The 57,671-nt window shown below is 52.8% G+C and carries 43 protein-coding genes and 7 pseudogenes (1 of these 50 running past the window's edge); 10 read left to right on the top strand and 40 right to left on the bottom strand.

Going from position 1 to position 57,671, the window contains the following annotated elements:
- The 5 genes from XI25_RS30075 to XI25_RS30055 all read right to left on the bottom strand — a co-directional run.
- Positions 1-91 carry the 5' end (the start) of an inositol monophosphatase family protein gene (locus XI25_RS30075; protein ID WP_046681525.1) on the bottom strand. 791 nt of this gene lie to the left of the window's left edge, so 91 of the gene's 882 nt are visible here — the first part of the coding sequence; the start codon lies at positions 89-91; its stop codon lies beyond the left edge, outside the window.
- Positions 92-350: 259 nt separating this feature from the next.
- Positions 351-1,349 (bottom strand): UV DNA damage repair endonuclease UvsE, encoded by a 999-nt coding sequence (uvsE, locus tag XI25_RS30070; protein WP_046681510.1) that lies wholly within the window; start codon positions 1,347-1,349, stop codon positions 351-353.
- On the bottom strand, positions 1,346-1,663 hold the full coding sequence (locus tag XI25_RS30065; protein ID WP_046681509.1) for a hypothetical protein: 318 nt from the start codon (positions 1,661-1,663) through the stop codon (positions 1,346-1,348). The genes uvsE and XI25_RS30065 overlap by 4 nt, the downstream gene beginning before the upstream one ends.
- Before the next feature lie 98 nt (positions 1,664-1,761).
- Entirely contained in the window at positions 1,762-2,856 is a 1,095-nt protein-coding gene (locus XI25_RS30060; protein WP_046681508.1) for a D-alanine--D-alanine ligase, read from the bottom strand.
- 46 nt (positions 2,857-2,902) lie between these two features.
- On the bottom strand, positions 2,903-3,952 hold the full coding sequence (locus XI25_RS30055; RefSeq protein ID WP_046681507.1) for an amidase domain-containing protein: 1,050 nt from the start codon (positions 3,950-3,952) through the stop codon (positions 2,903-2,905).
- Between the two features lie 252 nt (positions 3,953-4,204).
- On the opposite strand from XI25_RS30055, the pseudogene acnA reads away from it, so the two are divergent.
- Positions 4,205-6,924, top strand: a pseudogene (gene acnA / locus XI25_RS30050) (aconitate hydratase AcnA).
- 277 nt (positions 6,925-7,201) lie between these two features.
- Here acnA and XI25_RS30045 read toward each other — a convergent pair.
- Positions 7,202-12,712, bottom strand: a complete 5,511-nt coding sequence (locus tag XI25_RS30045; RefSeq protein WP_052759806.1) for an S-layer homology domain-containing protein — start codon at positions 12,710-12,712, stop codon at positions 7,202-7,204.
- A 381-nt stretch (positions 12,713-13,093) separates the two neighbouring features.
- On the opposite strand from XI25_RS30045, the gene XI25_RS33865 reads away from it, so the two are divergent.
- Complete coding sequence (locus XI25_RS33865) at positions 13,094-13,246, top strand: hypothetical protein (protein WP_200901503.1); 153 nt, start codon at positions 13,094-13,096, stop codon at positions 13,244-13,246.
- 229 nt (positions 13,247-13,475) lie between these two features.
- On the opposite strand, the gene XI25_RS30040 is transcribed toward XI25_RS33865, so the two are convergent.
- Complete coding sequence (locus XI25_RS30040; RefSeq protein ID WP_046681506.1) at positions 13,476-14,219, bottom strand: IclR family transcriptional regulator; 744 nt, start codon at positions 14,217-14,219, stop codon at positions 13,476-13,478.
- Between the two features lie 289 nt (positions 14,220-14,508).
- Between XI25_RS30040 and XI25_RS30035 the strand changes: the two genes are divergently transcribed.
- A complete protein-coding gene (locus tag XI25_RS30035; RefSeq protein ID WP_442950446.1) occupies positions 14,509-15,510 on the top strand; it encodes an alpha/beta hydrolase in 1,002 nt (333 codons plus the stop codon).
- Between the two features lie 264 nt (positions 15,511-15,774).
- Positions 15,775-16,953: a Fe-Mn family superoxide dismutase gene (locus XI25_RS30030; protein ID WP_046681505.1), complete on the top strand. Its 1,179-nt coding sequence runs from the start codon at positions 15,775-15,777 to the stop codon at positions 16,951-16,953.
- A 121-nt stretch (positions 16,954-17,074) separates the two neighbouring features.
- On the opposite strand, the pseudogene folE reads toward XI25_RS30030, so the two are convergent.
- The 11 genes and pseudogenes from folE to XI25_RS35610 all read right to left on the bottom strand — a co-directional run bounded on the left by folE (position 17,075) and on the right by XI25_RS35610 (position 27,507).
- Positions 17,075-17,667: pseudogene (folE, locus tag XI25_RS30025) on the bottom strand (GTP cyclohydrolase I FolE).
- A gap of 121 nt (positions 17,668-17,788) precedes the next feature.
- Positions 17,789-18,023, bottom strand: a pseudogene (locus tag XI25_RS30020) (YneF family protein).
- Between the two features lie 149 nt (positions 18,024-18,172).
- The gene (queG, locus tag XI25_RS30015) at positions 18,173-20,026 is read right to left on the bottom strand and encodes a tRNA epoxyqueuosine(34) reductase QueG (RefSeq protein ID WP_046681504.1); all 1,854 of its coding nucleotides are present in this window, start codon (positions 20,024-20,026) and stop codon (positions 18,173-18,175) included.
- Positions 20,027-20,076: 50 nt separating this feature from the next.
- A complete protein-coding gene (gene lepB / locus XI25_RS30010; RefSeq protein WP_046681503.1) occupies positions 20,077-20,679 on the bottom strand; it encodes a signal peptidase I in 603 nt (200 codons plus the stop codon).
- Between the two features lie 190 nt (positions 20,680-20,869).
- A complete protein-coding gene (locus XI25_RS30005) occupies positions 20,870-21,295 on the bottom strand; it encodes a GNAT family N-acetyltransferase (RefSeq protein WP_046681502.1) in 426 nt (141 codons plus the stop codon).
- A 367-nt stretch (positions 21,296-21,662) separates the two neighbouring features.
- The gene (locus XI25_RS30000; RefSeq protein WP_046681501.1) at positions 21,663-22,751 is read right to left on the bottom strand and encodes an efflux RND transporter periplasmic adaptor subunit; all 1,089 of its coding nucleotides are present in this window, start codon (positions 22,749-22,751) and stop codon (positions 21,663-21,665) included.
- Between the two features lie 36 nt (positions 22,752-22,787).
- Positions 22,788-23,675 (bottom strand): ABC transporter permease, encoded by an 888-nt coding sequence (locus tag XI25_RS29995; protein WP_235440509.1) that lies wholly within the window; start codon positions 23,673-23,675, stop codon positions 22,788-22,790.
- Positions 23,615-24,115 carry an ABC transporter permease gene (locus XI25_RS35615; protein WP_235440508.1) on the bottom strand — a complete coding sequence of 167 codons (501 nt, stop codon included), beginning with the start codon at positions 24,113-24,115 and terminating at the stop codon, positions 23,615-23,617. Before XI25_RS35615 ends, XI25_RS29995 begins: the two co-directional genes overlap by 61 nt.
- A 14-nt stretch (positions 24,116-24,129) precedes the next feature.
- A complete protein-coding gene (locus XI25_RS29990; RefSeq protein WP_046681500.1) occupies positions 24,130-24,903 on the bottom strand; it encodes an ABC transporter ATP-binding protein in 774 nt (257 codons plus the stop codon).
- A gap of 22 nt (positions 24,904-24,925) precedes the next feature.
- Complete coding sequence (locus XI25_RS29985) at positions 24,926-27,076, bottom strand: hypothetical protein (protein ID WP_235440507.1); 2,151 nt, start codon at positions 27,074-27,076, stop codon at positions 24,926-24,928.
- A gap of 119 nt (positions 27,077-27,195) precedes the next feature.
- Positions 27,196-27,507 carry a hypothetical protein gene (locus XI25_RS35610; RefSeq protein ID WP_235440506.1) on the bottom strand — a complete coding sequence of 104 codons (312 nt, stop codon included), beginning with the start codon at positions 27,505-27,507 and terminating at the stop codon, positions 27,196-27,198.
- A 336-nt stretch (positions 27,508-27,843) separates the two neighbouring features.
- Here XI25_RS35610 and XI25_RS29980 point away from each other — a divergent pair, with 336 nt between their 5' ends.
- Both XI25_RS29980 and XI25_RS29975 read left to right on the top strand, forming a co-directional pair.
- Complete coding sequence (locus tag XI25_RS29980) at positions 27,844-28,452, top strand: superoxide dismutase (RefSeq protein ID WP_046681499.1); 609 nt, start codon at positions 27,844-27,846, stop codon at positions 28,450-28,452.
- A 482-nt stretch (positions 28,453-28,934) separates the two neighbouring features.
- Entirely contained in the window at positions 28,935-29,969 is a 1,035-nt protein-coding gene (locus XI25_RS29975; protein ID WP_046681498.1) for a LacI family DNA-binding transcriptional regulator, read from the top strand.
- Positions 29,970-30,050: 81 nt separating this feature from the next.
- Here the strand turns inward: XI25_RS29975 and XI25_RS29970 are convergent, their stop codons facing one another.
- The 14 genes and pseudogenes from XI25_RS29970 to acpS all read right to left on the bottom strand — a co-directional run bounded on the left by XI25_RS29970 (position 30,051) and on the right by acpS (position 43,502).
- On the bottom strand, positions 30,051-30,758 hold the full coding sequence (locus XI25_RS29970; RefSeq protein ID WP_046681497.1) for an MgtC/SapB family protein: 708 nt from the start codon (positions 30,756-30,758) through the stop codon (positions 30,051-30,053).
- Between the two features lie 82 nt (positions 30,759-30,840).
- Entirely contained in the window at positions 30,841-31,683 is an 843-nt protein-coding gene (locus XI25_RS29965; RefSeq protein WP_046681496.1) for a sugar ABC transporter permease, read from the bottom strand.
- Positions 31,683-32,984, bottom strand: a complete 1,302-nt coding sequence (locus XI25_RS29960; RefSeq protein ID WP_327204875.1) for a carbohydrate ABC transporter permease — start codon at positions 32,982-32,984, stop codon at positions 31,683-31,685. Before XI25_RS29960 ends, XI25_RS29965 begins: the two co-directional genes overlap by 1 nt.
- Positions 32,985-33,071: 87 nt before the next feature.
- Positions 33,072-34,364 carry an extracellular solute-binding protein gene (locus XI25_RS29955; RefSeq protein ID WP_046681495.1) on the bottom strand — a complete coding sequence of 431 codons (1,293 nt, stop codon included), beginning with the start codon at positions 34,362-34,364 and terminating at the stop codon, positions 33,072-33,074.
- 33 nt (positions 34,365-34,397) lie between these two features.
- The gene (locus XI25_RS29950) at positions 34,398-35,021 is read right to left on the bottom strand and encodes a histidine phosphatase family protein (RefSeq protein ID WP_046681494.1); all 624 of its coding nucleotides are present in this window, start codon (positions 35,019-35,021) and stop codon (positions 34,398-34,400) included.
- Between the two features lie 29 nt (positions 35,022-35,050).
- Positions 35,051-35,701 carry a histidine phosphatase family protein gene (locus tag XI25_RS29945; protein ID WP_046681493.1) on the bottom strand — a complete coding sequence of 217 codons (651 nt, stop codon included), beginning with the start codon at positions 35,699-35,701 and terminating at the stop codon, positions 35,051-35,053.
- Between the two features lie 92 nt (positions 35,702-35,793).
- On the bottom strand, positions 35,794-36,834 hold the full coding sequence (locus XI25_RS29940; RefSeq protein ID WP_046681492.1) for a LacI family DNA-binding transcriptional regulator: 1,041 nt from the start codon (positions 36,832-36,834) through the stop codon (positions 35,794-35,796).
- Between the two features lie 372 nt (positions 36,835-37,206).
- Positions 37,207-38,072: pseudogene (locus XI25_RS29935) on the bottom strand (multicopper oxidase domain-containing protein); the annotation flags it as partial.
- Positions 38,073-38,206: 134 nt separating this feature from the next.
- Positions 38,207-38,524 carry a metal-sulfur cluster assembly factor gene (locus XI25_RS29930; RefSeq protein WP_235440505.1) on the bottom strand — a complete coding sequence of 106 codons (318 nt, stop codon included), beginning with the start codon at positions 38,522-38,524 and terminating at the stop codon, positions 38,207-38,209.
- Positions 38,525-38,572: 48 nt separating this feature from the next.
- Positions 38,573-39,802, bottom strand: coding sequence for a hypothetical protein (locus XI25_RS29925; RefSeq protein WP_046681491.1), 1,230 nt, complete (start codon positions 39,800-39,802; stop codon positions 38,573-38,575).
- A 13-nt stretch (positions 39,803-39,815) separates the two neighbouring features.
- The gene (locus XI25_RS29920; RefSeq protein WP_046681490.1) at positions 39,816-40,346 is read right to left on the bottom strand and encodes a DUF2249 domain-containing protein; all 531 of its coding nucleotides are present in this window, start codon (positions 40,344-40,346) and stop codon (positions 39,816-39,818) included.
- Between the two features lie 195 nt (positions 40,347-40,541).
- Positions 40,542-41,783 carry an MFS transporter gene (locus XI25_RS29915; RefSeq protein ID WP_046681489.1) on the bottom strand — a complete coding sequence of 414 codons (1,242 nt, stop codon included), beginning with the start codon at positions 41,781-41,783 and terminating at the stop codon, positions 40,542-40,544.
- A gap of 99 nt (positions 41,784-41,882) precedes the next feature.
- A pseudogene (mutY, locus tag XI25_RS29910) lies at positions 41,883-43,075 on the bottom strand (A/G-specific adenine glycosylase).
- Positions 43,076-43,107: 32 nt separating this feature from the next.
- Positions 43,108-43,502: pseudogene (gene acpS / locus XI25_RS29905) on the bottom strand (holo-ACP synthase).
- Positions 43,503-43,693: 191 nt separating this feature from the next.
- Here acpS and XI25_RS29900 point away from each other — a divergent pair.
- The gene (locus XI25_RS29900; RefSeq protein ID WP_046681520.1) at positions 43,694-44,521 is read left to right on the top strand and encodes an alpha/beta hydrolase family protein; all 828 of its coding nucleotides are present in this window, start codon (positions 43,694-43,696) and stop codon (positions 44,519-44,521) included.
- A 242-nt stretch (positions 44,522-44,763) separates the two neighbouring features.
- Here the strand turns inward: XI25_RS29900 and nadE are convergent, their stop codons facing one another.
- From nadE to XI25_RS29885, 3 genes are all read right to left on the bottom strand, one after another.
- Positions 44,764-45,573: an ammonia-dependent NAD(+) synthetase gene (gene nadE / locus XI25_RS29895; RefSeq protein ID WP_046681488.1), complete on the bottom strand. Its 810-nt coding sequence runs from the start codon at positions 45,571-45,573 to the stop codon at positions 44,764-44,766.
- Positions 45,574-45,722: 149 nt separating this feature from the next.
- Entirely contained in the window at positions 45,723-46,157 is a 435-nt protein-coding gene (locus tag XI25_RS29890; RefSeq protein WP_046681487.1) for a BrxA/BrxB family bacilliredoxin, read from the bottom strand.
- A gap of 452 nt (positions 46,158-46,609) precedes the next feature.
- Positions 46,610-48,310: a two-component system sensor histidine kinase NtrB gene (locus XI25_RS29885; RefSeq protein WP_046681486.1), complete on the bottom strand. Its 1,701-nt coding sequence runs from the start codon at positions 48,308-48,310 to the stop codon at positions 46,610-46,612.
- Between the two features lie 209 nt (positions 48,311-48,519).
- Here XI25_RS29885 and XI25_RS29880 point away from each other — a divergent pair, with 209 nt between their 5' ends.
- Positions 48,520-49,797, top strand: coding sequence for an NAD(P)/FAD-dependent oxidoreductase (locus XI25_RS29880; protein ID WP_046681485.1), 1,278 nt, complete (start codon positions 48,520-48,522; stop codon positions 49,795-49,797).
- A gap of 155 nt (positions 49,798-49,952) precedes the next feature.
- Here XI25_RS29880 and XI25_RS29875 read toward each other — a convergent pair whose 3' ends face one another.
- The 3 genes and pseudogenes from XI25_RS29875 to XI25_RS29865 form a co-directional block, all read right to left on the bottom strand.
- Positions 49,953-51,221: an ABC transporter permease gene (locus tag XI25_RS29875; protein ID WP_046681484.1), complete on the bottom strand. Its 1,269-nt coding sequence runs from the start codon at positions 51,219-51,221 to the stop codon at positions 49,953-49,955.
- A 13-nt stretch (positions 51,222-51,234) separates the two neighbouring features.
- Positions 51,235-51,959: pseudogene (locus tag XI25_RS29870) on the bottom strand (ABC transporter ATP-binding protein).
- Between the two features lie 88 nt (positions 51,960-52,047).
- Positions 52,048-53,412, bottom strand: a complete 1,365-nt coding sequence (locus tag XI25_RS29865; protein ID WP_046681483.1) for an MFS transporter — start codon at positions 53,410-53,412, stop codon at positions 52,048-52,050.
- A gap of 232 nt (positions 53,413-53,644) precedes the next feature.
- On the opposite strand from XI25_RS29865, the gene XI25_RS29860 reads away from it, so the two are divergent.
- Together XI25_RS29860 and XI25_RS29855 are read left to right on the top strand one after the other, a co-directional pair.
- Positions 53,645-54,112 (top strand): MarR family winged helix-turn-helix transcriptional regulator, encoded by a 468-nt coding sequence (locus XI25_RS29860; protein ID WP_046681482.1) that lies wholly within the window; start codon positions 53,645-53,647, stop codon positions 54,110-54,112.
- Positions 54,113-54,509: 397 nt separating this feature from the next.
- The gene (locus tag XI25_RS29855) at positions 54,510-54,806 is read left to right on the top strand and encodes a hypothetical protein (protein ID WP_046681481.1); all 297 of its coding nucleotides are present in this window, start codon (positions 54,510-54,512) and stop codon (positions 54,804-54,806) included.
- Between the two features lie 426 nt (positions 54,807-55,232).
- Here XI25_RS29855 and XI25_RS29850 read toward each other — a convergent pair whose 3' ends face one another.
- Positions 55,233-56,753, bottom strand: coding sequence for an MDR family MFS transporter (locus tag XI25_RS29850; protein WP_046681519.1), 1,521 nt, complete (start codon positions 56,751-56,753; stop codon positions 55,233-55,235).
- A 290-nt stretch (positions 56,754-57,043) separates the two neighbouring features.
- On the bottom strand, positions 57,044-57,671 hold a 628-nt coding region (locus tag XI25_RS29845; protein WP_235440504.1), incomplete at its 5' end, for an ABC transporter ATP-binding protein.

Genomic DNA, 57,671 nt, shown 5'->3' with positions numbered 1-57,671 from the left:
TCCATTCCCCCGCTTTGGCGGCACAATTGATCGCAACGGCGGTGTAGCTTTTGCTGGTCACCACATAAGGTACCTTATCTTTTTCATTCAAAGCGCTCACTCTACTTTCCTATGAATCTTCAATACCAAATTAATATAATCTATTCATCTTATACGAGAGAAGGCAGGGCTCGTTTTCAAAAAATTTCTTCGGTCATGCATCCCGATCCCAAGCCAGTTTGAATATGAGGCTTTTTAAAACAGGAATCCCCTCTCCCATATATTATAATATTCTGAGACATATTACCAATTAAAACCCTAGCGTATGATGAACGCAGCTGTAAGTCGGTAGCGCAAATGGGACATACCGTTTACGTTATCTCGACGGACGCTCCGTCCAACACCTTCACGCCATCGCTCTCGTACTCCGCCAAATCCTTCATGAGGGCGAATAAAGCCCCGTCTTTCATCTTGGCTTCAATCATGACATCAAGGCGCGGTGTTCCGGAAGCGATTTTTCTGAGAAAAGCAAGCAGCGGCGCGGGCTCTACGCCATCGGCATGGCTGCGGATATCGGTAGGGCTCTTCGGACTGGAGACATGGATTTTCGGCGGCAAAGGGTTGTCCTCATCCGAGCCTGCCTGAGCCAGCGGCGTTTCCCAGGTCCGCATAATGTCCGGCCATAGATCCCAAGGGGCTTCCCCCTCGTTATTTACCCATTGGTGGTGGAGATCCAGCACCATCGGCAGTCCGAGATTCCGGCACACGGTCAAGGTTTCGACGGCGTTAAACGTTTTGTCGTCGTTTTCCAGGGTAAGGCGCTCCTTAATATCCTGGTCGAGCAGGCCGAAATGCTCCTCAAACCGCGCAGCGGCTGACGGCTTATCCCCATAAGCGCCGCCGATATGGATATTGTTCTTCATCGCCCCTCCCAGTCCCATGATATGCAGCATATCCGTATGATGCCTTAAGTCGCGGATCGAGTTCGCAAGCACCTCCGGACGGGGCGTGCTGAGCACCGTAAAGTGATCGGGATGAAAAGACACCCGCATTCCGTTTCGCTTTACGAACTCCCCGACCTCCGTAAATCCTTCCTTCAGCGCCGGATAAGGGTCCCAGTCGCTTAAATCGGCGTGCGTCCCAAGCGGAATCAGCTTGGAGGTCATGCGATACACCTTGATATCGTGAGCAAGATTATGCTTCAGCAGCCGCAGGGTGTTATGGAGGTTTTCCGCTGCGATCCGCTCGAGTTTCCGGATGGCCGCTTCCCGGTCATTCAGCTTGGCAAAGCTGGTCATCGTCATCGTCTTGGATGGAGAGGAATTCTGAACGACCGTAGACATGGCCACATATCCGAAACGGACGATCATTTTTTGTCCCCGAAAAACATCTCGTAAGCCAAATCGGTCTGCACTTTGGATTCCTCATCGGTCAGCTTGCGCACAAGCTGAAGCTCAACGGAGGTGACTTCGCGTCCCTGAAAGTTGATTTCCGCCACGCAGGCGGTAATCCGTACGATGGCTACCGCTTGATTGTCGGGCGTGTAGGCGATCACCTTTTGCCCCGTCGGAAATACGCGCAGTCCTTCCTTCAACATTTTGCCCCGTCCGTACTCCAGAAGCTCGTACAGCTCCTGTTCATTCTTGAACTTGCAAACGGAATTGAACTCGGTTTGAAATCCCATAGGCCAGCCTTCCTTTCCGGTGTCAAAGTTAGAATCAAGGGGAGCCGTGATCAACGCGGACTCCCCTTTGGTTACTTCTATTATACTCCATTTTGCCCTTAAGCTTCATTCTCATAAATCAAAGACTGTTTGCGTTTATACCGCTCCAATCCGAGCTCGATCATCCGGTCAAGCAGCTCCCGATACGATACGCCCGTCTCTCTCCACAGCAGCGGATACATGCTGTAGGGCGTAAAACCTGGCATCGTGTTCACTTCGTTAATCATAATCGCGCCGTCGGAGCGGCGGATGAAAAAGTCCGCCCGGGTAATCCCGTTGCCTTCGATCGCTTTAAAAGCGGTAATCGCAAGCTCGCGGAGCCGGTCCGCCGTATCCGGATCAACCGGGGCGGGGATCAGCATCTCGGACTTTCCGTCCGTATATTTTGCCGTGTAGTCGTAGTATTCGCCGGAAGAAACGATTTCACCCGGCACGGATGCCATCGGTTCGTCGTTGCCCAAAACGCTGACCTCCACCTCGCGTGCATCCACGAACTCTTCCACGATGATTTTATTGTCAAAACGGAAAGCCGTTTCGATGGCGTTTCTAAGCTGTTCGGCGTCCTTCGCCTTGGAAATCCCCACGCTGGAACCGAGGTTTGCCGGCTTCACGAAGCACGGATAACCGAGTTTGTCTTCGATTCCACGCAAAAGGTCATGGCTGCCCCGCTCCCATTGGGAATGGTTGAAATAGCAGTATTCGCACTGCGGGAGATCCGCCTCCGCAAACAGCTTTTTCATGACCCCTTTGTCCATGCCCGCGGCGGAAGCCAGCACGCCGGCCCCGACATAAGGAATATCGGCCATCTCCAACAGCCCCTGAATCGTCCCGTCTTCGCCGAAGGTTCCGTGGAGAAGCGGGAACATGATATCGACCACTGCTTCCTCGCCGCCGTATAGCCGGCTGAAAACGGCATTAAGCGCAGCCTGCGTTCCTTCCCCGCCCTCAAGCTTCAGCTCCGACGCGTCTGCGAAGGGCGAAGAAAGCTTGCCGCCGATTTTCCAGGTTCCCTGTTTGGTAATATAAAAAGGTATAATTTCGTATTTATCAAAATCAAAAGCGTTCATTACGGCAAAGGCCGTCGATAGCGACACCTCGTGTTCCCCGGATTTCCCGCCATATACCAATCCTACCGTTAATTTGTCCTGTCCCATGCCAAACCTCTCTTTTTTGCGGATTGCAGCAGTTCATGCTGTTGCTCTAAAAATAATCGGGAATGTGATAAAAGCGGTACACGGTGTTATCGTTCCAGGCGTAAGAATCACGATAATCCCAGTAACGGTGCCGGCTGCTGACCGTGTGCGCGTTCACGAGCGGCATCCCGCCCGCATCAAACGCCGTGACGATCGTGCTGTGCTGAAACGAGCCGTCGCCGTCCCAATCGTACACGATGACGTCGCCGAGCATCAGCTGCTCCGGACGCTCCACCATTTCCGCTCTCAAGCCTGATGTGCTCGTATGCAAATACCGGGCGAAGCTGTTCGAAACCGCCCAGCTGTAGCTCCACCATTCGCGGCCGTTCACATAACCTTTGTACCACCATCCCGTTTCTCTTTTACCAGTATAGTGGATTGGGGCTTTGCCTGCAAAGAGGCACTGCGAGATATAATTCGTGCAGTCCACGGCGAATTCGGCAAACTCCGGATTGCCCTTCTCCCACCATTTATCGGCATAAAGCGCTGCCGCCTCCCGGTCATACCGGCCCGATCGGGAGTAGCTTCCCGCCGCGTAAACGCCCCGGTTGATCAAGGGAACGGAAGGAAGCGGATCCGCCGTCCCGGATCCCGGGTTGTCCCAATCCGGTTCGTTCTCCGGCTTCCGCTCGTCTTCCAGACGCTCGACACCGACGATAATCCAAGCGTCGCCGTCTCGCAGCAGCGTCAGCCGCTCCCGGTTAATGATGTCCTCACGGTGGGTCATGCCGCTTTTTTCGTAAAAAAATACGCTGTGAAGCCGCAGATCCGCCACCACGTTATCTTCCGTCTCCCTGAGCACGCGCGCAAGCTTCGCCCTCGTTTCGCTCTTCCGGGGAGTGATCTGTCGTTCCGCGTACCAAACCTGGAGGCGGACTTGCCTCTCCCCCCTCTCCATCAGGTAGTTCAGGTCGGTCACAATCTGCTCCCGAAGGCCGGTCCCGTAATCCACCCGGTTCTGATTGTACTGCTCCACATACGCGTACAAAACGTTCTTCCAAGGTTTTCGAGCTTCCTTTATTTTAACCAAACCTTTTCGCCCCTTTCGGCCCTCCATCGTGAACTGATTCCGGAAAGATATTCTTATCCTATTTATATGAAGAAAGATGTGCTGCTATGAACCGGGCTTATTCCCGGAAGAAAACCGTCAGCCGGGGTTGAAACAGGGCGCGGATAGCTTGATTTTCCGCAAAAAAATGCTTTACGTGGCAACTTGTAAACGGTATACTTAAAGTAAGTTAAATTATGAAATTGTGTTTCATCTGGTGAAACAAATTCGAAAAATCGATACACTCAAGGAGGCTCATGTATGTCAGTTAAGGACCAATTCTCCATCTCGCGTTCGCTGGAGGTAGGCGGCAAGAGTTACCGTTATTTCAGCCTGCAGGCCCTCGAAGAGCAAGGACACGGCAGCGTATCGAAGCTCCCGTTCTCCATCCGGGTTTTGCTGGAAGCAGCAGTCCGCCAATTCGACGGCCGCGCCATTACGGAAGAGCATGTAAAACAGCTCTCCAAGTGGAACGAAGGCCGTGACGACAACAAGGAAATCCCGTTCATCCCTGCGCGTATCGTGCTGCAGGACTTTACCGGCGTGCCCGTCGTCGTCGACCTTGCCGCCATGCGCGACACCGTCAAGAAAGCCGGCGGGGATCCGAAGCAGATCAACCCGCTCGTGCCTGTCGATCTCGTCATCGACCACTCCGTCATGGTTGACGCTTTCGGCACGGACAAGGCTCTGGAATACAACATGCAGGTCGAGTTCGAGCGCAACGAGGAACGCTACCGTTTCCTGCGCTGGGCGCAGACCGCGTTCAACAACTTCCGCGCCGTTCCTCCGGGCACAGGCATCGTCCACCAGGTTAACCTGGAGTACCTGGCATCCGTAGCGGCTACGAAGACCGTTGACGGCGAAACGCTCGTTTTCCCTGATTCCCTCGTAGGCACCGACTCCCATACGACCATGATCAACGGTCTGGGCGTTGTCGGCTGGGGCGTCGGCGGCATCGAGGCTGAAGCCGGCATGTTGGGGCAACCGCTTTATTTCGTACGCCCGAGGTTATCGGCTTCAAGCTGACCGGCAGCCTGGCGGAAGGCGCTACGGCGACCGACCTCGCGCTGACCGTAACGCAAATGCTCCGCAAAAAAGGCGTTGTCGGCAAATTCGTGGAATTCTACGGACCGGGTCTCGCGAACATCAGTCTGGCCGACCGCGCAACCGTAGCCAACATGGCTCCGGAGTACGGCGCAACCATCGGTTTCTTCCCGGTTGACGACGAAACGCTGGCTTACCTGCGCAATACCGGACGTTCCGACGAGCAGGTTGAGCTGGTGGAAGCTTACTATAAAGCACAGAACATGTTCCGTACGGCTCAAACGCCTGATCCGGAATTCACCGACGTGATCGAGCTGGATCTCGCTTCCGTCGTACCGAGCCTTGCCGGACCTAAGCGTCCGCAGGACCGCATCGAGCTGACCCAAATGAAAGAAAACTTCAACGGCATCATCCGTACGCCGATCGATAAAGGCGGCTACGGTCTGAGCGATGAGAAAATCGAACAGAAGGTTACCGTGAAGCATAAAGACGGCACAACCAGCGAAATGGGAACCGGCGCGGTTGTTATTGCCGCCATCACAAGCTGTACCAACACCTCGAACCCAAGCGTTATGCTGGGTGCCGGACTCCTGGCGAAGAAAGCCGTTGAGCGCGGCCTGAAGAAGCCGGGATACGTGAAGAGCAGCTTGACTCCGGGCTCCCTGGTCGTAACCGACTACTTGGAGAAAGCCGGTTTGCTGCACTATCTGGAAGCCCTCGGTTTCTATGTAGCGGGTTACGGCTGCGCAACCTGCATCGGCAACTCCGGTCCGCTTCCGGACGAAGTAAGCGAAGCCATTACCGAAAACGACATGACCGTTGCGGCCGTGCTCTCCGGTAACCGCAACTTCGAAGGCCGCGTCCATGCGCAGGTCAAAGCGAACTATCTCGCTTCTCCTCCGCTGGTTGTAGCCTATGCCCTGGCAGGCACCGTGAACATCGACCTGCAGAACGAGCCGATCGGCTACGATCCGAACAACGAGCCGGTCTATCTGAAAGATATCTGGCCAACGAGCGCCGAAATCCGCGAAGCGATCGGTTTGTCCGTCAGCGCCGATGCATTTCGCAGCAAATACGAAAACGTATTTACCGCGAACGAGCGCTGGAACGCGATTCCCGTACCGCAAGGCGAACTGTACGAGTGGGATAATCAATCCACCTACATTCAAAATCCGCCGTTCTTCGAGAACCTTGGAAACGGCCTGAACGACATCCAGGATATCCGCGGAGCGCGCGTCCTTGCCCTGCTGGGCGATTCCGTCACGACGGACCACATCTCGCCGGCCGGCAACATCGCCACGAACAGCCCGGCGGGTCTGTACCTGAAGGAACGCGGCGTAGAGCGCAAAGACTTCAACTCCTACGGCTCCCGCCGCGGCAACCATGAAGTCATGATGCGCGGAACGTTCGCCAACATCCGCATCCGCAACCAGGTTGCTCCGGGGACCGAAGGCGGCGTAACCACTTATCTGCCGTCGGATGAAGTGATGTCCATTTACGATGCCTCGATGAACTATCAGGCCGGTGGACAGAATCTGATCGTCGTGGCCGGCAAAGAGTACGGCACCGGCAGCTCCCGTGACTGGGCGGCAAAAGGCACCTACCTGCTCGGCGTCAAAGCCGTGCTGGCGGAAAGCTTCGAGCGGATCCACCGCTCCAACCTGGTCGGCATGGGCGTACTGCCGCTCCAGTTCCAGGAAGGCCACGGTTGGCAGAGCCTCGGTCTGAACGGACGCGAAACGTTCGACATTCTCGGCCTGAGCAATGACGTGAAACCGGGTCAGGAGCTGACCGTCGTGGCAACCCGCGAAGACGGCACCCGCTTCGAGTTCCCTGTCGTGGCCCGTCTGGACAGCATGGTCGATGTGGACTACTACCACAACGGCGGTATCCTGCAGACCGTCCTGCGCCAAATGATCGCCAATAACCAGCAGTAATCAAGATTTGCTGCAGCATAGGCAAAACCAAGAAATAGGCTGTCCAAAGTCATGAAACATGGCTTCGGGCAGCCCTTTTTTGGTTTCTTGAAATCAATAACGCATAAATCCCCCCCAAGAAGGGGCGTCCCAAAAGGTCTATTCATCCGGGACGCTCCTGTTATTTGTCAAGAGAGGGGTGGCCTGTAGTCAAAAAACGAAGCTCGCAAAAAGAAAAGGGGACGGTCCCGCAGTAGAAATAAATCTACTTTCGGGACAGCCCCTTCATGACCTGCATTTAATCGTTCAACATCACGTAAAGCATTTTCGCAATTTCCGCCCGCGTCACGAAACCGCGCGGATCAAAGGAGTTATTGCCTTTCCCTTGAACGGCTCCCATCGTTTGCAAAAGGCCTACGGCATCTTTCGCCCATGGGGAAATGCTGTTCATGTCGGCGAATGTCCCCCCGGATGACGGGACGGTTCCCGTTTTCTTCAGGGTCACGGCCATTTGGGCAAGCACGACGGCTGCTTCCTCCCGGGTGATGGAATCCTTCGGACGGAATTTGCCGCCGCTGCCCTGGATAAGGCCGAGCTCGGCCGCTGTCGACACATATGCCGCATAATAATCGTTTGAAGCCACATCGTTGAACGCGGTTTTGCCATTCGCAGGATCGATGCCGAGCGCCCGTACGGCCAGGGTAACAAAATCCGCTCTCGTTACCTTCCGGTCCGGCTGGTATTGATGTCCATCCACTCCCGTAACGATGTGTTTGGCGGCAAGCTTGCGAATGTACTCCTCCGCCCAGCTGCCTGTCAAGTCCGTAAATTTCTTATGATATTCCATGACGGCGAACTGCGATAAAAGGTCGGTTGCAAAACGTACGGAATCCCGCTCAAACGTTCCTCCGATATAACGAGCTTTTCCTTCGTTCAGTTCATACACGCCCGCGTAATCTTTTCGAAGCTGCTTGCTCTCTTCTGCCGTCAATGCCCGCTCTACCGTAACCGGGCCGTCTAGCTGATGAACGCTAGTCTCCATTTGGCCTTTTACCGTTACAAGTTTAAGCGTAAAGGCGATTCGGGACGGAGCCAGTTCGCTGCTGCCGAGAGTCGCTTTATTGAGGGCAGCTTGAACCGAAGGATTGAGTGTCGGGTCGATCTGAACAATGACCTTATCGGCATCCGCAACCACCGTCGGCCATGCGATCGCCGGAAGCGTTACGGTAACGCCAGGTGCCACGATTTCGATGGTCAGCTTTCGTTCCTTCGCTTTTAACACCCCGGCGGCATCCAGCTCGATAGCTGCAGGTTTGCCGGCACCGCCCGCATCGTTCAGCATGATGGTTACTTTTCCGCTCTCCGATTCTTTCACGGCCTTCTCCAGTGCCGCACGGTTTGCCTTATAAGAATCGCCTTGGCCTTGATTCAGTTTAATCACGCCTTTATCCTTGGCCTCGCCTTGATCGGCAGGCTCCTCAGGCTTGCCTGGTATCGCAGGCTTTGTCCCGGCGGATGATCCCCCGCTTCCGTTCGGATTGCCCGAGTTGCCCGAATCACCCGGATTGCCAGGATTGCCAGGGTTGCCAGGATGTCCGCCTTCATCGCTTTTGCCGGTATGGAAGCCCCAGACGTCCGACAAAACGTTCCCGCTGTTCGCATCCTCAACCTGCGCATACCACTGGTAATAGCTGTTTGCTTGGAGCCCGTTCCAGGTTACGGAAGCTTCTTTTCCGTTTTGTACGCCGCCCTGTTTGCCGATTCTCTGATCCGTATACACCTTCACCCCGATGTAATCGGTCGCGACGCGCTTCGTTTTCGGCTGCAGGTCAAGATCAAGCGAGAATTCGTCCTTGCCCGGGTATTCGTCGGCATCGTAATAGTTGTAATCATTCAAATAAGGCGAATACGTTTTGATATGAAGTTTATTATTCTTGACGTCGAACTGCATGAGACGGATATAGCCGAGTCCGCCTTCCGGCCCGCCCTGATAGTCGGCCAGCATCTGGAATACTTTTCTTTTCTCGCCGTTATCGTCGAGCTCGTCGATTTTGATCTGAGCATCGTGATAATGGCCCGACAGGGCAGCAATGACGTTTTTGTTCGGCTTAATCACCTTTTCGAAAATTTTCTCGGCGATCGGAGCGCGGTTATTGGAAACGAGCATATATTCGTGCAAGCATAAAATCGCCTTGCGTTCCGGATACTTGGAAACGACCTCGTTCATCCACTCAATTTCCTTATCGCCGAGTCCCCAGCCCATATAGACGATAATAAAATCGTTGCCGCCCGCGGATACGAGATCGTAATGTCCCCGGTTGTTTTCGTAGGAAGCTCCGAAGGTCGGCATATCTTTGAAACGCCAATCCCCAAAGTACTGCCAATATTTCGCGTAATCGTTGTCCTGATGCCCCACGTCATGGTTGCCGGCCAGAACGCCGTAAGGAATGCCCGCATTTTCCAGCACCTTCATGTCCTTGTCGGCTTCCTGCCACTGATATTCCTGGTACGATTTATCGACGATATCGCCCGTATGAATGACATATTGGATTTTGTTGCTTTCTTTATTGTCCGCGATCCAATTCACGATATCCTGGTAAATGTGCGGATAGCTTTGGGAATAGTACTGCGTATCGGACATCCAGACAAAGGAGAAATCGTAAGGATCCTGATTCTCCGGCGTAGGGCTTGGGGCTGAGGCGGCGGCACCGATCTCATCCTGCACAATGACCTGAATCGTCTGCCCGTCCGCATAGTCTCCGGCCTTGACGGTTGCTTTCAGCTCAAAGTCCTCGTTACCCGCGATGAGGTTATCGAGCAGCTCCCATTTCCCGGCTTCCTTGCTCCAGGCGTACAGGCTGACTTTACGGCCTTCAAGCGATTTGCCCTGCCATACGATATCGACGCGGTCCGTCGCTTTCACGGTAGGATCCAGTTTAATTTCATACCGTTGGTACGGGAACTGCTCGACCGATTCGTTAACCAGGTAATTCCCGTCCACGGCGCCGATCTTCCCGTATTCCTCGGCCGTTAACGGCTGCTCCCCTTGCGGGATCATCGCCTTCGGCGGCTCGGTTTCGGAAACGTTCTTGAATCCCGCAAACCCTTCTGCACGTTTTCCGTCATATTGGAATCCCCGATAGAACGTAACGTCCATCGGATCATGGGTAGGATCTTGAGCTTTCACCGTTAACGTCGCGCTGTTCCCCACATCCGTCTTACCGTTCGTTGGCGCGACAAGCACCGGTTTCATCGGGTTTTCCTCAGGTATCGTGAAGTTTACGGTTTTCACTGCCTGGTTTCCGGCTTTATCCGTTGCGGAAAACTCCAGCTTATGCTCGCCTGCGGTCATGGTGCCGGAAGAAACGGCATAGGGGAGCGCGATTACACGGCCGTCCAGCTTCACATCCATTTGGTCCACGCCGGCGAAGCGGTCCTCGATAACGGCGTCGATCGTGAAATGTCCCCGGTATTCTTTTCCCTCTTCCACGTTCGGTTTGATCACGGGCGGGGTATTGTCCACCATGACGTTCGACGTCGCTTTTCCGGAACCGTCCTCGACCGAAATCTCATGTCCGCCATCGGCAAATTGCCGCGTATCCCACAAGTAAGCCTTCGATCTGAAATATTCCGGCTTCAAGTCAAAGCCGAAACCGATCCATTCCGATTTGCCCGTGCTGTCTCCCATCTTTAACTCTTTATCGCGTACGGCATACAGCGGGTCCCATATTTCGGTTCCATCCGCGAGCACAAGGCGAACGTTCCTTACTTCAAAATCATCCTTGTTCTCTTCCGGACGCGTATCAAACGGACTCGACTTGGAACCGGCCCGGATGTAAATCACGTTGTTCGTTCCGGCCTGCAGTCGGCTGGCATCGATCGGGACGCTCAGCGTCGCATACGTGGAGATCGGGTCCATGAACGTGTGAAGAATCGTTTTATCCCCGTCTTCCGGCGGCCCCATCGTCACCGCGTTTTTGAAATAATAGTCGACGCCCTTTGCCTCAAAAACAAAGTAAGCGTCATGCTCCAATGCGAAAAACGGGCTTGGGGCCAGCTCTTTTCCATCCACGGTCAATTTCAAAGCATCGGCATTTACCGTCTGGGAGGTGGCTTTTATCGTCCGGGTTCCGTTAACCGTATCGCCATCCTTGACGCTAAGGCGAAGCGGCGATTGGTCGGGTCCGCCGGTAATGTTCACTTTGACTTTTGCCGTTTCCGTTTCATTCATCCCGTCGGAGACGACAAAATAATATTCGATGTACTTTCTTCCGATCAGATCGGCAGACGACACGTTATAGTGGTACAGCTTATCATTGTAGTCCTGCGTAAGCGATTGGCCGCTAAAATCGGGCTGCTTATCCGAACGGACAAACACGTGCACGGAAACGACCTGTTTATCATCATCCGCGAAAGCTTTGAGATCCAGTGGATTGGACTGGTCAATCTCCGTCACGCCGGTTCGATCTTCAGCTGTTGGCTTGACCGTATCCAGCTCCACATGCACGGGCACTGACGGAACCTGCGAGGAATTCACTACTCCCGGAACCGGCGCGTTTTGACCCGAGCTTGTTTTGATCATCGCCCTGCTGCCGTTCAGCGGGTATTTATACTCAATCGCTTTGTTTTCTTTGGTTTCGTCTTTTACGCCCCCATCATATACGGTGTTGGCATCATAATAGGCAGCGGAAACTTCTTCCCCGGTATTCGTCTTGATGACAACGGCGCGGGACCCGGAGTTGGCCATGCCGTCGCTCTTGATGACGAACAGGTTCGTATCCGGAATCAGATTCGTTTTGTGAAATTGATTAAAATCGTCTGCCGTATAATGGCTGTTTGCGGTGTTGACGATCCAGAACACGGCCGGCTGCCCGGCCGGAATGACGAAGTCTTCCTTGGTCGATGCCCACTTGACGTCTCCTTGGGGCCCTTTGTCGGGATAACGATAATACATTTTAAAGTTTTTAAAATCGATCGGTTGATCCGTATTATTGTAAATTTCGATCAGTTCATAGGCGTCCGTGGAGGTACCCGGCACATTGGTCGTGTTGGGAACCAGCTTCGTGACAAGCAGCGGCGGCGCCTTCGCGGGATCGAATGCCGGAAGATTGACGTTTACCGAATAGCTCGGGGCAACGTCGTTAACCCGGATTTTGTAGTTCAGCACAGGCTCGACAAGCGCGCTTGCCGGAATAACAGCGGCATATTCATCGCCGTTCTTCTGCGTCATCGGCACAACCTGGTACCTCGATTGGGACGGCGTCTTAAACAGCAATTCCGTGGTCGTGATAACCGCGTTTTCCGGATTGTCGATCTTAGCCGACACTTCCAGGTCATTGACATCGACGCGCTGGGCGGGAGTATGTACAATTTGCAGTTTTTTCTCTGCCCCACCCTGGATTGCGGCGCTATAAACAACGGATCGCTGCGGCAAAGAATCCCCATCCGCCGCTTCAACGTAATACTGCAAAAGCGTCCCTCCGGCAAGCCCTTGGCTTGGAATGGCGGCGGTGTGAATGATGCCGTCCCCTGCAGTCATGGCCAGGGTTGTATACTCCGTCTGAACATCCGTCTTGTAATACACGGAAGCCGTGACGGTCTGGGCATTCCCCGTGATCGATACGGAAATGGCGGCATCCTGGTCGGCGGGCAGCGCCGCCGCGGGCGTATGCTCGAATGTCAGATTCGTTGCCGACGGCTGTACCGCGTTGTATTCGAAACCTGCCGCGCTTACGGCAGCAGGCTGCACAATGCCGATCAGCATGCTGAACAGCAAAACTAGCGAGAACCATTTGTTTCTCTTACCCAATCTTATCTCTCCCCGGTTTTACGTTTTAGTAGATGAATTCATAGACAACTACTGCATTTTACCCCTCATATGTAAAATCCAGATCATGCCAATATGAAAATTGTGTAAACCGGAAGCGGTCCGAGGCCATTTTTCCTTCATATCTGACTATCGCCTAATTTCCTATACTTCGCCGGAAGAGGGACTTGGGACGTAATATTCCTCTTGAATGCTTTCAATAGAAAATGGGACATTTGTTATAGACATTCATCAAACCCTTGGACTTTACTCCCCAATTTCGCCAAAACGGTTTCAAAGGCGTTGCATGTGGTTTAATATGTAAAAAATCATTTGTAAGCACGCTTGGTTTTCTGTACAACCGGTTATTAGGAGGATCGTCACATGCTGACTATACATACGCTGACACCGTTTCATCGCCAATATCCGCGGCCGCAAGCCGTCAATACCGCGAAGAAGGAACAGACCCGGGAGAAGCCCGTCGCCTTCCATGAAATTCTCGCTAAAAAAATGAAGGAAAAAGCAGCTTCGCGTTAGAGCGTTGCCAAAGAAAAAAGCACCCGATCGGGTGCTTTTTTCTTGATTGTCGACCTGATTGCCGCGGCTGCCTGGATAGACTGACCGACCTTTCAGGGCAAAAATAACTTGGCGAAAAAATAAAACCGGACTCTCGCATAAGCGGAAGTCCGGTTTTGTTTTTTGGATGAAGGATGTATTCGATTATCCGCGAAACGCATTGTGCATGCCGATACCGGGATTTATCTGCTTAAGAGATCATCAGTCCCATTTCCCTTGCGGCTTCCTTCAACACTGGCGCATATTCCGTCAGTGTTTCTTCCGACAGGCGGCTGACCGGTCCGGACATCGAGAGGGCTGCGGCAATCCTTCCGCTGCGGTCCATCACGGGGACGGCTACCGCGGCGGCTCCCGGCTCCCGTTCCTCGATGCTGACCGCATACCCCTTCTCGACGATCTCGCCCAACTGGCGGCGGTAGAGCTCCTTATCCACCGACGGCGGCCAATCCGGGGCATTCAAAAGCTCTTCCTGGTCCGCTGCGGACGCATAGGCTACCAGGACCTTGCTGGACGCCCCGACGGACAGCGGAAGGCGTGCGCCTACCTGGGCGACTCTGCGGACCGCCTGATTGCTCTGAACGGCCTGTATGCGGATACGTTCCGCACCGTCCCGCAAATATAGGCTGACGGTTTCCCCCAACCGGTCCCGAAGGGATTCCATCGCAGGCAGGAGCAGAACCGCCGGATCGTCGCTGTGCGACAGATGCGTGGACAGCTCCCATATTTTCATGCCGAGCCGGTACTTGTCCGTCCGGCTGTCCCGAACGACAAAGCCTTTTTCCTCAAGCGTTGCCATCAAACGGTGTACCGTGCTTTTATGCAGACCGATTTGAGAGGAAATTTCCGTCAAAGCCAGCTCGCTGTCTTTGGTAAAACACATTAATATATCAAGCGCCCGTTCTACGGCGCGCACCGTTAATTTGCGGTCTTCCATCCCGACCTGCTCCTCTCGTGTTTCATTACATGAAACCTGGTTACAAGAATTATAAGACAAAAAAGGAACGGAAGTAAACTGATTTCCTGTTTTTAATGATTATCGAAGGAAAACTTTTGATCAGGCAGGTCCGGCTTTCTTCTAATGCCCAGCAGGTATCGTTTTTTCTTTAAAATTATCTTACAATCTTCCAATATACATTGACTTTGGCTTTATCCCGGCATACGATATAATATAATTTTTAAATTTTCATTTTAATGAAAGAACTAATGGTAAGGAGGGGCCACACATGAGCATGATCACTGGTAGTAACGCCCCACTCTCCCAAATAAACGATACGCCGGCCAAACTCTCTACCCGCATGATCCGGCTTAAGCATATTTTGTTGGCACTGCTGTTGTCCGTGGTCTTTTTTCTCATTTTTTGCTTTATTGCCCTGCATGGCTATATCGCCTGGGTTCTTTCCAACCCGACCGTCGCGCCGCTGTACTCCAACCCCAAGCTGGCAAAGGATATGGAATACGAAAGCGTGCTCTTTCCTTCCGCTGACGGAAAACAGACGATTGAAGGCTGGTACATTCCTTCAGGCAGCTCGGCAAGAACCATCGTATTAAGCCACGGATACGGGGCGAACCGCGAGGAAACCTGGATTCCGATGTACGACCTCGCCCACTATGCGCACAACATGAACTTTAATGTACTGATGTTTGATTACGGCTTTGCCTCGCAAACCAGCAAGGAGGTTGCCACCGGGGGCAAGGAGGAGAAACGCCAGCTGCTGGGTGCCATACAGTTAGCCAAACAGCGCGGGGCCAAGCAGATCGTCGTCTGGGGCTTCTCGATGGGGGCCGGTACCGCCCTGCAGGCCGGTCTCGAAACCCAAGATGTCGATGCGATGATCCTGGACAGCATGTTCCTTCTGGAGCCGGACACGCTGTACCATAACATTAAGAATCAGATCGATCTGCCGCGGCATCCTTCCCTGGAAATATTGGAGCTTTTGTTCCCTGTGCTGAACGGCACGAGCTTGGATCAGATCCCGTATACGGAAGTGAAGAAACATGACTATCCCTTCCCAACCCTGTTCATCCACGGCACAAAGGACGATAAAGCCCCCTACGGGATAGCCGAGAAAATAGCCGGCAACCAGACGCATCCCGACTCCGATTCATGGATCGTGGAAGGCTCGCGGCATGAACTGATATTCCGCGAGCATCCCCGAGAATACCTGCGCCGGGTGTCGACGTTCCTCGGGAAACTTCCGCCGCCGGAAGGGCCGCAGCCGCAATAAGGCTCTAATCGGGGAGCTCGGCTCAAATAAGAAAAACGTCTATCGACGTACTTTCTCTGAAGACAGACCGCATTTAGCGGGAATTTTTCTAGCGATATAAGGAAGCCGCGTCTTTCGAAGCTTATACTTTCTTATATCTTCAAAAAGGCATCTTGGAATCCTTACGATTCCAAGATGCCTTTTTTTCGTATTTTCCTCTCATAATACAGGCCGGCCAACGAATATAGTTTCATAGAGAACGAATGTGACAGGAGGAATCAAGGAATGCTGTATATCTACGGGTCAAAGCTCCCAGCCAGAATTTTGGAGGAAATCCGCTTCTGGAAACATCAGGAGATGGAGCATACAGAGGTCATCAAAGCGATCGTCCCCGGACTGGAACCCGCATACGTCAGGCTGCTCGACGATTGGGCGGTCGTGTTCGAAGAAACGGAAAAAGCGGCGGATCAGCTGCTCCGCCACACCCTGTCCTCTTCCGGACCGCTGCCGTCCCAGCTTGTTCAACAAATTGAAATGCTGCTTCGGGTTTCCATTCAGCAATCCGAAGAATTCATGCGCCAGCTGTACATGATGAAAGACAACAGTCCTGCCGTAAAGCAGGTCCCTCTCGCCGATACGGTCCTACTGCATATCATCCGGGAATCCGAATATTTTATCGTTGTCCTGAAGGAACTTAGCCAACCGGGCGCGCTGCAGCGCATGATGGAACGGACGGAGCAGGGCGCGCCTCCACCCCGAGAACCTGCCGTTCATCCGTTTCAGGCGGAGGAGACCGAGGCGGTCATTCAGGGCGTATCTCCCGCGCCCATGGAGCAGGCCGTTCCGATCGGCGGACATCGCCTTCCCCCGCTCCCCTATCCCTACAATGCCCTTCAGCCCCATATTGATGAAATGACGATGCGGATTCACCATGACAAGCATCATCAAAGCTATGTGGACGGCCTCAATAAAGCGGAACTCAAGCTGGAGGAAGCCCGAAAGACCGGCAATTTCGAATTGGTCAAACATTGGGAGCGGGAGCTGGCGTTTCACGGCGCCGGCCATTATCTTCACACCCTGTTTTGGAATACCATGAATCCGAAGGGCGGAGGAGCCCCCAAAGGCGAGCTGGCCCAGCAGATCAAAAAGGATTTCGGCAGCTTCGACCGGTTTAAAAAACACTTTTCCGAGGCGGCCGACAAGGTTGAAGGCGGAGGTTGGGCGATTCTCGTCTGGAGCCCGCGCAGCCATCGGCTGGAAATCCTTCAGGCGGAAAAACACCAGAACCTTTCCCAGTGGGATGTCGTCCCGCTGCTGCCTCTTGACGTTTGGGAACACTCCTACTACCTCAAGCATCAGAACAACCGCAAGGCGTATATCAACGATTGGTGGAATGTGGTTTACTGGCCGGAGGCGGAGGAAAGGTTCCGCCAGGCAAAAAAGCTTCAATGGCAGCCTTTCTAAATCACCCAAGGCCCATCTTCGCCGATATTTGAGTTCTCCATGCTTAAGGAAGATACTTAAGAAGGCTCCGCCATAAACGGCGGAGCCTTCTCTATCCTGCACTCTCCGGTAAAGAGCGGTTTTAGTTTTTGATCAGAGACATGAACTCGGCCCGCTGGGCGGCATCGCTTTGGAACGTCCCCCGTACGCCGGATGTAACCGTTTTGCTGCCCGGCTTCTTGACGCCGCGCGCGCACATGCACAAGTGCTCGCCTTCCACAACGACCATGACGCCCTGCGGCTGAAGCACTTCCATCATAATGTCGGCGATCTGGGACGTAATGCGCTCCTGCACCTGCAGACGGCGGGTAACCGCCTCGACAAGCCGTGCCAGTTTGCTTAAACCGGCGATTTTGCCGCTCGGCACATAGCGATATGCACTTTGCCGAAAAACGGCGCCATATGGTGTTCGCATTGGCTGTAGTACACAATGTCCTTTACAATGACCAATTCCTCATGCTGCTCATCAAACGTGACGCCAAGCACGTCGCGGGGATCGACCTCGTAACCGGCAAAAATCTCTTCATACATCCGTGTCACGCGGGCAGGCGTTTCAAGCAAGCCTTCACGTTCGGGATCTTCACCGATCAGTTTCAGGATTTGCTCCACGTGGTACTCGATTTGCTGACGGTGCTCCCCGACTTTGTTGTTCACATAATCTTTTACTCCTGCCACGATAAATGTCCCCCTTTCCAAGTACAAGCAGCTTTCATCGTCCTCCTTTCAAGGACGATATTCTACCATGCAAGACAGATCGCGTTTAACAGCCTGCGGCCGTCTTCCATATTCATTCCATTTATTTACGCTTGCGCGCTTGTCCTTTGCCCGGCACCGGCTGATTCTTCATCATTTGCTGTGCGCGCTGCATCTGCTTGCCGTTCAGATTGTAGCCCATTTGCTTAGCCATTTTCTGCAGCATTTGCGGATCGTTCTGCATCTTCTCCAGCTGCTTCCGGAGATAAAATACGCCGATAAAAAAAGCCGCCGGCCAGACCCACGATCAACGTGATAATCGGAATGACAACATTCATGACTTGACCACCTTATCCTACTAATATTTACCATTTAATGGCGCATATACGAACCTATCATAGCATGTCGCTTTCGGGACGGCAAATACGAAAACTTCATGTCCCCGTATTTCATAATAGACAGGCCGCGTTCGACAATTCCCAGCCGATCAGAGCCCCTTGCGTTCCGGAAGGGAGCCTTCCAGGCCCAGGAGCGTCTTTTTGATTTCCAGGCCGCCGCCGTAACCGACCAGCGTCCCGTCCGCCCCCAAAACCCGGTGGCATGGGACGATGACCGGCACCGGATTCTTGTTGTTTGCCCCGCCCACGGCACGTACCGCCTTAGGACGTCCTATCGCCTCGGCGATGTCTTTGTAAGAACGGATTTCCCCGTAAGGTATATCCTTGAGAGCTTCCCATACCTGAAGCTGGAAAGGCGTTCCGCGCAAATCCAGCGGTACGGTGAATTCCTTTAGGCTTCCTTCAAAATATTGTTTCAGCTGGGAGGTGACGTCCGACATCCGCCCCTCGTTCCGCTCGTAGCCGGCATTGCCGGCCCATGTGCGGGACCACTGCTGCAGGACGGCCTCTTTTACCGTAAAAGCGCCGAATTCAATAAGGCATAAGCCCAGGTCCGACATAACCGCCGTGAGCGTCCCGATCGGCGTATGCACCTCGTCATAATACAAAACATCCGTTGGCACCGGCGGAGTGCCCATAGGTTCGGCCCCTGTATAGGCCGACTGCTCCGCGGCTTGCGAATGGAGCATTCCTCCGGCAGCGGCTTCTCTTTCCCCGCCAACGCTTTCCGTTGACCCGGCAGGCACCGCCGGTCCCGGGCCTTCAGCCGCAATCTCCGGTTTCAATTGACGTAAGGCTTGCTGCAGCATGTTACGTACTTGATCATCCTGTTCCGTTTTCATGCTTTTTTCTAAGTTGTTCAAAGCTTCTTCGCCTCCAATGCGGCCCAGAGCCCAAGCGGCTGTTCCCCTTAGCTCCGGACGCGGATCTTTCAGCAGTACCTCGCTCAGCTTCGGTACCGCCGAAGCGTCTTTAAAATTGCCGAGCGCGATAACGGCATTGCGCTGAATCGGTTTTCTCCCTCTCCAAGCCGCCGAAGTATCGCCGAACGTTTCTTTGAATTCGCGGTTGCTCATATCCAGTATAGGAAGAAGGAGCGGTTTCGCTTTTTCCGGATCGGGCTGCAGCTCCTCGTGATGCGTCCAGTTGAGTCCCTTGTTTTTCGGGCACACGATTTGGCACGTATCGCAGCCGTACAGCCGGTTTCCGATCTTGCGCATGTCGCCTTCTTCCAGAAACCCTTTGGTCTGGGTAAGGAAAGATATGCACCGCTGGGCATTAAGCTGCCCGGGCCCTACAAGAGCGCCTGTCGGACAAGCATCGATGCATTTGGTGCATTCCCCGCAGTCCTCCGTCACCGGGGAGTCCGGCGGAAAGGGAATATTCGTCACCATCTCGCCGAGGTAAATCCAGGAGCCGAACTTCGGAGAAATAATCGCGCAGTTTTTGGCGCTGAAGCCGATTCCGGCGCGTTCCGACACCGCCCGGTCCACCAGGGCGCCGGTGTCCACCATGCTCTCCAGCACGGCATCGGGCACGCGTTCGCGGATAAATGCCTCAAGCCGGGCCATGGCTTCCCTCAGCACATGGTGATAATCCCTTCCCCAGGCCGACCGGGCCATGATGCCCCGGTATTTGCCGGGCTCCGATTTCGGGGGATTGCTCATTTTAGATGGGTAAGCAACCGCGATCGCTATAATGGACGATGGGGTGGCCCCGGGAAGAGAGGGCGTCGTTCTTTTATCCAGATCCGGCTCCTCAAACCCGGATTCATGCCCCTTGTCCCGATGATTTTGAAGAATCGATTTCAGCGACACGAACGGGTCCGCCGAAGCGAATCCTATATCGTCTATGCCCATGCCGGGCGCAGCCTGCTTCAGCTCTTTCTTCAATTCCTCCCAAACGGAAGGCGAAGGAGCATAAGCTCCCGGTTTAGAAGTCATCTCCACGCCTCCTTTTTAGGGGTAGTTCGAACTCTCTTTTAAGTCCGGGATTACAACCCTCTTATTTTCGATAAAGGCCAGAATATAAATTCCGCCCTTCCCACAATATCCGATTTCTTGACGCTTCCGAACTTCCGGCTGTCCTTGCTTTTCTGGAAATGGCGGTTATCCCCCATCACGAAGTACCGGTCTTCCTCCAGTTTAACCGGGCCAAAATCGGGATCCTCGATCGGCACTTCCGTATACGATTCCTCCTGTGCCTTCCCGTTTATATACAGCGTATGTCCCTTCACTTCAACGGTATCGCCGGGGAGCCCGATGATTCTTTTCACCAGGAAATCCTTTTTGTCGGGCCCGTTGCTCGGATCTTTCAGCACGACTACATCCCCGTGGTCCGGATCCGCGAACCGGTATACGATTTTGTTAATGAACAGCCGCTCGGATGCTTCCAGCGTCGGCTCCATCGACTCGCCCTTAACCATGGACAGATTAAAAACAAACATATTCAGAAGCACCATGATACAAAAAGCAATGGCGATCGTTTTCACCCAATCCCAAAGCTCGGATGCAAAACTGTTCTTGCCGGCCGCTGTTCCCTGGGAATCGGGAGCCTTTTCATTCCCGCCTGAACCGGGAGGTACTGCTTGTCCCATGCTACACCTTCTTTACTGTCGAAATAGCCCTTCCTACATCTGATGGATAAATAGGCACATTAATAGAAAAGCATATCTTCCACCCATTTGCAACGGTTCGAAAGATATGCTCCATATAGAAATAAATGTCGTTTCCCGGTTCGGCGGCATTTGGAATTTCGACCCGAACATCGCTAAACCGATCTGACCATTACGGCTGACCTACAATGCTCAGCTTCTGAAATGACGTCAGGATTTTATTGGCACCGTATCCCATGGCTTCATATAAAGGCATGGCGGCAACATTATGCTCGTCCCCCGCAACAAGGATGCGGCTGACTTTCCGCGATTGGAATCTTTGTTCCATGGCGGCAACAAGGGACTTGCCGATTCCCCGTCTGCGGTAATCCGGATGAACCGCGATCCGGAAGTAGCACCCGTGATTGCGCTCAATCGTCCCGATCAGGGCACCGACGATTTCGCCGTCTTCTTCCGCGACCATGATCAGGTCGGAATCCCAGGCAAGCTGCCTTGAGAAAGGTTCCATCGTATTTTCGTAGCATTCTTCCGACAAAGCAATCTGTAATAGCTCGATAACTTGGTTACAGTCACTCAACTGAAAGGAACGAACATGCATTTCAAAATCTCCCTTTTCGTTAGCATGATACGGTTTACGCGGTTTACAATAATTTAGTATTCCGTTGATGCAAACCTAACAATTATGATTACTACAAAAAACGCGAAAATCCTGCTTTCTTGTCCATTAAACCACATATTTCTCCCAAATTCACGAGTTTTCTTCTGAAAGCGCTTTAGATTAAGCGGTTACATTTTTAAGCCTGGATATTCTGCCATATTTTCGTCAAAAAAATCGAAACACGCCCGCGAGAAATATTAGCCGATTGTAAACAATACGTCCTTCAAGAAACGTTTATATTGAAAAAACAGCGTCCTTCCGGCTGACGCCGCGAAGAACGCTGCTGCTATTAAAGACAAACCCGCTTTTACTGAAGGACCACCGTATCGCCGGCCTTCAGTCCCGACACGACTTCTATTTTGTCCAGGGTTTCCATCCCGGTCTTGATGTCCCGCCGTTCGATTTGGCCGCCTCCCTTGTCCACCATGACGTACGAATTTCCTTCTTCGGTCATAACGGCCAGCTTCGGAACGACGACGGCCTTATCTTTTCGTTTGGTGACGATGTCGCCGGTGAGCGTCAGCCCGCCGATCAAGCGGTCATTTTTAGGCAGCGAGATGATCACCTTGAACTGCGGCGTCTGGGACGTTTGCTTCTCCTGGGCGATCGTCTCGGCGAATTTGGCCACTTCCAGCACTTTTCCCTTCAGCTTCAGGTCCTTGATGGAAGGCAGCTTCACCTCGACCGCCATGCCCGGTTTAATGCTGAATACGTCATTCTCCCCTACAAGGGCCACGAAGCGCAGGGAGTTCAAATCGACGATTTTGCCGATATATTGATTCGCCGTCACCGATTGCGGCTGCGTCTGCTGCGTGCTGTCGAACAGAAAAATACCCGAATCCGGAGATCTGTGCGTAGACTTTTTCAATTTATCTTGCAAGTCAGCCATCACCTGACGTTCGATATCGCTGTTAACCTCCTCCAGCTGACTGCTTAGCCGTGCGTTTTCCTGGTCAGCCAGCACTTTAAGGCGCTCCGCTTCGGTAGCTCCGACCGAGGCATTGTCCAGATCCTGGTTCAGCGTAAACTCCTTCATTTCCCGCTCCAGCTTCTTCTTTTGCAGCTCGGCTTCCTTCTGTTGAAGCTGCTGGCGAATCGCCTTTTGCTCCAGGCTGAAGAGAACGTCCCCTTTCCTGATCTGCTGGCCGTTTCGGACGTTCCAGGATTCAACCTTTGCTTCAAAAGGCGCGTACACATTGGTTTCCCGCCCGTACTCGGACTTGCCCTTGACCTGCACGGTCGAAACCATCGTTTCCTCGGTTACGGGAAATGAGATGATCTGAGGCTCTTCCATCACGGGCTCCGCAGGTGCCTTCGGTTTCATCTGTCCGTATCCCCAATAACCCGCGAGCGCCAGCACAGCGATGATTATCGTCCACTTAATAATTTTTTTCATCCGATTTAGCTTCCTTTCCGATGCTAATCCATAATTCTAATCCCGTTTGATCGCGAGCAGCGCATTGGTTCTTGCGGCGCTGATCGCCGGGTAAATGCCCGAGAAAATCCCCGTCATCACGGCGAATGCGATACCGATCGGCAGCGTGTTGGGCGTAACTTCAATCTGCAGCCCGGACATGCCCGCGGAAGCCGTAATGAATGAATTCAACCCGTTGATGATCAAAAAAGCGAACGCGATGCCAAGCAAACCGCCCAAAAAACCGAGCAGGCTGGCTTCCGCGATGAACATGGTGCCGATTTGCGGCATATTGGCCCCAAGAACCTTCATAATGCCGATTTGCCGCCGGCGCTGATGCGTAGACATCGTCATGGCTACAATGATGGATATGGAGGCCAATAGCAGAATGAATATGCCGACGCCGAGCGCGATCGCCTTGAAGGTGTTCAATTGGGAGGCAATCTCGTCGCGCATGGCCAGATTGTCGCTCGCATTCAGCGAAAGCTTCATAATCAGTTCCTCAAGCGGTTTAATGTTTTGAATATCGTCCACTTTGACCGTAAGGGTATCGTACACCCGCTGTTTCGGAGCGGCCCCCTCTTGCGGACTCAGGCTGTCTTTGAGCCATTCGGCCGTTTCGAAGGAAACATAAGCCTTGCGGTCATAGAACGCAAACTGGGCGTCTTGTCCCTTAGGGACATCCAGTGAGCCCCCTACATAAAGCTGCGGGCTGAGCACTTTCTTATCGTTCTCCATCCGCTCCATTTGGATGTTTTTTCCGACCATTTCCGAAACTATGCTTTCATACTTTTGAAACTCCTCCCACAGCTTCGGATTATTGGGATCGGTATTAATCATATTGTTCAGTCTTTCGCTTGTCTCGGCATCCTTCCAGCCCGTCGTGGCTCCATAATTGAGCACCACGCGCCAATCTGTTCCAGAGGACCGCCCTGCGTAAACTTGTTTCCCTGCTGTTTGAGCTGCGACAAATCCACGGCTACGAGTTCAATTCCATCGTTCACCAAATTATCGGACGAACTGGTCCTGAAATGACCAACTTGCTTGGTGGCGATGACGGATTTGACATGCTTAAAACCCTTGATCACTTGAACCTTATCGTCCGTGAGCATTCCCCGCTCCCCTCCGGCAGACGGGCCGCCCTCTCCGGGTCCGCTTGAGCCTTGGGGCGACACGGTAATTTCATCAAGTTTCATGCCGCCAATGATCTCTTTCTCCAAATAACCCTGTGCGCCGTTCCCGATGCTGATCGCTACGATGATCGCCGCACAGCCGATCGAAATACCGGTCATGCATAGGGCCGTCACCACTTTACGGCGTTTGATCTGTCCCCATGCCAACCGCATGCTGTCTAATAGTCTCAGTTCCCCTCACCTGCCTCCTCCGAATTGGCCGGGGCGCCGGCGCCGGAAAGAACCGGCACGGCAGCCTGTGCCTCACGGCCTGTCTTTGAAGTCTTGCCGTCCTCCGGCCGCACCAGATAACCGTCCCGGAGCATGATCGTTTTCTCCATCTGAGCGGCGACTTCCATCTCATGGGTTACGATGACGAAGGTCGTTTTCATGGACTGGTTGAGGTTCATCAAAATACGGATAATTTCCTCTTCCGTTTTGGTATCCAGATTTCCCGTCGGCTCGTCCGCAAAAATAACGGAGGGTTCGGTGATCAGCGAACGCGCAATGCTGACGCGCTGCTGCTGCCCGCCGGACAACTGTGCCGGGTACAGCTTGGCCTTGTCGCCGATCCCCGTCATTTCAAGAAGCTCCATCGCTTTCTTGCGCCTTTTGGACGGTGAAACGGATTGGAAAACGAGCGGAAGCTCCACGTTTTCCCGGACCGTTAGCGTGGGGATGAGTTCATAGGCCTGAAAAATAAAACCGATGTGCTTTCGCCGAAATACGGCGAGTTTGTTTTCCCCGAATTTGACGATATCCTGATCCGCAATATAAATATGGCCTTCCGTCGGTTTCATCAGCCCTGCCATCAAGTTGAGCAGAGTAGACTTGCCCGACCCGGAGCTTCCGAGGAGAGCGATCATCTCCCCCTTATGAACTTCAAATTGAATGTTGTGAAGCACCTTTAACACTTCTCCGCCGTTTTTAAAGCTGTGCGATACATTTTCCAAACGCAGCATGTTCGCGTTTCCTCTCTCGTCCTTAATTTTGTCTCTCCTCATACGGATCCTTGTTCAACTGGACCGTCAGATTAAAGCTTTGGCTGCCGAGCGTCATCCGCTCATTCTGGAACTCATCGACGAGGGTCAAATTAAACCCGCCGCTTCGGAGCTGTTTATACAGCTCGTCCGTCAGTTCGAATGAGACCGTCCGCGTGCCCGGAACCTGAATATCCGTGCCCGGCGTTAGCGTACGCTCTTGCGTCTGATCAAAAATGTCTCTGATGACCAACACCAGTTTGTGGCCGGTATCGGCTGACGTAGTAATGCTGTCGCTGCGTTTTACGTCAAACGTAACGCTCATCGAAATCGTGGAGCTGCCTTCCTGAAGACGGCCCGTCGCTTTGGTAACGGACACGCTGTAAGGATACCAGTCCAGGTTCTTCAACTCGCGGTTTATGGCCGGTCTGACCGGATTCAGCATTATTTTCTTAACGCCAAGAATTCCGGTCATGTCTTTGCCCGGTTCAGCAAGCTTGCTTCCGGACATCGCGGTGCCCAGAGCAAGCCCCATGTCGCTGGACTCCCCTTTGGGCACCCTTGCCCAAAAGACCACCAGCTGCTTGGCCCCCGGCTGAAGCGCGGTGTCCGGCTGGATCGTGTCGGCTTCGTAGATTTTTCCTTCCGCGCTCTGGAAATATCCTTTGAGCCGCGCGGCCTGGACCCGGCGCTGCTCGCTGCTGGTCAGCGTCAGTTCGGTATAGACGACATCGGAATCCGCGCCCTCGTAAACGATCGTCCGCCGTTCCTGTGCTTCTGCGCGTTTTCCCGCGACCGTGACGGAATAGGGTTTGCCTTTCTCCAAAACATCGATCGACTGCGTCGTTCCCGAAGTGGTCAGGGTCAGGAACGAAGCTTTGGCAGTTTCTTTTTCTTTCTGGGTATATAACTCAAAGCGGAGCGAGTTGACATTTTTCGTATAAGGAACCCGGGCCATCACGTACACCTCTGTCGACGCCCCCGGAGCAATCAGGGAATCCTGCTCGTCCGCAATCACTTCGGAACCGGACAGCAGCGTCTTTTCGTCCGCCCGGACGTTTGCTTTAAGCTCGGGCAGCGGCTGGGAATTGGATTCGTGGGTATTGCGCAAGCGCAGCTTGGCAACAATAAGATCCGTATCCTGCCATGGCAACCGCTGGATGGATTCCAGCGTGTAGGCGAATCCCTTGGCCGTCTGCGCGGGATACTCCACGCCGATCGATGCTTTGCGTTCCGTTTGATATGGTATCCCAAAATAAGCGAGCGGCAGAATCACGGGATCCTGGGCATCTGCCGTCGGAGAGCTGCCGGGTTCATCCGAATCGCCAGCCGGTTGTTTGGCCGGAAGGCCGGTACCGGAGGGCTCAAGCATTTGCAGCTTCAACAGGTCCTGCTTGAGATGAAGCGGGACGGAGATTTCCATCGGAATGGCTTTCTCCTCCCCGGGCCTCAGCGAAAATGTCGTTTTGTCGGCCGGAATGTAAGGGTAGAAGGAGCCTTCCGAGGCTTTGATCGCAAACTCGTACCCCGGAATCTCCACAAGTTTATTGCCATTGTTCTTGAAAGCCATCTCGATGTTCCAAATGGCCTGATCCCCGGATGCCCGCAGCGAAGCTTGGCTTATCCTGGCTTCGACGCGATTTCCCTTCAGCATCAGCGTTTTGGTTTTACCCGGTTCGATATCCCACTTAGGATCTCTGGCTGCGGGCAGCTTGAACGAGGCGGCAGGCAGCGCCAGCTTCAGCGTATCGTCGTTTTCGGTCCATAAAAAGCGGAATTCGGCCGCCTTCAGATATGAAGGAATTTCAGCTATGTAATAAACCCGTTTTTTTTCTTTCGGCTGAACGGATGCCCCTGTTTTTCCCGTTTCCGGTCGGAGAGGGAAGGAAGTGCCGCTATCCGTCACCATATACGGGTCGTAACCATTGTCCGTCCACGCTCTTCCGCCATGGTTCGTAATGGACAAACCTACCTTGGCTATGACTTTGCCGTTGACCTTGACCATCTCCACCGATTCCGCCTGAACGGTCAGCGGGGTTCCGCCCAGCGTCAGTTTCGTTTTCGTTCCTGCGGCCGCGGCCGGAGAATGGGATGGCAAACGGTACGTTCCCACGCGCTGGAGGTACCCTTTCACTTTCGGGTTCCATACGTCCATGGCCAACTTTATGCCGGATAAGGAGTCCGTGCCGAGCTTGGCATAGTAGGTTACGCTAAGGCTTTGGCCGGGCTCAACTCTTTTTTTTGCAAGATCGCGGGTAATCGGATTCGCTCCGATTACGCCGCCTCCGGCTGCGCCACTTTCGGGAAATACGACATGAGCCGCGCCCCGCTCTTGCCCCCGTTTTTATAATTCAGGGTAAATATAACTACATGACCGCCGTTCTGCTGCCATACGTCCGCTTGCTCTAGGGTTGCGGTGACGCCGTTGCCAAGCCCTATTTTCCAGGCCTGATGCGATGTTTTGGGAGCCGTGGACCTCGCGTTTTGCGGCAATTCCGTCTTACCGGCCGCCGAAACGGCTTGCGGTGCGGAAGCCAAGATCGTAGCCAGCAAAATCGCTGTCGCTTTGACCGTTTTCTTATTCATTAGGATGGAAATGCTCCTTTCTTGCCTCGCCATATCCAGATTCCATGGTTAGGTTCGTAGATTGGTTGTTTATGGATATCATTGTAACGAAAAATCCGCCTCTAAAGTTTTCAGGTTCGTCATAAAGTTTTCAGGTTCGTCATAAAGTTTTCGGGCCGTAAACGGATTCGATTCAGACTTTTCAAACATAAATGTTGATTTAATCCCCCAAAACGGTTTAATATATGTAGTGTAGCCGAATTACATATGATTTTTCTCGGGTGATAAAGGCTTCCCGTTCCTGGAAGATCCTTTGATCATAACCAAAAAACTAATTTCACAGGAGGTATTTTCATTATGGCATTTCAATTACCACCGCTTCCTTACGCAAACGACGCGCTCGAGCCTCACATCGACGCACAGACGATGGAGATTCACCATGACCGCCACCATAACACCTACGTTACCAATTTGAATGCAGCTCTTGAGAACGCTCCTGAACTGCAGAACAAATCCCTGGAAGAGCTGATCGGCAACCTCGATGCTGTTCCGGAAAGCATTCGCACCGCTGTCCGCAATAACGGCGGCGGCCATGCAAACCACTCCCTTTTCTGGGAAATCATCGGACCGAACGGCGGCGGAGCTCCTGCCGGCGCATTGGCTGAAGCGATCAACAGCGAGCTTGGCGGCTTCGACAAGTTCAAGGAAGATTTCGCCAAAGCGGCCACAACCCGTTTCGGCAGCGGTTGGGCATGGCTCGTGTTGAAAGACGGCAAACTGGCTGTAACCAGCACTCCTAACCAAGACAGCCCGATCATGGAAGGTCAAACGCCTCTCCTTGGATTGGACGTTTGGGAGCATGCTTACTACCTGAAATATCAAAACAAACGCCCTGATTACATCTCCGCTTTCTGGAATGTTGTAAACTGGGAAGAAGTCGGCAAACGTTACGACAACGCGAAATAATTGCCGCTTAAAACCATATTTAATTGTAGAAACGCTATCGTCCTTCTCTATGGACGATAGCGTTTTTTGTGACAAATATAAGCCGAGAATTAATATAAACAACCAGCGATTAATTATCTCACCACTAGAGCTTGGAGAATTCAACAATAAAAGTTTGACCATCTTTGATTTTTAACTGGAAATCAGATATGATAAAGATACGATTCTTATCCTTCGAAATGCATGCATATCGAGTTTAAGGGGCCGTTCGCGAATGTTACGGCAACCATTTCGATTATCGATAGAGTGCTTCGCAGCTAAGTGATTCCATCATCATGCTATAAACTCATTGCATCAACAAGCTGCTCGTATCGGCCTGCTCATACGGCGGCTTTTTACTTGTCTCCGTGTTGAATTACCGGTCGTTTTCGTCGTATTATAAAATGATGATCCAAAAAGAGGCAATGCGATTATTATGATTCCGTAGAAGAGGAGGCGGGGACTTGCCAACGGTAAGAGATATAGCACGTACAGCGGGTGTATCGCCGGCGACCGTATCGCGGGTTCTTACGGGTAAAGGAAACACATCCTCCGAAGTTAATGAAAAAGTGCAGAAAGCGATACGGGAGCTAGGGTACGTGCCGAGCCCCAAGGCGAAGCCGAACGCTCCGGGGGCCGAATCCCGTACCATCTGCTATACAATCGCACGTGAACCTAGCGAAATTTTCGGGAATCCGTACTATTCCAATGTGCTCCTTGGTTTATCCAACGCTACTCAAAAATACGGATATGACTTGCAGATTTCCGCCTTTCGCTCTGTCGATCAACAAATCGAGAAATGCTTGGCGCTATACCGGAACAAAAGAGTGAATGGCTTTATTTTATCCGGCGTTATGTCGGCGGACAAAAGCTCGCTGATTCAAAGCCTGCAGCAGCATTCCATTCCATTCGTCATGATCGGTCGCAGCCTGCTGCACAATGTTTTTTGCATCCATAGCGACAATTTCCGGGATGGGTATGTCACGACCCAGCATTTGCTGGACGAGGGGTACCGTCGCATCGTGTTCCTGACCGAGAGTCTGGACGTTGATGTCGTGCTTGACCGCATCGCGGGGTACAAGCAAGCGCTGCATAGCAACGGCCTTGAAGCGGGAGACGAGGGCGTTGTCTTGTGCGGTTCGGAAGAAGCGGACATGATTGCCGCTCTAGATGAATACGGCTCCGGGGGTGGATCATTCGATGCGATTATCGCCGCGGACAGCGTGTTGGCACTCGGTGTATTGAAGTATTGCCGGGATCGCAATTTGCGCGTTCCGGAAGATATCGGCATCATCGGCTTCAACGATGCCGCCTTTCTGAGCAAAATCTCTCCATCGATCAGCTGCACGACCATACGAGGGGAGCATCTCGGCCTAGAAGCCCTGGAAATGCTCATCGAACTGATGGACGACCCTGAGCGCATTAATAAGAACAAGACGGTAACGCTGCCATCCGAGCTTATCGTGCGCCAATCGACCCAACGAGCAAGACATTCTTGAATCCCATATATAAAAAGAGAGGGCGGATTTTCCGCCCTCTCTCCATTCCCAGCTTCCATTCAATTCCCTTTCATCCAAACGTCACTCTATTTTTACAGCAGTCACGCCCGGTATCGCCTTCAAGCGCTCGACTAGATCACTCATCGGCTTTTTTTTCGGCATCACAATTGTGATCGTCATCTGTAGCGGCGGAGCTGCCTCTTCCATCGGTTCCGGCGACTCCGCATCGGCCACGTTCATGTTCCGGATCTCCACCCGCTCCGCAATCAGCTGTTTCGAAATCGTACCTAGCGTATCCGGGCCTCCGGAGCAGGTTACTTCTACCAATAGTGCCTTATTTGCTACCAGATAACGAAGCTCGATTTTGTTCAGTACCTGCAAGGAGACGAATACGAGCCCGCAGGTCAAAATGGCCGGGAGATAAAATCCTGCGCCTACCGCGAGTCCTATCGCGGCCATTACCCAGAGCGTAGCGGCCGTAGTCAGTCCTTTGACGGACATGCCTGTTCGAATAATCGTCCCCGCGCCGAGGAAGCCAATGCCGCTGATGACCTGTGCCGCCAGACGGGCCGGATCGATCCGGACATTCGGCTCATCGATGAAGGCGTTGAAGCCATAGATGGACAGCAGCATAATGAGCGAAGAGCCGATGCATACCAAAATATTGGTGCGGAATCCGGCAGCATGCTGATTCATCTCCCGCTCGAAGCCGATAATGCCTCCAAGCACAAGCGCAAGAAGCAATCGCAGACATATGCTTGCCGTGTCCAACGTCCACGGGCTTGTCACCGTGTCTCCCCCTCTCGTCACTACTGTTCTAATCTAATTTGTACATATAAACTCCCGCAGGTTCTAACTCTTGCTCGCTTCCCTATGTTTTCGTTGCCCCCGCAGTCAACCCGGAAATAAGGAAACGCTGCAGGAACAGGAACACCACGGCAATCGGAATGGCGATAAGCATCGATCCCGCTGCGAACCGGGTGAAATTGTTGCTGAATTCCTGATTGACCAGGTTGAACAAGCCGACGGCGAGTGTGTAGTTCTCCGAGCTTCGAATGACGATCCGCGGCAGCAGGAAGTCCATGAACGGCGTCATAAAATTGAACAAGGCAACCACGGCTAGAATCGGCTTCGCCAGCGGCAAAATAATCTGGAAGAAAATCCGGAAATGGCCCGCTCCGTCAATCTTGGCCGACTCGTCCAAATCCCGCGGGATCGTGTCGAAATAACCTTTGATCAAAAACGCATGCATTGGAATCGACGATCCGACGTAGACCAGAATCAAGCCGGCCAGCGTATCCAGCAGCCCCAAGAGGTTGAGCAAAATATAAATCGCGACCATCCCCATCAATACAGGGAACATCTTGATCAGCAGAAGCGCGTACAGACCGTTCTTGCGCCCTCTAAAGTTATAACGCGAGAACGCATACGCCAGGAACGTCGTCACGATAAGCGACAGCACCGTCTTCCAGCTGGCGACAATCAGCGTATTTTTGTACCACAGCCCATATTGACTGTCCGGACTGGAGAACAACCAAGAGTAATGCTCCGTCGACCAGTTCTCCGGAATTATTTTTGCACTGTATAAACTGGTCCCCGGATTTAGCGAGACGCCCATGGCCCATACCAGTGGATACGCAATCACGACGAACATAAACAAAATGAACGCGTAAATGCCGGTGAGCTCCAATCTCGATTTCCATCTCGTGCTCATTAGATGTTGCCCCCTTCCTTGAACGATCGGGTTCTCCTGAATTGGAAAAAGGCGACGGTTGCCACAATCAGACCCAGAATAATGGAAATGACGGCCGCCATGTTGTAGTTCAACGTTTCAAAGGTTAGCTTGTACACCCATGAAATGACGATATCCGTCGATCCTGCCGTCTGGCCCCGCACCGGCGGACCGCCTTGGTTGAACAAGTAAATCAAGTTGAAGTTATTGAAATTGCCCGTATATTGCATAATGAGCAGCGGAGCTGTCGCGAACAGGACATGCGGGAGCGTAATGAAGCGGAATCTTTGCCACTTGCTCGCTCCGTCAACCTCCGCCGCCTCGTACCAGTCGCCTGATATACTTTGGAGCACCCCCGTGAACAAGGCGAACACAAAGCTGAAGCCCAGCCATACTTGAATAATAATAATGGCTACCTTCGTCCATAGCGGATCGGACATCCACGGAATGGACAAGCCCAGCGGGCCCAATATTTGCCGGTTCACCGCGCCGAATTGATCATTGAACATCGCGGCAAACACGAGAATGGATACGAATGAAGGAACGGCCCATGGCAGAATGAGCATCGTCCGAATGAATTTTTTGAATTTGACGCGCTTATCGTTCACGATCACCGCCAAAAACAGGGCGAGCGCAATCTGCAGCGTCGATGCGACAAATGTCCATACGAGCGTCCACGACAGCACGGAGAAGAACGTATTGCGCCAAATCGGAATGGAAAAAATGTTTTTGAAATTTTCAAACCCAACCCAATCAAGCAAATGACGGGGCGGCGAATTATAAATGTTGTAATTCGTAAATGCCAAGGAAACCATGAAAAGTAGCGGCAAAATAAGCACGAACGTAACCATGAAAATGCCGGGCCCGACGAATATATAAGGAACCCCTTTATCCCATGCCTGCTTATAGCCTTCGCGAATCGTCGTTACCTTCCAGCCTTCGCGTATTTTCCAAGCGTCATTGCGCGCGTCTGTCAGGTTAAACCAGTAGAAAATAACAAAGAAAATGGTCAATATGACCGAAATAATGCCTTGAATGAGCAAGGAGCGTGAGTCGTCGACCCCTTGCAACGTGCCCAGCGTCCAAAGCCCCCAATACCCGATGTTCAAAAAATCAGCGAAAACGAAAAAGAAAGATAAAAATAGAATAAAAAATAATGAACCCTTTATATATCTCCGGTTATACAGTTGCCCGAGCCCCGGAATACCGGACATCAGCATCGCCAACTTGGGCTTATGCGAACTGGTTTTCGGCTTGTCGGTTCGTGTCTGCGGTTCTCCCAATCTAATCAAGCCTCCTCGTTGACATCCACAATGCAACTTCAATCGGATTGGGGTGCGAAACCCGCACCCCAATCCGATCATCATTCGTTATTTATTGGCGTTGTTGATCGCGATTTGTTCTTTGATTTGAACGACTGCTTCATCCAGCACCTCTTTCGTGTTCTGACCTTTCGCCAGGAACACGAGCGCATTTTTCATCGGCTCCCATGTCTGGGAGATTTCTGGATTATTCGGTGTTGGTGTAGCGAATTTGGCCTGCTCGGCCACAGCCGAGAAATAAGGGTGCTTCGTAATGAGATCGCTTTCCAAAATACCGGGACGTGCTGGAATTTCTCCGGCCATTTCGAAATGGGTTGCCCCGTTCTCGTCATTGGTAATGAACAGAGCTAACTCGGTCGCCCATTCCTTATGTTTGGAGAATGGGGACAGCACCAGCCCTTTGACACCCAGGAAGGAAGGTGGACGTTGGCCGTTGGCAAGCTTCGGCAGCGGCACGGCTCCCAGCTTGTCTTTAAGCGCCGATTCATAGTTTTTGATCGACGATGGCACCGAGACGACGGCGGCAACCTTTCCTTCTTTGAACAAGCCGTCGATCACGTCACCATTAATCGATTCTGGAATAAGCCCCTTTTCGAACCATGATTTGATCAGATTTGCGCCTTTGACAGCGCCTTCATTATTCAAGCCGATATCGTCCACGTTATAGCCTGCATCTTTGTCATATCCGAAAATATAACCGCCATTGCCCTGCAGGAACATGTTAGCGTAATAGAAATTCGTAGCATCAAACAATAATCCATATTCATCCTTCGATACATCGGTGAACTCCAAAGCGAATTTCTCCAGTTCTTCCCATGTTTCCGGCGCCTTCGGCATAAGCTCTTTGTTGTAGAACAAGGCTGTCGTCTCGATAACCATTGGCAGGTTATATATTTTGCCGTCAATCGTTACAGCCTGGATCGCCTCAGGCGAATACTCGCTAATCTGCTCTTCGCTGATCTGGAACGGCTCGGCCAGCCCTTGCAGCACGTTGCGGCCCATGGAATTATGGGTGGCGCTCCACAGATCAGGCCCGCGATCGGCCGGTCCATCGAGCGAGAATGCTTTTGCTTGTTCACGTGGGTTGAATGGAACGACTTCCACATCGATGCCCGTCTTCTCGGTAAATTTTTTCGTAATAGCCTGCATTGATTTCAATTCCGGCTCATTTTCAGGACCCCATATTTTCAGACGCTCCGGCTTCGGCGGCATCCCCCCTTCTTGTTGCTGGGCCGAATCCGTATCGGGCTTGGCCTGTTCCGCATCACGCTTCGGCCCGCAGGCCGCAAGCGACAAAACGACGGTAAGTGAGAGCAGCAGCAATACCATTTTCTTTGCCATACTTAAGTTCCCCCTTGAGTTTATGATTAAAATCTATTCGTATACGTGCGGACCAAGATGGTCTTTATGCAACGATACACGCTCACATTGGCCTTGCGAATCGAGAACATAGTGCACAATCGCCGCATTATATACGGGATGAACGTCCCCGGGATTGACGATTTGCTTCAAATCCGCGGTCGACTGACCATGTCCGAATACTGCGATATGCCCGTCAGTTCCGTAATAAGCGGGCAGCTTCGCATCAACAAATTTCTGGACGCGTTTGCGGACGATCGCATGATTCTCCGGCCAGGTCGGCCACCATTTTTGCTGCATATCCTGATATTCCACGAATTTCGTATGCGGGAATTCCTCCACAATCTGCGAGCAGGCTTCCCAATCGTAATCCCGGTAGTCTTTCCATTCCTCATTGAAAATCTCGGACATTTCAGGAATTAGCACAATTCCTAGACCCTGGTCCTTGGCAAGTGGTGTCGCCGTCTGAATGACTCTGCGCAGCGGACTGCAGAAGATCGCATCCAGTTGGATATCCTTGAAAAACGAAGGGATCTGCTCCGCCTGCCATCGTCCCACTTCCGACAAACTGCAGTTCGGCCCGCCTCCTTGTCCAATATTCATCGTCGATTGTGCATGGCGAATGACATATAAGTGCATAGATCATGTTCTCCTCTGTGTTGTTAGATTTATCCGCTCTGAAAACTACCAGCAGCCAAGCCTCCCCGTTCGTACTTCCCGATCTGCAGATGCCCCGTATCGTTCAGCTTCAGCAGTTCGGTCTCTTCCTCGCCAAAAACGATATGGTTTACCCCCGTATTTTCCTGAGGAAAACGGATATGTTGGGCTGATGGAATCCCGAGCGTTTCGCGGAGAAGATATTCATTGAAATTGCCGTGACAGAATACCGCAATCCGCTGCTCTCCGCACGCCCGGAGCTGCCGCAACGCTTCCTGCGCGCGCCGTCGAACGGTCTCGGGGCGATCTCCCCCCGGGCATTCCCATCCATCCGTCTCCATCCTGTCCTCGAATATAGCTTCCGGGACGCTCTCCAATAATGACTGCTGGGAAAGGCCGATAAACCGGCTGCCTTCCCTCACTTCATACAACGCTTTCATCACATGAATCGGCAGACCGAGTAGTCTTGCCAGCGGCTGCGCCGACTGCATCGCCCGAATCAACGGGCTGGCATAGATGGCGCCGATGCCATGCTCCCGCAAATAGATCGCCACGCGAGCGGCTTGAGCATGGCCCTGTTCGGTCAGCGGCGAATCCGGCATATCCCGATCCGGCTGCGTATTGCCGACTGATTGTCCATGCCGTACTAGATATAGCTCCATAATTGCTCCTTCGCTTGCTCTGTAATCTTTGAAACCGCATGCAATCCGATCTGCGGGCTTGTCGCATTCCCGCAGCTCTGTCCTGAGTGCCTCTATCTGACCTGCACGGAAGTTCTTGCGGTCGATTGACGAATCATTAGCTTTGATGGAAGCGTCACGTTTTTTTTGAGACTCATCGTCTGTGGTTCATCCATAATCTCGTTCAGCAAATGAAACGCTTCGGCCCCCAGATTGGCCCCGTTCATCTCCACACAACTTAATGTCGGGGATACCTTGACAAGATAAGGGGCATCATTGAATCCGATTATCCCTACTTCTTCAGGAACGCGCAGACCCTTCAGCTGACAAAACTTCAAAACGCTAAGCGACATGACGCTGTCCATCGTGATGACGCTGTCAACGGCGAAGTTTTCATCAAGAAGACGTTGCATCGCATCCATGATATCCTCTTCTTCCGGTCCCGCCTGCACGATAAGCTCGGGGCTCGCATCCAGTCCGGCTTGCTGTACTGCTTGGCTATAACCGGATATTCTCGCCGCGAAAACATCCAACCGCGTGTCCTGCGTCAATACAACGATATTCTGGTATCCGGTGTCAATCAGATGCCGGGCGGCCATATATCCGTCCCGCATATTATCGTTATGGACGGAGAATACGTCATGGCGGAACGTGCGGCCGATAATGACGAACGGGATATGCTCCTCATGAAAGGTTCGCAGCAGCCGATCCTTGTCGGCCGACAAAATCCCAGTCAAGATAAACCCGTCGACCTTGTTTTGCTTGTACAGCTGCAAGCATTTCTCGATCTGCCGATCGACGTTGTGGAACACCGCAAGCTGCAGGTCCATGCCATGCTGCTCAACAGCGCTCGATACCCCGTACAGCACGCTGTCGAAGAACGGGTTCCCGAAGATATGCGTCGAGTTCCGGGCGATGGTCAAGCAAATGGTCCTGTTGCTGGCGATGAGAGGCTGAGGCTTGGCGCCTCCGGCACGAACATAGTTCGTCTTCCGAATCGCCATCTGGACTCTTGTCCGGACGTCTTCCGAGGTATTGCCTTTATTCGATAACACTCTTGATACGGTTGCTGGAGATACGCCAGCCAATTTTGCGACATCCTTGATGTTGGCCACGAAATCCCCCCTGATACTATTTGAAACAACTTCTGAAACAAATGAAACAACGTTCATTCACATTAAAGCATATTTCTGTCGAATCGTAAAGAGAAAAAGTCGTTTTCGGATTAAATTCTTTTGTGTCATGAAAATAATAGGGATTTTGCTTGCGTTATCATGAAACAAATATGTTTTTTTGTTTCATTTGCAATGAAACAAAAAAAACACCTCCCGTCCAAAATGACAGTGAGGTGATTTCATCATTTCATATAGAACTAGGCGAATTCCTGCATTTTAGTAGGAATAGTTCCGTTTGCGCCATCTGTAGAGATCAAAATTGGATATTAGCAGGCTTTTTGCTATTATGACATGATCGTTAAATCACTTGGTTTATTCCATCTTTCTTGAATCCTTCCCGTCTTTGGTTACCCTAAGGATGGCTAGGGCTCCTTTCTGAGCATCCTTAAACTGATGGGTGACGATGGGATAATCTCCTTCTTCCGTAACCGTAAACTCCACCACCGCGCCGCCGCTGGCCGGCAGCATCACCGTTTGCATTCCTTCCAAAACGTTTCGGGGATTGCCGTCCAGGTATACCCTGTCCATCACGGTACCGACAATGTGAAAAGAGCTAACCTGGTTCGGTCCGGCATTGTTCACGTACAGCCTAACCTTGTCCCCGACTTTGGCAAGCAGCGGATGCTCCTTAAGCCCATAATCATTACCGTTAAAAACAACATAGGCAGGATCCTCGTGCAGGGAGCTGTTGTAAACGTCGCCTGAATAAAACTCGCTCTGCACGATCGTATACTCACGATCAATCTCCGCATCCGTCGGATAGCCGTCCTTGGGCTCGACCATGATCATCCCGTACATCCCGTTCGCGATATGCAGCAGAACCGGCTTTGTCCCGCAGTGATACATAAATACGCCGGGGTTATCGGCCTTATATTCAAACGTTCCTTTTTCACCGGGATGGATATCGATGAACTTTTTCGACGGGGAGGCATGCACGGCGTGAAAATCCATGGAATGCGGCGTATCCGGGTCCAGATTCCGAAGGGTGAAGTGAATCGTATCCCCCTCCTTTACGCGCAGCACCGGACCGGGGACGGTACCGTTAAACGTCCAGGCGTTGTAGGTAACTCCTTTGGATATTTCAATATTGGTTACCTGAGCGTCATCTCTATATAAACATCGGTACCTTCCCGGCGGACAACCGGCTCAACCGGAGCCTGATTCAATGGTTTATCGGCCGGCTCAACCGTTTTACCCATTTCCGCTTCGGTCCAGGCCAATATTACGGCAGAACACATCGATAGAAGGATGATAATGGCAGCCGCCCGTTTGAAAGTTAACATGCCCGTTCATCCTTTCTCTCTCAAAAAAATTAATATCCCAATTCCGCTTTCGCTTCAGCCGACATCATTTCGGGAATCCACTGCGGCTCCCAGACGACCTGGACATGGACGTTCGCGACATCCGGCAATTCACTTACCGCGCTTTCGACGCCCGATACCATCATGTCATGCATGGGGCAACCTGGAGTGGTCAGGGTCATGACCACGCCAACCTCTTCTTGCAAGCAGCGGACCTCGTATACCAGGCCCAGATCAACGATATTGATCCCCAGTTCAGGGTCGTACACCTCGCGCAAACGGTTCATAATACGCTCCATTCGCTCCGCATCGTTATATATCGTCAACATATGAATCTCTCCTCTTCGTTCGTTTAAAAATCATTCGTCCCCCATGAATTATCTCGTGAAAACATATCCGATCCGGATCATGTAGATGACCGCCGCTACCGAGAGCGCCATTCCAGCCGTCATGATCATAACCGAGTTGTTGGTGCCCAGACCGGCCAGCAATCCTCCCATGCAAAGGACGATCGACGACAAGCCGATGTAGACGGGCTTTTCGGGCAGCAGTTGGGCCATGGTCGGCACCTTTGCTTTTCCCGCTTTCGGTCCATACTTGTAGGTCCACCAGAGAAAAGGGATGATTTTCGAAAGATATCCCATAATGGTGACGGCTACCCAGCCGTATAAATAAGACCAGAGCATAAATACGATCAGGGAGGTCTGACTTGCCAGCTCCGCGTTATAAAAAACGGCCGCCGTCCCCATGATGACAAGGGCCAAAAGCATTCTGGCCGACCATACCGTCCACTCGATGCCTGCGCCTGCCGTCTTTTTATGCTTCGCTCTCGCGATTTGCCCAATGTGGATATTGTAGAGGGCCAAAGCGATGATCAAAACACTGAAAGCTGCCGCATTAAACATGGCTATGCCGCTTAGGAATCCGTAACAACCGAGCCAGACGGCAGCATTCCAGAAGCCCAGGATCCATTTTTGCATAGAAACCGGATATTGGTGCGCCAAATAAAACATGGGCAGCAATTTATAGCTGAAGCCCGTTATCAATAAACCGAACCAGCCCGTGGTGCCGAGCCAAATGTGAGCCCCGAGCAGCCTCATATGGTAGATGCCCAGAAAATTGAATTTAAAGTCCATCCCCATCAGCATTCCGGTTAACGCAGTAAGACATAAATACGCGATCGCGCATGCCGTGCTGATCGTTATCGGGTTCCATAGTTTCGCTTTTAATAGCGTAGCCCCAATATTCCAGGCAAAAAGAAGAATGCCTGCAAAAGCCAAAGTTGCAAATGCCGCGATCCATTTCGCGTTGAACTGGTCAAATCCGGCAAGAAGCCCCAATGTGCCTGTCGCAAACAGACCGTAATGGATATAACCCAATCTTTTGCTGTGCAGCTCCGTCTGCAGAACGACGTTGATCAGCTGGTAGACGGCCCCCATGGCCATCATGGTTGCCCAGCCTAGGACGAGCAAGTGAATATGAAACCACCCGTCCGGGGATCTGGGCTCGCTGTGGACCCATCCGGCAAAATCGGCGAACGTAAGAAAATGAAAAAGCACGAAACTGATCATGCCCGTGATTATAAATGTAAACGGCAATCGAAACATATATTTCACCCCATCACGTTTTGTGAATGGTCACCGCGGCCGTCCCGTCGGGCTGCTCTTCAATCTCATAAGCATATCCGAGCGACTGCAGCTCTTCGATCAGGAACATGGGTACGCGATCATTGTGGATTTTAACCGTATCACCCGGCTTCGCTTTCTCCAGCTGCTTAAGCGTGCGGATCATCGGCGTCGGGGGCTCGAGGCCGCGGTTATCCAGGAAGTAAACCTCGGCTTGCTCGGCGGCGCCAGGCTCCGGCTGCTGCATTTGCGGAGTTTCATCTTGATCTTCGCCGGTTTCCCCTTGGTTTGAACTCTTATGGACAAAGGTTACGATCCAATGGTCCTTGTCTTCTTTTTGTACCGTGTTGCTGTAACCTTTCCCTTTCATCAGCATCAGAAGCGGCGTCGGTTTAAACGTAGCGTGAAGCACGAAGATATCGTTTTTGTTCAAGGATTTTACGGTATCCATAATCAGCTGCAGCGGCTCCATTTTGTTTTTTAAGTGCGGGCGCACGTCAAGCTCGATAGTCCGTGGATGTTCCATACGATTCCCTCCATGAGAATGCTTATCATTTACTAACCTCATTGTAGGATTGAATGAAATCGAGGCTTGTGATTACAGTCACAAAGGTAAGTTTTAAATTTAATTTATTTTTTTATTGTTTTCTCGCAAAAAAAAACACTCCGGTCCGTTACGCGTTATGAGCGTAATACCGAAGTGTCTGCGTTTTGTTCGTCTTCAACTCGCTGAGGCAGCGTTCGTGCTTGTGGTTTGGGCCTCGTAATGAGAGCTCTTTGACGGAATATAAATGATGAAGCACAGAAACGCGGAAATGGCAGCGGCCAAAAGCGCCCCCATCAGGCATACGGCCTGAACCGACAGCAGCTCTGCCGCAAAGCCCAGCAGAAGAGTCAGCAGGATTTGGGCCATCCCTTCCAGCAGACTCGCCGTGCTGCTGAATCGGCCCATGATTTCTACCGGGACGCTATTTTGAAAAAACGTGGAGTAGCCGGTGTTCGCGAAGGACGAGAAAAAGCCGAAAACGATAAATCCCAATGCCGCCATGACAAAACCGGAAGCCGAATAAAACATCGCATAACCTGCGCTTGAGAACAGGACCCCCAGGCTAATAAACATGCGAAGCGACATCCGGCGGGAAGCCAATGCGGCAGCCGTGGAGCCTGCCAAATATCCGGCGCCGGCCACGCTGATCAGCAATCCGTAGTCCCGGTCGTCCAGATGGATAACCTGCTTGATAAAGGTAGCCTCCTGGGAATCCAGGGCAAAGCTGATCATCATCACGGATTGGAACAGCAGATATACCAAGATGAAATATTTGGCCGATTTCGCATAGGAAATGACAGCCGCCCAGTCCCTTGCAATCGTTGACAAGCCTATCTTGTCCCGTTCCTTCGCGGGTGTATCCGGGCTATCCACGTCCGGCAAGAACCAGATGAACAATGCGCACACGATAAAAGAGACCGCGTTGATATAGATGCTTACCCGGATATCGGTATACATGATCAACATCCCGGAAACGGCCGGACCGAGCAGTGCCGCGCCGGATGTCGTAAAACTGAACCAGGCGTTAAACCGCTTCCGGTCTTCCGGCGGGACAAGCTTGGTCACATAGGTCACGGAGCTCGGTCCGAAGAAGGCTCCCGCTGCACTGATCAGAAACATAACCCCGTAAATGGCCCAGACGGATTCCAAAAAAGGAATGAGCGCAACCAGCAGCCCTCTTATGATGTCGGCCCCGATCATCAGATACCGTTTGTTGGCCCTGTCGATCAGGCTGCCGGACCAGGAATTCGTCAGCAGTACGGCGAGCGGCCTGATGATGAACATGCCGGCCACGGCTGCCGGGGAGCCGGTCATTTTCAACACCAGCAAATTGATCGCTACCAGGTAGATCCAGTTTCCGAGATTGGATATGCCTATGCCGAATATGTACAACAGCGGATTCTTCCATCCTTGCAAAGACTTCACATCTCCTTGTTACATGTAATTTTCATGCAAGAAACGCCATCGTTCCCTAAGAAGGAGCATGGCGTTTTCTGCTTGAATGCAATCATTCGCTCATGATGGCGAAGAGAAATAACGGTTCAATATCCGGAGAAACACATTCGGAAAGGCATAAAGCTCCATGTCCTCCTTGTCGATCCAGCGAAACGTCCCGTTTGCGCCGGTCGCATCCTGAACAGCCCCTCCCGTACCTTTCGGACGAACCTCATAAGCTGCAGCGCTCTCGGCAGTCGTGAGTCCAGTATCTTCCGCCCAGCGCAAGGTGCATCGGAACACCCGCATGTTCCAATGAATATGGCTGAACGTATGCTCGGCGTTCATGTAATGTTCCAAAGGTGAAACCGGTATGTCATCCCTCAGTGCATCAGCCAGCCGGTCCATCGCCGCCTCATCCGGCAGCGACACGCCCGCCGTTCCTCCGGTCGGCGACTCGGCAACATGGGGGAGCTCCCACATCCCTGCCAGCAGCCCGGCAGCCGGCGCTTGCGGATCAACACCTTCCCGGCATATGAGCCGGTGCCTTCCACGATGGCCGCGAGCCGGTATTCCGGACGGGGAGGCTTGGCCTTCGTTTTGACGGGAAGGCTATCCTCCTTGCCTGCAATCCGTCCGGAACAGTGTTCCATAACCGGGCAGGTCAAGCATTTCGGGGATTTCGGCGTGCATACAAGCGCGCCAAGCTCCATTAAGCCTTGGTTAAAGTCCGACGCCCTTCCTTCGGGAATGAGCTTCACAACGAGATCCTCCATATGGGAGCGGGTGCTTCCCTTCATAATATCCTCTTCAATTAAAAAGAAACGCGACAGCACCCTCATCACGTTGCCGTCCACCGCCGGAGCCGGCAGATTGAACGCAATGCTCCTGATGGCACCTGCCGTATACGGCCCGACGCCTTTTAGCCCGGCTACCTCTTCCCTGCCGCTTGGCATGATTCCGCCATATTGTTCCTTCACCTGGCGTGCGGCAAACTGAAGATTGCGGGCACGAGAATAGTACCCGAGCCCTTCCCAGCATTTTAGAACCTCGTCCTCGGGGGCATCCGCCAAAGATTCGACGGTTGGAAATTTCTCGATAAACCGGTTGAAATACGGAATCACCGTATCGACCCGGGTCTGCTGCAGCATGATTTCAGAAACCCAAATATAATAGGGATTCCGGTGCCTTCTCCAAGGAAGGTCCCGTTTGCTCCGCACGTACCAATCCAGCAGCTCGCGGCTGAAAAACCGCTGTTGTTCCAAAGTATCCATTAGGTCTGTCCTTTCCTGTATTCCCTATATGTTCAGTCCATCTTCTCGATAACGGCAAAAGCGGAAGCCAGCTCGGTTTGATGGGAAATAGTCAGATGTATCCTGAACTGCTCCGGCAATTCCAGGCCGAGGCGGAACCATGCCGCAGCCGACAATGCCGCTACGGGCCTGCCCAGCTTGTCGGGCAAAATTTCGATGTCGCCAAAACCGATGGCGCTTCCGATGCCGCAGCCGAATGCTTTGCTGACCGCTTCTTTTGCCGCAAACGCCCGGCAACGAACTCCGTCCGCCTTCCGCACTTGCCTACGGCCAGCGCAAGCTCAGCACGGGTCAGTACGCGTTCCATAAACTTTTGTCCGTACGGACCGCTCATCAACAGCTCGACACGCCGTATTTCAAGCACATCATGCCCGATTCCGTAAATCACCGTAAACGCTCCTTTGCTAGGGGAATGGTTCAGAAAGCCCGCATCCGCAAAATATAAATGCCTAACCTATTGTACCAGCCGGCCGGATAATGTGCGAGAGGTACGGACAAGCCTGTCATTATGTTACAATCGGAGCAAAGCAGATTCAGGATTTTATCATTTCGCTTTAGGAAAGGATGATTCTTGCCATGATGCCTCAGCATTTTAAACTAACGCTGCCGGACGGGACCCTGCTTCGCGGTACCCGGTACGCCTGCCCGGCCGATGCCAAAGCCCTGATCGTCATTGCTCACGGTTACAAAGGTTTCAAAGACTGGGGCATGTTCCCTTATGCGGCTGAATCGCTTAGTCGGCATTTTGAAGTCATCGCCTTTAACTTTACGCATAACGGCATCGGCGACGATCCCCATGAATTTACGGAGCTCGAAAAATTCGCGTTTAATACCTACAGCCGGGAACTCTGCGACCTCTCGGCACTCATCGGAAATCTTCGCGAGGACGCCTCATTCAAAGAGCTTCCGCTTTTCCTGCTCGGACACAGCCGGGGCGGCGGGGTGTGCCTCGTGCACGCGCTGGATCATCCGGGAACGGTGGCGGGTGTTGTCTCGTGGAACGGGGTAACGGACCTGGATCTCTTCACCCCGGAGCAGAAGAGCGAGATGCGCTCAACCGGCCGAAGCTCGGTCGTTAACGGACGAACCGGTCAGGCCATGCCGCTTGATGTTTCAATCCTGAAGGATATGGACGAGAACCGGGAACGTTTCGATCTCATGAATCGAATTTCCGCGGCCGATTTTCCGATCGTCCTGATCCAAGGAACGGAAGACATCGACCGGCTTCAAAAGGGCTCCGCGGTTCTTGTGGAAGTTAACCCCTCCATACAATGGCTGCGCGTTCAGGGCGGGAACCATACCTTCAACACCGTCCATCCCTTCAGGGAAACGACACCGAAGCTGGAAGAGGCGTTAAGGTTATCCGAGGCATTTATATTATCGGTAATCGAACGAAAAATGCCATAACTCTTTGAGAAAGGGGGCGTCTCAAGGGTCCGTTGAACCAGGACGCCCTATGCAAGCTGCGAGACGCTTCGTGAACCCCCCTGTCATTCCGCCGATTCGTTTCTGCCTTTATCGTTTTCGAAAAAACGCGCCCGTCGGCATACGCGTACTCGGATCCATTCTCCCCTATAGAGGCTGAATCAGGCCCGGATGTGCAAAAAGCTCTGGAGGCTTCGCCTCCAGAGCTTGCACCGGTGCATTGCTCAGATGCCCGGAATGGCATTGCGTTTATGTGCCGTCTTGCGGTAATAGCTCTCCAGCTTTTCGCGGACTTCCGGACGGATTTCCTTGCCTTCCAGGTAATCGCTGTTGTCCTCATAGCTGATCCCGAGTTCCTTTTCGTCCGTCTGCCCTTCCCATAACCCGGCCGTCGGCGCTTTATCCAGGACGGATTGAGGCACGCCCAGATAAGAGCCGAGCTGACGGACCTGACGCTTGTTCAGCGTGCTGAGCGGCGTGATGTCCACCGCCCCGTCGCCCCATTTGGTGTAAAAGCCGGTAATGGCCTCGGAGGCATGATCCGTTCCCACGACGAGCAGATTCTGTTCAAAAGCAATCGCGTATTGGACCACCATCCGCAATCTGGCCTTCACGTTTCCTTTGCCCGGAATGCTCATGTGCTGATGAACCCCGATCCCCTTCAGGCCGTGCTCCACTTCAAGGGCAACCTCGCCTACGGCATCCTCGATATTGGTTTCCATCGTGTATTTCAGGTTGAACGCTTTTGCCGTTTCATAGCTGTGTTCGATATCCGACTGAACCCCGTATGGCTGAAAAACGCCTAGCGTCTTAAATTCCCGCCCCAACTCCTCGGTCAGCTCATCCGTAGCGCGCTTGCACAGTCCCGTTGCCACGGCGCTGTCCAGCCCGCCGCTGATGGCGATCAGCAGTCCGGAGGTCCCGGAATCCTTTACGTATGATTTCAAAAAGTCAACACGCTTTCTCACTTCCTGCTCCACGTTAATGGAAGGCTTCACGCCTAATTCGGCAATGATTTGTTCTTGTAGGCTCATGTCCAGGACTCCTTTTCATACATGTAAAAACGACTCCGTCATCCTTTTCATAGACGCTGCGTTTTTGCGAGAAATATAAGCCAAATATATATTTTGAAAGCCCCGCGGCTTTCGGAAGTGCCGAATGCTTCGGGGCTTTATACGCGCGTTTAACGGCAGTAACGGTCAAATGCGTCCGTGAGATCGGCAGCAATCTCTTCCGCGGAGCGGTTCTCCACCTGATGGCGTTCGATAAAGTGAACCAGTTCCCCGTCTTTCATCAAGGCGATCGATGGCGAGGAAGGCGGATACGGAGCAAAATATTCACGGGCTTTCGCGGTTGCTTCCTTATCTTGGCCTGCAAAAACAGTGAACAAATGATCCGGCTTCACTTCGTGCCCAAGCGCACGGGCTACACCCGGACGAGCTTGGCCCGCTGCGCATCCGCATACCGAATTAATGACCACCAGCGCCGTTCCTTTCGCAGTCGGGAGCTGTTCCTCTACTTCCTCAGCCGTTTTCAGTTCCTTGATTCCAATACTCGTCAGTTCATCCCGCATCGGCTGAACCATATCGCGCATATATCGGTCAAAAGACATACCCATGCTTCTTTCACTCCTTATATAACCAAGTTTGTCAAATATGAATACAGCTTATCGCTAATCTATATTATACAACCCAAAAGGATGAAAGCAAGATAAGGGCTTCGGCAAGCACTTTTTTCCAAGCGAATCGGTTTAACAAGCAGAATCGGGCACCTCCGTCTTTTAGGGAAAGAAGATGGCGTTTCTTACGGAAAAGCCAGGTTTGAACAACCCTTATGCTTTATTGCATTTTAAAGAGGCGGACCCTCGTCGGATACGCCCCGCAAACCTGTATATGTGGGTACCTAGGTAGACGGTTTGTTAATGCCGTCCAGTTTTTTGTCCACGATTGGCTTACCCTGGCGGTGCTTGTTCTCCTGTTTCTGTATTTCTTGCTGCTTGGAATCGTTTTTGCTCATGTCATGGCCTCCTTTGCCGGGATTCTCGCCTTATTATGCACCGGAAAGAATTCTTTATCCGTTTTCCGCGGTCAGCCCCTTCGGCACGGGAAACGAGGCGGAAAAACGGGTTCCCTTTCCCTCTTCGGAATGAACGGAAATGTTCCCTTCATGACGCTGAACGATGCTTAAGCAGAGCGCGAGTCCAAGTCCCGTCCCTTTGCTTTTGGTGGTAAAAAACGGTTCGAATAAACGATCCAGCTTGTCTTGCGGGATGCCGACGCCCGTATCCTGCACGTGAAGTTCCACCACGTCCCCGGCCATCCGTGTTTCGATGGTAAGCTGCCCCTTGTCGTCCATGGCCTCCATCCCATTGCGGCACAGGTTAAGGATCAACTGCTTGATCTCCTTGGCATTCAGCAGCAGGACGGGAACATGATTTTCCAGCTTCAGCTCGATGCTTTGTCCGCGCAGGTTGGCATCGGCCCACAGCAGCGGACTTAGTTCGTGAATGATATCGTGAAGATGGCACTCCTCCTTCTCCGATATCCGGTTCTGCGCCAGGGACAGAAAATCGCTGATGATCCCGTTGGCCCGGTCCAGCTCGTCCATGACGATGCGGTAATAGTGCTCCAGCGTATCCGGACTCTTCTCCTTCATTAATTGAAGAAATCCGCGCACGACCGCCATCGGATTCCGGATCTCGTGCGTAATGCTTGCCGCCATCTGCCCAACCATGCTGAGCCGTTCCACGTTGATCAGCTCGGTCCTTAGTTTTTCCAGCTCGGTGATGTCATGAACGATGAGAACGGCCCCCTGAATTCCTTTCGTCCGCTCGTCGAAAATCGGAAATGCGCCGGTTGAATATACCCGCCCTGCGCTTCGTATGATCTCCCCGCTTGTCCGGATGCCACGAAGCGCCGAATGAATTCGGCCTTTCACCCCGTTTTTTGGGGCCGGGCCCTCGAACATCCCGTCAAGCCCGCGTCCGATCAAATCGTTTCGGCCGAGATGAGGGCTTTCTTTTTTATGGATTTTTACAAACTGCTCATTGATCATGGAAATATGCCCTCTCGGATCCACCACGGAGATTCCTAAAGGGAGCATATCCAACAACTGCTGAAGAACGGCTCTCTGTTCGCGAAGAATCTCCGCCGGGTCCGGAAACAACCGCTCATATACGGTTTCCATTAAATAAATCAGCAAACCGCCGTTGAATATGCTAAGCAGCACATATAAAAGCGTCATGACAAAGGTTTCGGAAGTCTTAACGTCTGCACCAAATTTGGATTCCAACAGTGGGGAAGCCACGATAATCAGCATGGCTGGAAGCAGCCCCGTCCATAACCATCCGATTTTTTCCATCACTTTACTTCGTTTAAACCGGGAAGCAATCAAGAACATGAGGGGATATACGGGAAGTCCGGTATGCATCAGCATTCCGAAAAGGGAAAAGCCGAAAATAAGCTGATGACAACTGATATACAATAACGATAGCAGCAGACCCGAAACGCGGCTGCCATACAAAATGCCTGCAAACAACGGCACGATGCCCAAATTGATCGGGATAACGCCTTGATGTAATGCCGAAAAGCCAAAACATAATAAAATGCCGACGGCACAAGCCATAACGATGAGGTTCCGGTAATGCTGTTGCTCCCCCGTTCCGTGTTCCGGCCCGAACGTCCGGCACCGGCTGAACAGCAGCGGAATTTGAAAGGTGAATACACCGGACAGCAAAACCTGCAATAAAATGTCCTTCCATGCACTTAACACAACGCGTCATCACCCCAATTGATCAGTGCCTTCTTGATAATTTTGATTAAATCACAGGCGACATTAGATTACAATACTTGTAAATTCGTGGGGAATATAAGAAAATCCTGCGTCTTCTGTCTAATGCCCCGAGGTTGGGATCTGCGCAAGAAGTGTATATAATGAACCATAGGTTGCTATTGAATTACCCCTAAAGGAGCTAAATAAACATGTCATATTATGATGTCATCGTTGTGGGGGGAGGTCCCTCCGGGCTGATGGCCTGCGTTGCCTCCGGCGAGAGGGGCGCCTCCGTCCTGCTGGTGGATAAAGGAGACAAGCTGGGACGGAAGCTCGGCATATCGGGAGGCGGCCGATGCAATGTGACGAATGCCAAGGAGACCGATGAGCTGATCGCCCATATTCCAGGAAACGGACGTTTTTTATACAGCGCCTTTCAGCATTGGAACAATCGGAACATTATGGATTTCTTTGAAGGGCTGGGCATTAAATTGAAGGAAGAAGACAACGGTAGGATGTTCCCCGTCTCGGACAAGGCTTCCAGCGTCGTCAATGCACTGGTAGGAAAAGTCAGGCAGCTCGGGACCGATATCAAAACGAACAGCCCCGTAAAACGCATCTTGTATAAGGATGGACACGCGGCCGGAATCGAACTGAAATCGGGGGAGATTTATAAATCCCGATGCGTTATTCTCGCCACCGGAGGACAATCCGTTCCCCAGACCGGTTCCACGGGCGACGGTTATCCTTGGGCGCGGGAGGCCGGCCATACGATAACGGAGCTTTATCCGACGGAGGTGCCGATCGTCTCTACCGAGCCCTGGATCGCTTCCAAGGAACTGCAGGGCCTATCCCTCCGGGATGTCGAACTTTCGGTATGGAATCCGAAAGGCAAACGGGTCATTGCCCATCGGGGCGATATGCTGTTCACCCATTTCGGGGTGTCGGGACCGATCGCTCTCCGCTGCAGCCAGTTTATTCGCCAGGTACAGAAAAAATTCGATACGGTCAATGTCGATATGGCGGTGGATCTCTTTCCCGACCACTCGCTTGCCGATATCGAATCGGAACTCCGAAACCGCCTGGAGCATGAACCGAAGAAAGCGGTCAAAAATGTGCTGAAAGGCTGGCTCCCCGAGCGCCTGATCCCCCTTCTGCTCTCCAAGGCCCCGCTGGACGGCGATGCGGTAAGCAGCGGCATATCGAAGCAGGCCTTAACTTCGCTGGCCGCGGTATTGAAGAAGTTCGCGTTCCGGGCTTGCGGCACGCGTTCCCTGAAGGAAGCCTTCGTGACCGGAGGCGGCGTGAGCCTGAAGGAAATCCAGCCGAAAACGATGGAATCGAAGCTGATGCCGGGTCTGTTCTTCTGCGGCGAGATCATGGACATTCACGGTTATACCGGCGGATACAACATCACCGCCGCTTTCTCCACAGGTTATACCGCCGGAAAACATGCCGCCGAGGAAGCGGCCGAGCCGGAAGGATAATGCTTTATTATTCCTCCAATCGCCGAACAGCGGCCGGTGACTTTTTTACAAGCCAGCCAAAGGCCAAAAACAAAAAAATAGCGGTGCAGGGAACTTGCCTGCATCGCTATTTTCTTTGGCTATTCAATTAAAGGATAGAAACTTTTCGGGGACAACTATTCGTCTTTCCGGTTCAAAGACGGACGGGACAGGAACGGCGGAAACACCGCAACGGAAGCCGCAGCGATCGGCACACCCGCCAAAAGCCCTTCCCATCCGGGCCACATCGACAATCCGAATACAACCGACAGAACGAGCACTGGAACGGCCATTAAGGTCCTGACGGCCAGCGTTCCAGCTCTCATCTGCTGAATCCCCGTAAAGGGAAGCACCGCCGCAAAATCGGATTCGGCAAAAGCTCTCCACCGCAGCTGCAGCATATTAGCCAGCAAAAGCATCAAAGCGGCGTAAACGATCATTTTGACGACCACGGGCGGAAGCAGCACGGCCGGGATGCCAGCCCCCAGGAATTGCACATAAATCAGCAAGCTTTCGGACTGCCGGAGAAAAGCCTTGACTCCTGCATCGGCAAACCGTTTATCGGGAGCGCTTGAACGATAGAGCCGCCCCGATCTCCGGAACAGCCACACCTTGCTTCTGATCCGGGGCGGCCTGCCTACGGCTTGCGTCAGCACTTTGTCGGTCAGCCGGGCCCGGATGCGCAGATCCTCCCTTACATCATTGTCAAACGTCCCCTGTTCCGAGCATCTCTTTTTGGCCAGCAGACCGGAAACGGCCAGGAGCGCCGAACCGGAGACGGCTGCAACGAGCGGCATATCCCGAAGCACCGTTAGCAAAACAAGGTACAGGATGAGGGACGCCAAACGCATGGACGCGGACAACAGCCATTTCTTAATCCCCCTGTAACGAACCTCCGTCCGGTGAACGATTAAGCTTGCCGTCCATCCAACTCCTGCAGCCAGCAGCCCCCAGCCGGCCAAATCCCAAGCGTCCAAGCCGAACTTCCTGACCAAAACCGGTAAGGCAATCAGAGTGAACAGCAGCCCCTTGACGGTAAAAACCGAGAAGCTGTAAGCGATCCCTCTTCCCATCAAACCCTTGATCCAGTGCGGCTGCTGCCGCAGAAACAAGGCATCCGCCTCTTCGACGAACAGAAGTATGCTTCCTGAAAGCATGTACAACAGAAGAGCCGCCGCCGCTTGGTACGGAATGAGCTCCATCCAGGCGGGCAGCGGGGTTGTCCACAATTCCCTGTATAGTCCCCCGCCGAGCAACAGTCCGGGTACCAGGATGTAGAGCATGACCGTCCAATCCGCCACGGACCGGAGAGCTGAAATCTGGTTCTTCCAATGCGTCGCAACCCGGCGCCGGAACAGCCGCCCGGGATGACGCAAAGATTGTTTACGGTTATGGGTTTCTCTCATATTCCGGCCCTCCTTACGTCAGGGCGTCAAAGCAGTCGAATAACGATGCTTCAGGCAGGCCGGCAGCGATCCGGATATCGTCCAATCCTCCGCGGGCTGTCACCCGCCCCTGGGAGATCAGGACAAAGGAGTCGCAAATCTTTTCCGCCGTATCCAGAACATGCGTGGACATGAGAATGCCTGCGCCCCGCTTCCGCTCATCATCCAGGAGACCGAGAAAGTCCTTGGTCGCGCGGGGATCAAGCCCGATAAAAGGCTCGTCTACAATATACACGTCCGGCTTGGCCAGAAAGCCGATCATCAGCATCATTTTTTGCTTCATGCCTTTGGAAAAACCTCCAGGCAGCTGGTCCCTGACTTGATCCATGCCAAACTGCAGCAGCAGGCGGGAGGCGTCCCTTTCAAACTGTTCGTCCGGCAGGCCGTAAGCGGCTGCGGCTAGATCGAGATGCTCCCACAGCGTCAAATCCTCATAAAAAACAGGCTGCTCCGGCACGTAAGCATACCTAGCGGATCACCCGCCATGTTCACCTTGGCCTTGGCGTCTTTAAGCAACCCCAATACCGTCTTGATCGTGGTGCTCTTCCCGGCCCCGTTAGGCCCGATCAAGCCCAGGAGCTCGCCCTTGCCCACTTGAAATCGAATGTCGCGGATACGGGGACGGCCGGGCTCGTATCCGGCCTCCTCGATATCCACTTCAAGCACCGGCGTCCGGTGTTCCGTCATACTTTCCGTCATACGCTTCTCCCCTGCCCTGCCATATTTATAAAGTTAGGCATTAATTTAAATAATACGGAGAACGGGAAGCTAAGGTTGCACCAAATCCTTACAGGGTAGACTCCCTCACGGCCGGAGCCTGAAGTTCAGCGTGTACGGGAAGCGGGTCTTTCCGCTGGATGCGCCCTTTAAACAGAAAGAACAGCACCCCAAGCAAAGACGTTCCCAGTCCCGATACGATAAACGCAAACACCGGTCCCCAGGCGGTTACCATGACGCCTCCCAGCATCGGTCCCATGATCACGGCCGCGCTGGTCAGGCTCCCTACCGTACCGAACACCCGGCTGGTCAAATGCTCCGGCGTCCGTTTCATCAGCAGTACCTGGAACGGAATGAATACGAATCCTGCGCCGAGCCCCGCCAACAAAAACGCGCTGAACAAAATAACATATACTGTCATTTCCGGCAACGAGGAAACCACCGCCACGGCCGAAGCGGCGAAGACTAGTCCGGTGACGACTGCTCCGGCAGCCATCTTACTTAGGGTGCCCCAGGATATTTTGCGGGCAAGCAGCGCCGCGAGCAGCGTCCCGAAGCCGCTGGCGGAGATGCAGTATCCAAGAAGGTCGTCGGAAACGCCGGGAATCATCCTGAACAGCGTTACGGTCTGGGTGTCAGCCATCTGCATCACCAGAAGGACGGCGCACAGCATCAGAAGGCCGCTTGACAACAAGGGGATGCCGGAAATGACCGATAATCCGGCCTTGATGTCCTTCAAGAAAGAGGATTTGGAACCGGGAACGGAAGGCGTCCCGGATTCTTGATCAAGCCCCGCCCCTTCAGCCTTTGAAGCGCCGGAAGTCTCATCGGCGGCGGTTTTCCTTTTTCCCCGGACCCCAAGAAGCAGCGCGGCTGACACCAGAAACGTAATGGACGTAATTACAAAACACCATTCGATTCCGAACACAGCCATGACCAATCCGCCCAGGGCCGGTCCGACGATTTTCATGATCTGCTCCGTGGAAGAGCTGATGGTAACGGCCATCTCCAGATGGTGCTGCGGAACGACTTCCTTCACTTTTCCGGTTTTGGCGGGAGAGAACAGAACATCCATCAACCCCTTCAGCACAAGCAGGACATATATTTGCCATAGGCTGCCGGACAGCAGAATCCCGATAAGAATTCCTGAACGGACCAAATCGGAGGCGATCATCAATTTCTTGCGGTCAAACCTGTCGCCGATGACGCCCGCCGCTGGCCCGAAAGCCAGTACCGGGATCGCCATGCATAACGTTATGGCCGTAATCTCCCATGGCGTTGCGCTCCATTTTAGTCCTACCAGGGTCAGGAGAGCTACAAGATAAAGCCACTCCCCAAGGTTGGACACCAGCTGCGCCGCCAGCAGCATCATAAAATTGCGGTTGCCTGTCAGCCGTTCTTCCCTGCCGTCATTCTTTTTTAAAATGTTCATCATGCTTCTCCCCCCATCTTTTGCTTCGTTATCCACATTATAGGAAGCTCGTTTGAACGGCGTATCGGTCCCGGGAATGGGATTGACCTCCAGCCAAAGGATGAAGAAAGCAGGCCTTTTCATTTTTAAATACTAAAATAGAGTCTAATTGTGATAAATCACATGTTCGATCGGAAATTATTAGCGTAATCTATAGTCAAGAAATCTATGGCATGACCAAAAGGCGGGAAGAAGCATGATTCTGTCACACGAACGCGATACGCAGCTGTCACTGCACCTATATCGGGTTTTTGCCAAGTCGTTTAAAAGCGTAAGCGAGCATGCCGTAACCGGCAGCAAAATCGAAGGGTTCAATCCCACGGCTTTTGCGGTAATGGAAGTGCTCTATTACAAAGGACCACAACCCATTCAACAAATCGGTGCGAAACTGCTGCTGCAAAGCGGAAATGTCACCTATGTTATCGACAAGCTGGAAAGCCGGGGCTACCTGCTCCGCAAGCCGTGCCCTAAAGACCGCAGGGTAATTTACGCCGAACTGACGCCTGCCGGGGAAGCCCTCATGAACGAACAGTACCCGCAGTATGCGGAGCGGATTCATTTTGCGCTTAGCGGACTGAACGAGGAAGAAAAGGATCAGATGATCCATCTTCTGAAAAAGCTGGGTAAACAGGCGGAAAAACTCTCACCTTTGATTCGCAAGTGAAATAATACACAAGAAAAATCCGGCGGGGCCTCCTCGCCGGATTTGGACATGCCCTGACATTCGTTAGCGCATCTTGACCGAGATGATGTCCCCGATGGATAGGGAGACATTCATCCGGGGCCTCGATGTAGATTTCCGTGCAAGGAGATGCTCAACCGGGTCCGGGTCCGTAATGCGCATTTTCGTGCGGGAGATACGATTGGGCCGTTCGTCCCGGGGACGGCAACGCTCCGCCGCGACATTTGATCGTTTCTCCGCCGGTTAAGAGCGGGGCTCCAACGACACTGAGCGGTGCTTCGCCAGGCATTGAGCGGAAAACCCTACCAAGCATTGAGCGGGGCTTCGTCGACATCGAGCGATGCTTCACCAGCATTATGGAAATTGTAAAAAACCGTCCATGGACGGCAATATTTCAAAAAAGCCTGCCTTGCCCCTTCGAATGGAGAAGATCAATGCAGGCTTTTGGTTTGCCGATACTAGACATGATGAACATAAGTCTTTGGCTTTTTTAATCCATGTGAATGGAATCGTAACTGTCGTTCCTATTGGCGGGGAGCCGAAACGCCCGGTCGAAGACAGGATTCCGTCAAAGATCTGCGAACACTGGAATGCGGCCCGCGCCCGATCAGTAATGATGGAATTGAAAAAGGCAGTGGTTCTTCTATACCGCGTTGGCAGCTGGTGCGGATTCTAACGGACATCAGTTCCGTTATTTCACCAATAGGAACGATCATAAAACTCTAACGGACCTCAGATCCGTTATTCTAGCATTTTGGTTCATTTTCCCATCATACTATCCTTTTAACGGATTCTATGTCCGTTAGGGAAAGAAATTCCCGTTATTCGGGCAAATAACGGATCCTATGTCCGTTAGGATCTCCCGTTGATCGTCACCCGACAGTATCCAGCGGAGCGTTACCTCGTGTCCGTTAGAATTTTCAGTAGATCGTTACTCGGTGTCTGCTACGGATCTCAAGTGGATCGTTACCCGACAGTGTCCGTTAGGAACTTTCAGTGAACATTACTTGGTGCCTGCTACGGATCACCAGTGGACCATTATCCGCAATCTGCCCCGTTTGGATTGCCATCTCCAATAATTGAGCTTATTCGATGCGTCCGATTATGCCGAAACCGAGCGCTCTTCTTCTCCGCCCCTGTCCTCCGGCATCGGCGGCCGATTATTGTACCGTGCCACGATTGCAAAACATGCCAGCGCAATGACCGCCATGACAATGAACAGAGAGTTCAGGCTCCCCTCCAGCACATGCTTTAGATGGCCCCCCGACGATCCCGGCAAGCTGACATCCCCGTGCGGAGACAGCAGCTTGTTCATATCCTCCCTGCTGATCCCCGATCCGGCAGGCTCCGCGGCAATCCGCCGGGCGATGCTCGTATTGAGCCATGTACCGAATACGGCGACGCCGACCGTCTGCCCGAGCGTGCGGACGAAGGTGTTGAGCGCCGTGGAAGCTCCGCGCATCTCGTATCCGACCGAAGACTGCGCGATGATGGAAAACAGGGTCGATATGTATCCGAAGCCCAGGCCGTAAATAAAGGTATAGATCAGCAGCGCGGCCACCGGGGTGCTTTCATGCACGAACGCAAGGCCGCCCGCTCCGATAACCAGACCGATGACCCCGATCAGGGCCGTTTTCCGCGATCCGGCCTTCGTGATCAGCCGGCCGCTGGCCACGGAGCCGAAAAGCCAGCCGATCGACATCGGAGCCAGCGTCAGCCCCGACATGGTTGCATTCCCTCCGCGAACGCCCTGAATCCACAAGGGCAGGTATGTCGTCAGGCCGATCAGCAGTGCGCTGACCAGCAGGTTCGCTATCGTGGATACCGAGATATCCTTTATCCGAAACAGCTGAAGGGGTACCATCGGTTCCTGAGCCCGTGCCTCAACGATCAGGAAAGCCGTCAGAAGGACGACCGACACCGCCAGGATTGCAAGCATCGCCGGTGACGTCCAAGGGAATTTCTCTCCCCCGACGGCAAGGGCGAACAGCAGCAGGGTCATGCCGACCGTAAACAAGCCTGCACCCGCAAAGTCAATCTGCACTTTCCGCGGCTCTCTTTTCTCATCAAGATAACGGTAAATGAACCAGATCGATATAAGGGCAAACGGCGCATTAAAGCCGAAAATCCAGCGCCAGGACAAATAGTCGACAAAGTAGCCGCCCATCAGCGGTCCGACAAGGGAGGATATGCCCCAAACCGAACTCAGCATGCCCTGAACCTTTCCCCGTTCCTTCAAGCTGTATATATCTCCGATGATCGTAAAGGTCACCGGAATGACGGCACCTGCGCCGATCCCTTGTATGGCCCGGAACAGGATAAGCTGGGTCATGCTTTGGGAAAAGCCGCACAGCAGCGATCCGGCAAGAAAGAGCAGGGAGCCGTAAAGAAATACGGGCTTCCGGCCGTACAGGTCGCTGATTTTGCCAAAGATCGGGGTCGTTACCGCCATCGTCAGCAGGTATGAGGTAAAGATCCAGCTCATCAGGCTGACGCTGCCGAAGCTGCCCACGATCGCCGGTCCGGCGGGTCCGACCACCGTCCCTTCAATGGCGGCCATAAATGTCGAGAGTAGAATGCCGGCAAGAATAAAGCTGCGTTTGGAATGATTCGATGTGTTCATGATCCATAAGTCCCCTTTGCCCCAGCCTTCAAAAGCATGCAAAAAGCGCATCCCCGTTACGGGAGCGCTTATCTGAAGATACAGGAAAGTACAGGCATCCGGACCGTTCCGTAAACTGCGGAAACTTCCGCCAAGACGCAGGCCGCCTTCTCTTGAGAGGTGCGCTAAGAACCGCCCTCGCTAACGTCTATAAAGTATAACGAAAAGCCGCCTTTGTTTGGAATGCCAATATTTATATTATAGTTGTTGTTCGGCAAGAAAGACAGCCGTCATTTTTCCTTCGTCCAGGTTCAGGCAAAGGGAAGCCTCGTCATAAAACAATTCGGGGTCATGCGTAATGACGAGGATCGCAGCGCCCTGACGGCAGCCTCCCGGCACATGAAAATAAGGCGGCCGATAGCCGCGTAATCCATGCCCGACGTCGGTTCGTCCAGTATATACAGGTCTTTGGGAACAATAAGCTGGCTGATGACGGCGAGAAGCCGTCTTTCGCCCCGGCTGAGCAGGTAAGGAGAATCGTCCTTCCGGCGGCGCAGGCCGGCGGTTTCAAGCAGTTCATCGGCGCGCCGTTTTTGCTCCGGCTTCAGTTCCGGACGGCGCTTTGCCGGCAGGCCGCCGTGCAGGCTGTAAATAAGCTCCTCCCACACCGTCGGAGCCGTAAACATATGCTCGGGCTGTTGAAAGACATACCCGATGTGTTCGGCCATCCGGTATACGGGCTCTCCCGCGATGTCCTTGCCCTGCCACCGGATGCACCCCTTAGGTACGGGCAGCAAGCCCATGAGGAGGCGGCTCAGGGTGGTTTTGCCGGAGCCGTTGACCCCCGTGAGCAGCGCCCACTCGCCCCTGCGGAGGGCGAAGTCCACGCCCCGGAGCGCCTGCCTCCCGCCGGGATAGGTGAAGTCCAGCGACTTCACC

It is taken from the genome of Paenibacillus sp. DMB20, assembly GCF_000987955.1.
GTDB lineage: Bacteria > Bacillota > Bacilli > Paenibacillales > Paenibacillaceae > Paenibacillus_AQ.
Note: the sequence above shows the minus strand (reverse complement) of the source record. Positions and strands in the feature narration are given on the sequence as shown.

Bases quoted from the DNA above. Each gene is read 5' to 3' on its own strand.
- uvsE (WP_046681510.1), bottom strand. From the start codon at position 1,349: ATGATCGTCCGTTTCGGATATGTGGCCATGTCTACGGTCGTTCAGAAT.
- XI25_RS30065 (WP_046681509.1), bottom strand. From the start codon at position 1,663: ATGGGATTTCAAACCGAGTTCAATTCCGTTTGCAAGTTCAAGAATGAA.
- XI25_RS30060 (WP_046681508.1), bottom strand. From the start codon at position 2,856: ATGGGACAGGACAAATTAACGGTAGGATTGGTATATGGCGGGAAATCC.
- XI25_RS30055 (WP_046681507.1), bottom strand. From the start codon at position 3,952: ATGGAGGGCCGAAAGGGGCGAAAAGGTTTGGTTAAAATAAAGGAAGCT.
- XI25_RS33865 (WP_200901503.1), top strand. From the start codon at position 13,094: ATGCTGACTATACATACGCTGACACCGTTTCATCGCCAATATCCGCGG.
- XI25_RS30040 (WP_046681506.1), bottom strand. From the start codon at position 14,219: ATGGAAGACCGCAAATTAACGGTGCGCGCCGTAGAACGGGCGCTTGAT.
- XI25_RS30035 (WP_442950446.1), top strand. From the start codon at position 14,509: ATGAGCATGATCACTGGTAGTAACGCCCCACTCTCCCAAATAAACGAT.
- XI25_RS30030 (WP_046681505.1), top strand. From the start codon at position 15,775: ATGCTGTATATCTACGGGTCAAAGCTCCCAGCCAGAATTTTGGAGGAA.
- queG (WP_046681504.1), bottom strand. From the start codon at position 20,026: ATGACTTCTAAACCGGGAGCTTATGCTCCTTCGCCTTCCGTTTGGGAG.
- lepB (WP_046681503.1), bottom strand. From the start codon at position 20,679: ATGGGACAAGCAGTACCTCCCGGTTCAGGCGGGAATGAAAAGGCTCCC.
- XI25_RS30005 (WP_046681502.1), bottom strand. From the start codon at position 21,295: ATGCATGTTCGTTCCTTTCAGTTGAGTGACTGTAACCAAGTTATCGAG.
- XI25_RS30000 (WP_046681501.1), bottom strand. From the start codon at position 22,751: ATGAAAAAAATTATTAAGTGGACGATAATCATCGCTGTGCTGGCGCTC.
- XI25_RS35615 (WP_235440508.1), bottom strand. From the start codon at position 24,115: ATGCGGTTGGCATGGGGACAGATCAAACGCCGTAAAGTGGTGACGGCC.
- XI25_RS29990 (WP_046681500.1), bottom strand. From the start codon at position 24,903: ATGCTGCGTTTGGAAAATGTATCGCACAGCTTTAAAAACGGCGGAGAA.
- XI25_RS29985 (WP_235440507.1), bottom strand. From the start codon at position 27,076: ATGGACGTATGGAACCCGAAAGTGAAAGGGTACCTCCAGCGCGTGGGA.
- XI25_RS35610 (WP_235440506.1), bottom strand. From the start codon at position 27,507: ATGAATAAGAAAACGGTCAAAGCGACAGCGATTTTGCTGGCTACGATC.
- XI25_RS29980 (WP_046681499.1), top strand. From the start codon at position 27,844: ATGGCATTTCAATTACCACCGCTTCCTTACGCAAACGACGCGCTCGAG.
- XI25_RS29965 (WP_046681496.1), bottom strand. From the start codon at position 31,683: ATGAGCACGAGATGGAAATCGAGATTGGAGCTCACCGGCATTTACGCG.
- XI25_RS29955 (WP_046681495.1), bottom strand. From the start codon at position 34,364: ATGGCAAAGAAAATGGTATTGCTGCTGCTCTCACTTACCGTCGTTTTG.
- XI25_RS29950 (WP_046681494.1), bottom strand. From the start codon at position 35,021: ATGCACTTATATGTCATTCGCCATGCACAATCGACGATGAATATTGGA.
- XI25_RS29945 (WP_046681493.1), bottom strand. From the start codon at position 35,701: ATGGAGCTATATCTAGTACGGCATGGACAATCAGTCGGCAATACGCAG.
- XI25_RS29930 (WP_235440505.1), bottom strand. From the start codon at position 38,524: ATGTTGACGATATATAACGATGCGGAGCGAATGGAGCGTATTATGAAC.
- XI25_RS29925 (WP_046681491.1), bottom strand. From the start codon at position 39,802: ATGTTTCGATTGCCGTTTACATTTATAATCACGGGCATGATCAGTTTC.
- XI25_RS29920 (WP_046681490.1), bottom strand. From the start codon at position 40,346: ATGGAACATCCACGGACTATCGAGCTTGACGTGCGCCCGCACTTAAAA.
- XI25_RS29900 (WP_046681520.1), top strand. From the start codon at position 43,694: ATGCCTCAGCATTTTAAACTAACGCTGCCGGACGGGACCCTGCTTCGC.
- nadE (WP_046681488.1), bottom strand. From the start codon at position 45,573: ATGAGCCTACAAGAACAAATCATTGCCGAATTAGGCGTGAAGCCTTCC.
- XI25_RS29890 (WP_046681487.1), bottom strand. From the start codon at position 46,157: ATGGGTATGTCTTTTGACCGATATATGCGCGATATGGTTCAGCCGATG.
- XI25_RS29880 (WP_046681485.1), top strand. From the start codon at position 48,520: ATGTCATATTATGATGTCATCGTTGTGGGGGGAGGTCCCTCCGGGCTG.
- XI25_RS29875 (WP_046681484.1), bottom strand. From the start codon at position 51,221: ATGAGAGAAACCCATAACCGTAAACAATCTTTGCGTCATCCCGGGCGG.
- XI25_RS29865 (WP_046681483.1), bottom strand. From the start codon at position 53,412: ATGATGAACATTTTAAAAAAGAATGACGGCAGGGAAGAACGGCTGACA.
- XI25_RS29860 (WP_046681482.1), top strand. From the start codon at position 53,645: ATGATTCTGTCACACGAACGCGATACGCAGCTGTCACTGCACCTATAT.
- XI25_RS29855 (WP_046681481.1), top strand. From the start codon at position 54,510: ATGGACGGCAATATTTCAAAAAAGCCTGCCTTGCCCCTTCGAATGGAG.
- XI25_RS29850 (WP_046681519.1), bottom strand. From the start codon at position 56,753: ATGAACACATCGAATCATTCCAAACGCAGCTTTATTCTTGCCGGCATT.